This is a genomic window from Microbispora sp. CL1-1 (assembly GCF_012034195.1).
Classification (GTDB): Bacteria; Actinomycetota; Actinomycetes; order Streptosporangiales; family Streptosporangiaceae; genus Microbispora.
In genome coordinates, this window is the sequence record NZ_JAATEK010000004.1 from 224,891 (window position 1) to 282,561 (window position 57,671).

The 57,671-nt window shown below is 71.2% G+C and carries 46 protein-coding genes (2 of these 46 running past the window's edge); 18 read left to right on the plus strand and 28 right to left on the minus strand.

The features are described 5' to 3' along the window. On the minus strand, positions 1-630 hold the 5' portion of the coding sequence (locus HCK04_RS07100) for an HD domain-containing protein (protein ID WP_205829941.1). 18 nt of this gene lie to the left of the window's left edge; 630 of the gene's 648 nt are visible here — the first part of the coding sequence; the start codon lies at positions 628-630; the stop codon falls past the left edge of the window. A gap of 191 nt (positions 631-821) precedes the next feature. On the opposite strand from HCK04_RS07100, the gene HCK04_RS07105 reads away from it, so the two are divergent. Then, entirely contained in the window at positions 822-2,492 is a 1,671-nt protein-coding gene (locus tag HCK04_RS07105) for a heparinase II/III family protein (RefSeq protein ID WP_142646096.1), read from the plus strand. A gap of 32 nt (positions 2,493-2,524) precedes the next feature. Here the strand turns inward: HCK04_RS07105 and HCK04_RS07110 are convergent, their stop codons facing one another. The 4 genes from HCK04_RS07110 to cimA all read right to left on the minus strand — a co-directional run bounded on the left by HCK04_RS07110 (position 2,525) and on the right by cimA (position 6,832). Then, on the minus strand, positions 2,525-3,193 hold the full coding sequence (locus HCK04_RS07110; protein WP_168065704.1) for a DivIVA domain-containing protein: 669 nt from the start codon (positions 3,191-3,193) through the stop codon (positions 2,525-2,527). Next, a complete protein-coding gene (locus tag HCK04_RS07115) occupies positions 3,190-4,311 on the minus strand; it encodes a globin domain-containing protein (RefSeq protein ID WP_142646100.1) in 1,122 nt (373 codons plus the stop codon). The genes HCK04_RS07110 and HCK04_RS07115 overlap by 4 nt, the downstream gene beginning before the upstream one ends. Further along, complete coding sequence (locus HCK04_RS07120) at positions 4,312-4,695, minus strand: group 1 truncated hemoglobin (RefSeq protein WP_142646102.1); 384 nt, start codon at positions 4,693-4,695, stop codon at positions 4,312-4,314. It lies immediately after the preceding gene. A gap of 562 nt (positions 4,696-5,257) precedes the next feature. After that, positions 5,258-6,832 carry a citramalate synthase gene (gene cimA / locus HCK04_RS07125; protein ID WP_142646103.1) on the minus strand — a complete coding sequence of 525 codons (1,575 nt, stop codon included), beginning with the start codon at positions 6,830-6,832 and terminating at the stop codon, positions 5,258-5,260. Positions 6,833-7,122: 290 nt separating this feature from the next. Between cimA and HCK04_RS07130 the strand changes: the two genes are divergently transcribed. Together HCK04_RS07130 and HCK04_RS07135 are read left to right on the plus strand one after the other, a co-directional pair. After that, complete coding sequence (locus HCK04_RS07130) at positions 7,123-7,758, plus strand: O-methyltransferase (RefSeq protein WP_142646105.1); 636 nt, start codon at positions 7,123-7,125, stop codon at positions 7,756-7,758. 194 nt (positions 7,759-7,952) lie between these two features. Beyond that, a complete protein-coding gene (locus tag HCK04_RS07135; protein WP_142646107.1) occupies positions 7,953-8,603 on the plus strand; it encodes a hypothetical protein in 651 nt (216 codons plus the stop codon). 166 nt (positions 8,604-8,769) lie between these two features. On the opposite strand, the gene HCK04_RS07140 is transcribed toward HCK04_RS07135, so the two are convergent. The 4 genes from HCK04_RS07140 to serA form a co-directional block, all read right to left on the minus strand. Next, a complete protein-coding gene (locus HCK04_RS07140; protein WP_142646109.1) occupies positions 8,770-9,861 on the minus strand; it encodes a branched-chain amino acid aminotransferase in 1,092 nt (363 codons plus the stop codon). Between the two features lie 143 nt (positions 9,862-10,004). Continuing rightward, a complete protein-coding gene (locus tag HCK04_RS07145; RefSeq protein ID WP_142646111.1) occupies positions 10,005-11,051 on the minus strand; it encodes a 3-isopropylmalate dehydrogenase in 1,047 nt (348 codons plus the stop codon). A 76-nt stretch (positions 11,052-11,127) separates the two neighbouring features. Then, complete coding sequence (locus HCK04_RS07150; protein WP_142646113.1) at positions 11,128-12,330, minus strand: ROK family transcriptional regulator; 1,203 nt, start codon at positions 12,328-12,330, stop codon at positions 11,128-11,130. A 520-nt stretch (positions 12,331-12,850) separates the two neighbouring features. Beyond that, positions 12,851-14,440 carry a phosphoglycerate dehydrogenase gene (serA, locus tag HCK04_RS07155; RefSeq protein ID WP_142646115.1) on the minus strand — a complete coding sequence of 530 codons (1,590 nt, stop codon included), beginning with the start codon at positions 14,438-14,440 and terminating at the stop codon, positions 12,851-12,853. Positions 14,441-14,803: 363 nt separating this feature from the next. On the opposite strand from serA, the gene HCK04_RS07160 reads away from it, so the two are divergent. The 5 genes from HCK04_RS07160 to dacB all read left to right on the plus strand — a co-directional run bounded on the left by HCK04_RS07160 (position 14,804) and on the right by dacB (position 21,030). Further along, positions 14,804-15,703 (plus strand): hypothetical protein, encoded by a 900-nt coding sequence (locus HCK04_RS07160; protein WP_142646117.1) that lies wholly within the window; start codon positions 14,804-14,806, stop codon positions 15,701-15,703. 127 nt (positions 15,704-15,830) lie between these two features. Then, the gene (locus HCK04_RS07165; protein ID WP_240971085.1) at positions 15,831-17,285 is read left to right on the plus strand and encodes an MFS transporter; all 1,455 of its coding nucleotides are present in this window, start codon (positions 15,831-15,833) and stop codon (positions 17,283-17,285) included. Between the two features lie 421 nt (positions 17,286-17,706). Beyond that, on the plus strand, positions 17,707-18,666 hold the full coding sequence (locus HCK04_RS42070; protein ID WP_168065706.1) for a CAP domain-containing protein: 960 nt from the start codon (positions 17,707-17,709) through the stop codon (positions 18,664-18,666). Positions 18,667-18,801: 135 nt separating this feature from the next. Further along, complete coding sequence (locus tag HCK04_RS07175) at positions 18,802-19,335, plus strand: DUF1707 and FHA domain-containing protein (protein ID WP_142646123.1); 534 nt, start codon at positions 18,802-18,804, stop codon at positions 19,333-19,335. Between the two features lie 81 nt (positions 19,336-19,416). Next, positions 19,417-21,030 (plus strand): D-alanyl-D-alanine carboxypeptidase/D-alanyl-D-alanine-endopeptidase, encoded by a 1,614-nt coding sequence (gene dacB, locus HCK04_RS07180; RefSeq protein WP_221889878.1) that lies wholly within the window; start codon positions 19,417-19,419, stop codon positions 21,028-21,030. Between the two features lie 264 nt (positions 21,031-21,294). On the opposite strand, the gene ilvC is transcribed toward dacB, so the two are convergent. The 5 genes from ilvC to HCK04_RS07205 all read right to left on the minus strand — a co-directional run bounded on the left by ilvC (position 21,295) and on the right by HCK04_RS07205 (position 29,031). Then, on the minus strand, positions 21,295-22,287 hold the full coding sequence (gene ilvC / locus HCK04_RS07185; RefSeq protein WP_142646338.1) for a ketol-acid reductoisomerase: 993 nt from the start codon (positions 22,285-22,287) through the stop codon (positions 21,295-21,297). 57 nt (positions 22,288-22,344) lie between these two features. Further along, positions 22,345-22,869 (minus strand): acetolactate synthase small subunit, encoded by a 525-nt coding sequence (ilvN, locus tag HCK04_RS07190; protein ID WP_030506098.1) that lies wholly within the window; start codon positions 22,867-22,869, stop codon positions 22,345-22,347. Positions 22,870-22,924: 55 nt separating this feature from the next. Then, positions 22,925-24,745 (minus strand): acetolactate synthase large subunit, encoded by a 1,821-nt coding sequence (locus tag HCK04_RS07195; RefSeq protein ID WP_205829943.1) that lies wholly within the window; start codon positions 24,743-24,745, stop codon positions 22,925-22,927. 395 nt (positions 24,746-25,140) lie between these two features. After that, positions 25,141-27,798 carry an EAL domain-containing protein gene (locus tag HCK04_RS07200; RefSeq protein ID WP_260617149.1) on the minus strand — a complete coding sequence of 886 codons (2,658 nt, stop codon included), beginning with the start codon at positions 27,796-27,798 and terminating at the stop codon, positions 25,141-25,143. Positions 27,799-28,098: 300 nt separating this feature from the next. Beyond that, positions 28,099-29,031: a 2-hydroxyacid dehydrogenase gene (locus tag HCK04_RS07205; RefSeq protein ID WP_142646128.1), complete on the minus strand. Its 933-nt coding sequence runs from the start codon at positions 29,029-29,031 to the stop codon at positions 28,099-28,101. Between the two features lie 66 nt (positions 29,032-29,097). Between HCK04_RS07205 and HCK04_RS07210 the strand changes: the two genes are divergently transcribed. Next, positions 29,098-30,240, plus strand: a complete 1,143-nt coding sequence (locus tag HCK04_RS07210; RefSeq protein ID WP_142646131.1) for a PQQ-dependent sugar dehydrogenase — start codon at positions 29,098-29,100, stop codon at positions 30,238-30,240. On the opposite strand, the gene HCK04_RS07215 is transcribed toward HCK04_RS07210, so the two are convergent. From HCK04_RS07215 to HCK04_RS07245, 7 genes are all read right to left on the minus strand, one after another. Next, complete coding sequence (locus tag HCK04_RS07215; protein WP_142646132.1) at positions 30,241-32,130, minus strand: VanW family protein; 1,890 nt, start codon at positions 32,128-32,130, stop codon at positions 30,241-30,243. A gap of 522 nt (positions 32,131-32,652) precedes the next feature. Then, positions 32,653-34,161 (minus strand): Asp-tRNA(Asn)/Glu-tRNA(Gln) amidotransferase subunit GatB, encoded by a 1,509-nt coding sequence (gene gatB / locus HCK04_RS07220; RefSeq protein WP_260617150.1) that lies wholly within the window; start codon positions 34,159-34,161, stop codon positions 32,653-32,655. After that, positions 34,158-34,748: a DUF4276 family protein gene (locus HCK04_RS07225; protein ID WP_142646134.1), complete on the minus strand. Its 591-nt coding sequence runs from the start codon at positions 34,746-34,748 to the stop codon at positions 34,158-34,160. The genes gatB and HCK04_RS07225 overlap by 4 nt, the downstream gene beginning before the upstream one ends. Next, positions 34,745-35,905 carry an ATP-binding protein gene (locus HCK04_RS07230; RefSeq protein WP_142646136.1) on the minus strand — a complete coding sequence of 387 codons (1,161 nt, stop codon included), beginning with the start codon at positions 35,903-35,905 and terminating at the stop codon, positions 34,745-34,747. The genes HCK04_RS07225 and HCK04_RS07230 overlap by 4 nt, the downstream gene beginning before the upstream one ends. Before the next feature lie 25 nt (positions 35,906-35,930). After that, on the minus strand, positions 35,931-37,421 hold the full coding sequence (gene gatA / locus HCK04_RS07235) for an Asp-tRNA(Asn)/Glu-tRNA(Gln) amidotransferase subunit GatA (protein ID WP_142646138.1): 1,491 nt from the start codon (positions 37,419-37,421) through the stop codon (positions 35,931-35,933). Continuing rightward, entirely contained in the window at positions 37,418-37,717 is a 300-nt protein-coding gene (gene gatC, locus HCK04_RS07240; protein ID WP_142619286.1) for an Asp-tRNA(Asn)/Glu-tRNA(Gln) amidotransferase subunit GatC, read from the minus strand. Before gatC ends, gatA begins: the two co-directional genes overlap by 4 nt. Positions 37,718-38,270: 553 nt before the next feature. Then, the gene (locus tag HCK04_RS07245) at positions 38,271-40,340 is read right to left on the minus strand and encodes an EAL domain-containing protein (RefSeq protein WP_142646342.1); all 2,070 of its coding nucleotides are present in this window, start codon (positions 40,338-40,340) and stop codon (positions 38,271-38,273) included. A gap of 361 nt (positions 40,341-40,701) precedes the next feature. Here HCK04_RS07245 and HCK04_RS07250 point away from each other — a divergent pair, with 361 nt between their 5' ends. Next, positions 40,702-42,114: a glycoside hydrolase family 6 protein gene (locus HCK04_RS07250; protein ID WP_142646140.1), complete on the plus strand. Its 1,413-nt coding sequence runs from the start codon at positions 40,702-40,704 to the stop codon at positions 42,112-42,114. Positions 42,115-42,284: 170 nt separating this feature from the next. Here HCK04_RS07250 and HCK04_RS07255 read toward each other — a convergent pair whose 3' ends face one another. From HCK04_RS07255 to HCK04_RS07270, 4 genes are all read right to left on the minus strand, one after another. Further along, positions 42,285-43,355 carry a histone-like nucleoid-structuring protein Lsr2 gene (locus HCK04_RS07255; RefSeq protein ID WP_142646142.1) on the minus strand — a complete coding sequence of 357 codons (1,071 nt, stop codon included), beginning with the start codon at positions 43,353-43,355 and terminating at the stop codon, positions 42,285-42,287. 261 nt (positions 43,356-43,616) lie between these two features. Continuing rightward, a complete protein-coding gene (locus tag HCK04_RS07260) occupies positions 43,617-44,489 on the minus strand; it encodes a PhzF family phenazine biosynthesis isomerase (protein WP_142646144.1) in 873 nt (290 codons plus the stop codon). Between the two features lie 225 nt (positions 44,490-44,714). Continuing rightward, positions 44,715-47,195 (minus strand): NAD-dependent DNA ligase LigA, encoded by a 2,481-nt coding sequence (gene ligA / locus HCK04_RS07265; RefSeq protein ID WP_260617151.1) that lies wholly within the window; start codon positions 47,193-47,195, stop codon positions 44,715-44,717. 316 nt (positions 47,196-47,511) lie between these two features. Continuing rightward, positions 47,512-48,516 (minus strand): methionine synthase, encoded by a 1,005-nt coding sequence (locus HCK04_RS07270; RefSeq protein WP_142646146.1) that lies wholly within the window; start codon positions 48,514-48,516, stop codon positions 47,512-47,514. 19 nt (positions 48,517-48,535) lie between these two features. Here HCK04_RS07270 and HCK04_RS07275 point away from each other — a divergent pair, with 19 nt between their 5' ends. Further along, complete coding sequence (locus HCK04_RS07275; RefSeq protein WP_142646148.1) at positions 48,536-49,168, plus strand: MBL fold metallo-hydrolase; 633 nt, start codon at positions 48,536-48,538, stop codon at positions 49,166-49,168. A 2-nt stretch (positions 49,169-49,170) separates the two neighbouring features. Here HCK04_RS07275 and mnmA read toward each other — a convergent pair whose 3' ends face one another. Continuing rightward, positions 49,171-50,256, minus strand: a complete 1,086-nt coding sequence (gene mnmA / locus HCK04_RS07280) for a tRNA 2-thiouridine(34) synthase MnmA (protein WP_142646150.1) — start codon at positions 50,254-50,256, stop codon at positions 49,171-49,173. 76 nt (positions 50,257-50,332) lie between these two features. On the opposite strand from mnmA, the gene HCK04_RS07285 reads away from it, so the two are divergent. The 3 genes from HCK04_RS07285 to HCK04_RS07295 all read left to right on the plus strand — a co-directional run bounded on the left by HCK04_RS07285 (position 50,333) and on the right by HCK04_RS07295 (position 52,979). Further along, a complete protein-coding gene (locus HCK04_RS07285) occupies positions 50,333-51,373 on the plus strand; it encodes a DUF695 domain-containing protein (RefSeq protein WP_142646152.1) in 1,041 nt (346 codons plus the stop codon). A gap of 134 nt (positions 51,374-51,507) precedes the next feature. Further along, on the plus strand, positions 51,508-52,428 hold the full coding sequence (locus tag HCK04_RS07290; RefSeq protein ID WP_142646154.1) for a Rieske 2Fe-2S domain-containing protein: 921 nt from the start codon (positions 51,508-51,510) through the stop codon (positions 52,426-52,428). After that, positions 52,425-52,979, plus strand: a complete 555-nt coding sequence (locus HCK04_RS07295; protein ID WP_168065708.1) for a hemerythrin domain-containing protein — start codon at positions 52,425-52,427, stop codon at positions 52,977-52,979. Before HCK04_RS07290 ends, HCK04_RS07295 begins: the two co-directional genes overlap by 4 nt. A 10-nt stretch (positions 52,980-52,989) precedes the next feature. Here the strand turns inward: HCK04_RS07295 and HCK04_RS07300 are convergent, their stop codons facing one another. Next, entirely contained in the window at positions 52,990-53,271 is a 282-nt protein-coding gene (locus tag HCK04_RS07300; protein WP_260617152.1) for a LysR family substrate-binding domain-containing protein, read from the minus strand. A 21-nt stretch (positions 53,272-53,292) separates the two neighbouring features. On the opposite strand from HCK04_RS07300, the gene HCK04_RS07305 reads away from it, so the two are divergent. Further along, on the plus strand, positions 53,293-53,691 hold the full coding sequence (locus HCK04_RS07305) for a RidA family protein (RefSeq protein ID WP_142646158.1): 399 nt from the start codon (positions 53,293-53,295) through the stop codon (positions 53,689-53,691). An 88-nt stretch (positions 53,692-53,779) separates the two neighbouring features. Here HCK04_RS07305 and HCK04_RS07310 read toward each other — a convergent pair whose 3' ends face one another. After that, positions 53,780-54,934 carry a cysteine desulfurase family protein gene (locus HCK04_RS07310; protein WP_142646160.1) on the minus strand — a complete coding sequence of 385 codons (1,155 nt, stop codon included), beginning with the start codon at positions 54,932-54,934 and terminating at the stop codon, positions 53,780-53,782. Between the two features lie 103 nt (positions 54,935-55,037). On the opposite strand from HCK04_RS07310, the gene HCK04_RS07315 reads away from it, so the two are divergent. From HCK04_RS07315 to HCK04_RS07325, 3 genes are all read left to right on the plus strand, one after another. Then, complete coding sequence (locus tag HCK04_RS07315) at positions 55,038-55,529, plus strand: TetR/AcrR family transcriptional regulator (RefSeq protein WP_142646162.1); 492 nt, start codon at positions 55,038-55,040, stop codon at positions 55,527-55,529. A gap of 138 nt (positions 55,530-55,667) precedes the next feature. Beyond that, complete coding sequence (locus tag HCK04_RS07320) at positions 55,668-56,894, plus strand: MFS transporter (RefSeq protein ID WP_142646164.1); 1,227 nt, start codon at positions 55,668-55,670, stop codon at positions 56,892-56,894. A 196-nt stretch (positions 56,895-57,090) separates the two neighbouring features. Beyond that, positions 57,091-57,671 carry the 5' portion of a zinc-dependent alcohol dehydrogenase family protein gene (locus tag HCK04_RS07325; RefSeq protein ID WP_142646166.1) on the plus strand. The gene runs 442 nt beyond the window's last position, so the window shows 581 of its 1,023 coding nt (coding positions 1-581); the start codon lies at positions 57,091-57,093; its stop codon lies beyond the right edge, outside the window.

Below are 57,671 nucleotides of genomic sequence, written 5' to 3' on the forward strand. Positions count from 1 at the left end.
GGCGGCGATCCGGGCGGCGATGCCTCCCGTGACGGAGCGGTCCGCCGCGCAGCCCGGCTTGCGCCGCGACTGATCCTCGAAGGCGGCGAGGAACTCCGCGCCGAACCCGAGCCGGGGATGCCGCGCGAGCACGGCGGCCCGGGCGTCCTGCGGAAACTCCTCGGGCCGCCGTCCCGACACGTCCCACGACGTGGCCACCTGCAGCATGTGCGACTCCGGGTCGTCGGACGCGGCGACGTCGTCGCGCATGTGCACGACGATGATCTTCTCGGCCCGCGCGGCCCTCTCCGGCGACCATCCGGCGGCCGTGCCGAAGACCCAGGCGAGGCGTCCCCCCGCCTCCTCGAACGGCACCGTGTGGCTGTCGAAGGTCTCGGTGAGCCCGATGTCGTGAAGCAGGGAGGACACGTAGTAGAGCTCGTCGTCGAACTCGATCCCGTGCGCCCGGGCGTAGCCGGCGCCCCACACGTAGGCCCTGATCGAGTGGTTGAGCAGCGCGGGCGAGCAGAAGCGGGTGGCGACGGCGAGCGCGGCCGCGGCGGCGGGCGTCTCGGGGAACGCGTCTCGGAACGCGTCTCGGAACGAGTCTCGGAACGCGTCCGGGAACCTCTCTGGGAACGGAGCCGGCATGGCCTCATGCTGGCAGAGCGCGGAGACCGGGCGCGAGCAGCCGTACGGCCACGTGCCGCATGATTCGGGCCAGCCCGGCCCGAAGTGGCTTTTGTGAGCAGTTGTGCACTTGTAATCAGAGTGACTTGACCAGATCGCCAGAATTCGGACAGCATGAGCGGCTCCCAATTCGATCTCGGAAGGAATCCGGCGTGTTCCGCCGCCTCTCAGCCCTCTCTCTGGTGGCCGTCCTCCCGCTGACCGCGCTCGCCGTGGCCGCACCCGCCCAGGCGCGGGCGCCGCACCGCACCGCGGAGTGCCAGGGAGACTGGCTGCCCGCGACCCCCACCGCCGGCGACGTCATGAGCGGCAAGCTGTCCTTCCTCGGCCTGCCCGCGGTCACCGTCGGCAAGGACGTCAACTGGCACACGGACCCGTACAAGAACCGGTCCTGGCAGATGGTGTTCCAGTCGCTGCGGTGGATGGGCCGGCTCGTGGCCGACTACGAGACGACCGGAGAGGAGGACTACCTCAGCCGGGCCGAGGAGATCGCCAAGGACTGGGTCAAGGACAACCCGTACGGCGGGCGCACCACCAGCCCGTACGCCTGGGCCGAGCACCCGATCGCGCTGCGCGCCCCGGCCCTGGTGTGCCTGAGCAGGTATGTGAAGGCCGACTGGCTGACGAAGAGCCTGGCCCTGCACGCGAAGCTGCTGTCGGACCCCAAGAACTACGAGCTCGGCCACAACCACGGGCTCGACCAGGACATCGGCCTGCTGCGCATCGGCTGCCGCTACGGCAACGCGACGTGGAAGAACCTCGCCGTGAACCGCATGGTGAAGTCGATGAAGCTCGACATCGACGCGCAGGGCGCGCTGCGCGAGCAGGCGCCGCGTTACGCCATCTACGTGCACGACCGGCTCAGGGTGGCGGTCGACACGATCAAGGACTGCAAGATGAAGGTGCCCGCGGCGCTGGCCACCCGCTGGGAGAGCCTGCCGCGGCACATCAGCGCCGCCACCCAGCCCAACGGCTACATGGTGCCGATCGGCGACGGTCCCGCCGACGTCCAGCCGACCGCCTTCGAGCACGCCAGGTCCACCGTGCAGGTGTTCAACGCCGGCTACGTGTTCGGCCGTACGGCGTGGGACGACCCCAAGTCGGCCTACTACTCGATCCGCTTCGGGCCGGCGCTGAAGTTCCACGGCCACGAGGACCACATGGGCGTCACCTACTACGCCCAGGGCCGCTCGATCCTCACCGAGGCGGGCTTCGTCTCGTACGAGAACACGCCCTACCGGCGGTGGACGATGAGCCCCGAGGCGCACAACGTGCCGATCATCGTGGGCAGGAAGTTCCGCGGGCACACCCCCACGGCCCTGGTGTCGAAGTCCGTTCGCAAGGACCGGCAGGCGTTCACGTTCACCGACAAGGCGTACGGCGTGCCGCGCAAGCGGTCGGTGCTGGTGAACCACGGCGAGGACGTCATGGCGGTGCTCGACAGCGGCGGAGGCAAGCTCCAGAACCTGTGGCACCTCGATCCCAAGCTGAAGGTCGTGTCCGACTCGGGCGGGCAGGTAGTGGTGGGCGACGGCGACTGGAAGGCGTCGATCGTCCAGCTCGCGATGCCGTCGTGCAAGCCCGTCGGCGGCCAGCGGGTGGTGCGCGGGCAGACCTCGCCCTACCAGGGCTGGGTCTCGCCGAGCTACATGCACAAGGAGCCGGCTCCGGTGATCGTCTCGCCCGTGGCCACGTCGCTGCTGACCGTGGTGGTGCCCGGAACCGACCGGCCGGAGGTCAGCTGCTCAGGACGCACTCTGATCGTTCACACCCCGGCCGGTTCGGTCACGCTGCACGCGAGCTCTGCCGGCACGCTGTCGTAGACCTCCTCCCCCGACAGGAGGGCGGCGGGCGGTTATCCGTACACCGAGGGTGACGGGGAGCCGCCCGCCAGAGGACCGGCCGCCAGTTGCTTGGCCTGCTCGGGCACGTGGCCGAGCTTGTCGACCTCCTGTGCCAGCCCCTCGAGGACCGCCCGCAACTGCACCTGCGTGACGTCGGCGAACGTGCGCAGGTAGGCGATCCGGCGCTCCAGCTCCTCGGCCTCGGCGCTCTGCAGCCCGTTGCCCGACGCGCGGTAGGCGCCGACCGCCTGGTTGGCGGCCTCCTCGGCCTGCCGCTGCGCCTCCATCAGGAGTTCCTCGTACTGCCGGCGGGCCTGGCTCACGATGCGCCGCGCGTAGTCCTCCGCCTCCGCGATCTGCGCGTCGGCGGTCTGCTGGGCGCGGGACAGGATGTTGATGGCGTCGACGTTCGGGGTCTGGGACACGGCGGCCTGCTCCGGGTTCATGCCGTGTTCCTTGTACCACTGCTTCATGCGGTCGATGTACGCCCGCAGGTCGGCCTTCTCCTTGTCGCTGGCCGCCATGTCCTCCGCGACGCGGTAGAGGAACGCGCGCACCTCGTCCTCGCTGTAGCCGCGGCGCCCGAGCGAGGTGCGCGTGAACTCCTGCTTGCGCACCCGATCCGGGGTGAGCGGCTGGCGCTCCCCCGTCGGGTTGCCCCAAGGCGTCTCTGCCGTCATGACTCCCGACCCTTGTCGCTCGTGAACTCGTCGAAGTGGATCTGCTCGGTCGGCACGCCGGCGTCCAGCAGCCGTCCGACGGTGGCCTGTGCCATCTCCTCCGAGCCGCAGACGTAGACGTGCTGGCCACGCCATCCCTGCAGCGCGACGTCCACGGCGTAGCCGCGGTTGCCCCGATAGAAGGGGTCATGGGAGACGACCGGCACGACGTTGAGCCAGGGGTGCTCGGCGGCCATCTTGGCCATCGCCTCGTAGTCGTACAGTTCCCTGGAGTTCCGGGCGCCGATCACGAGGTCCACCCTGCGCGTCGGGCCCTCGTAGGCGATCTGCTCCACGAGCGCCTTGAGCGGCGCGAGGCCGGTGCCACCCGCGATCATCAGCAGGTCGCCCTGGACGTCCGCGGGGAGCGTCAGCCGTTCGCCCACCGCCGCGCCCACGCGCAGCACCTCGCCCCGCCGCGCGCCCATGACGAGCGCCGAGCTGAGCACGCCGCCGTCGACCATGCGTACGTGCAGGTCGATGGTGTTGTCCTGGCGGGGCGCGTTGGCGAAGGAGTAGAAGCGCCACACGCGCGGCCGCATGGCGTAGGAGATCGACGCCGACTGGCCCGGGCGGAAGGGGTACTGGTAGTTCAGCCGCGCGCGGATGACGGCGATGCCGAGGGTGCGCGTCTCGTGGCTGATGATCTCCGCCTCCCACCAGGGCGGGGAGACCTTCGACGACTCGTTCGCCGCGTCGACCATCACCTGGGCGACCAGGTTGTACGCCTGCGTCCAGTCGTGCGCGAGAGTGGGCGTCCACCGGTCGCCCAGGAAGTGCTCCAGCGTGGCGAGCAGCGCCTGGCCGACGGCCGGGTAGTGGGTGGCGGTCACCCCGAACTTCCGGTGGTCGCGGCCGAGCTGCTGCAGGAACGGGACGACTTCCTCCACCCGGTCGACGTTGCTGACGACGCGGCCCAGGGCGCCCACGAGCTTGTCACGCTGACGCGCCATCGACACCGGGAACATGTCCCGTACGTCCGGGTTCATCAGGAAAAGAATCGAGTAGAAGTACAGCGGCACCTGGTCGCCCGATCGGGAAACAAGGTGCCAGCTGTCCTTGAGAGCCTGCGTGTCCACTCAGTCGGCCGTTTCCGCGGGCTCGGCGACGATGGACGACTTCACCTTGCCGAGGACGAGGCCGACGTCGCGCAGGATGTCCTCGCCGACGCCGCCGCCCTGCAGCACCGCGACCAGGTGCTCGCCGACCTTGTCGTAGTGCTCCGACGTGATGCCCATGCCGGCGTGGGCCTCGCCCAGGTCACGGCCCTCGTACGGCTCGGGCCCGCCGAGGACGGAGCACAGCAGCATGACCATGTGCCGCTTCAGCCTGGGCATGTCGATGCCGGTGAAGTACGGCTTCAGATCGTCGTCGCCGAGCACGCGATCATAGAAACGCTCGACGACCTCGCGCACCACAGGTGCGCCGCCGATCTGGTCATAGTAAGACGGCGAGGTGATCACAGACCCTCCCATTCCGGGTGCACCAGCGAGGGGGATGACTGCGAGCCGAAAATTTTCGGACTCCACGCAGTCACGTGGCTGGTCATGGTGACAGACGGTCGCTCGGCTCTCACGGCACCGGCCGCCTCCGAAAAAACGATCAGAAGCATGGCGGCAGGCACCGCGACAGCACGGGGTTCGGTGCGCAGCTACTTCTTGCCTTCACCCTCCGTTGAGCCAGAGCGGGGCGCTGAGGCTGGAACCGTGGCCGGATCGCCGATCGTGGCGATGACCGCCTCAGGAGCTTCGCCTATCTAAGCACCAACTAGACTAAATGTCACTAAAACCACAACATTCACGAGCGCATCGTGAGCACCACTCGCACCATCCCTTGAGGAGGGCCTGGCACCACTCAGGCCCTGGTCAGGCCCTGGTCAGGCACCGTTTTGCTCAGGCCCTGCCGAGTTGCAGACGAGGCGCCGGCGAGGCGCTGTTCCGGGTTTTGACGAGGCGCCGGCAAGGCCCCGCTCCGGCTTCGGCGACGCGCCGGCAAGGCCTCGCTCCGGCTTCGGCGAGGCGCTGCTCAGGCGCTGTGCCCGGCCCGCAGCAGGCCGTACGTGACCGCCTGCTCGAGCGCCTGCCAGGACGCCTCGATGATGTTCTCGCCCACCCCGACCGTGGCCCACTCGCCGGTCGCGTCACTCGACGTGATCAGCACGCGGGTCACCGCGTCCGTGCCGTGCGTGCCCTCCAGGATGCGGACCTTGAAGTCGATCAGCTCGACCGCGGCCAGCTCGGGGTAGAGCTTCTCCAGCGCCAGCCGCACCGCCTTGTCGAGCGCGTTGACCGGGCCGTTCCCCTCGCCCGTCGCGATGATCCGCTCGCCCTTCGCGTGGAGCTTGACGGTCGCCTCGCTGACCACGTCGCCGCCGGGGCGGCGCTCGACGATCACCCGCCACGACTCGACCGTGAAGTAGCGCCGGAGCTCGCCGTCGACCGTGTCGCGCAGCAGCAGCTCGAACGACGCGTCGGCCGCCTCGAACGTGTGCCCCCTGGCCTCCAGGTCCTTGACCCGTTCGACCAGCTGCCTGGACTGCTCGCCGGTGAGCTCGTAGCCCAGCTCGCGGCCCTTCAGCTCGACCGAGGCGCGGCCGGCCATGTCGGAGACCAGCATGCGCATGTCGTTGCCGACCTCGGCGGGGTCGATGTGCTGGTAGAGGTTCGGGTCCACCTTGATCGCCGACGCGTGCAGGCCCGCCTTGTGCGCGAAGGCCGACGTCCCGACGTACGGCTGGTGGGAGTTCGGCGTGACGTTGGTGACCTCGGTGATCGCGTGGGCGATGCGGGTCATGTCGCGCAGCGACTGCGGCGGCACGAGGTCGAATCCCCGCTTGAGCTGGAGGTTCGCCACCACCGTGAAGAGGTTGGCGTTGCCGGAGCGCTCGCCGTAGCCGTTGGCGCAGCCCTGCACGTGTGTGGCGCCGGCCTTGACCGCGGCCAGCGTGTTGGCGACCGCGCAGCCGGTGTCGTCGTGGCAGTGGATGCCGATGCGGGCCCCGGTGCCGGCCGCCTCGTGCACCACGTCGGCCAGCTCGTCGGGCAGCATGCCGCCGTTGGTGTCGCACAGCGCGACCACCGACGCCCCCGCCTCCGCGGCCGTGCGCAGCACCTCCAGCGCGTACGCCGGGTTGGAGCGGTAGCCGTCGAAGAAGTGCTCGGCGTCGAGGAAGACGCGCTGGCCCTCCGCGGTCAGGTGGGAGACCGTGTCGCGGATCATCGCGAGGTTCTCCTCCAGCGTCGTGCGGAGGGCCAGTTCCACGTGACGGTCGTGACTCTTGGCCACGAGCGTCACGATCGGCGCGCCGGATTCGCGCAGCGCGGCCACCAGTGGGTCGTCGGCGGCCTTCACGCCCGCCCGGCGGGTCGCGCCGAACGCGGCGAGCTGCGCGTGCTTCAGGTCGAGCTCGGTCTGAGCCCGCCGGAAGAACTCGGTGTCCTTGGGGTTCGCGCCCGGCCAGCCACCCTCGATGAAGCCGACGCCGAGGCCGTCCAGGTGACGTGCGATAGCGAGCTTGTCGGCGACCGTGAGGTTCAGCCCCTCCTGCTGGGCACCGTCACGGAGCGTCGTGTCGTACACGTGGAAACGATCGTCGGCCATCTCTGTGTCTCCTTCGCGGGTTGCGTCTCGCCGCGCGCTCATCGGCCTGTGGTTCCGCTTGGGGCCCAAACAAAAAGACCCCTCACGGACGTGAGAGGTCTGCGCGCCGGCGGTGTCCTTTTAGCCGGCGCGCCTGCCGATAATGAGCAGACCGTAGAACATGGTGCTGAGCAGTTTGCCACAGCCGGTCACCCTCTGGCACATCGATCTCATAGTACGAGATATCCGAGAGTGTTCGCGCAGGTCAGCGGGCTGACGATCTAGTGTGAAGCCATGAAGGCCCCAATTTCATCACCCCTGCCGTCGCCGAGTACGCCGCGGCGCACACGAGCCCGCCGGACGATCTGCTCACCGACCTGGCCGAGGAGACCCACCGGCTGGTGGGCGACCGGATCACCATGCAGATCGCGCCGGAGCAGGGCACCCTGCTGACCATGCTGGTCCGGCTGAGCGGCGCCCGCAGCGCCGTGGAGGTGGGGACCTTCACCGGCTACTCGTCGATCTGCATCGCCAGGGGGCTGCCCGCCGACGGGCGCCTGATCGCCTGCGACGTGAGCGAGGAGTGGACGGCGGTGGCGCGCCGCTACTGGCGGAAGGCGGGTCTCGACGACCGCATCGAGCTGCGCCTCGGCCCGGCCGCGGACACGCTGCGGGCCATGCCGGCGGGTGAGAGCATCGACTTCGCCTTCATCGACGCCGACAAGGCGGGATACCCGGTCTACTACGAGGAGATCCTGCCCCGGCTGAGGCCCGGCGGCCTGATCGCCGTGGACAACACGCTCCAGCACGGCGACATCACCGATCCCGCCGCCGGCGGCACCGTGCCCGTGATGCGGGAGTTCAACGACCTCGTCGCCCGCGACTCCCGGGTGACGAGCGTGCTCCTGACCGTCGCCGACGGCCTCACGCTCATCAGGAAGAACTGAATCCTGGATCTCGATGGACGTAGGGCAATGACCGGGTAATAACGCGCCATAGAGGCGCGGGACGCATGATCGCCGCCCCCTCGATGAGTACGCTCGCGAAGCGATTCGCATTGGCGGATCGCTTTGCCCGGAGCTCGTCTTTATCACCCGGCGTCTGGTGCGACCAGGCGTCTGATCCGAACAGGGGGCGGCGGATGACTTGTCGGCGCGGCAGCAGGGCGTTTCTCACCGGCAGGATCGCCGGTCTCCTTCTCGCCGGAACATCGGCTTCGACCGCGTTCATCGCCGGTGTCGTCCCGCTCGGGGCCGCCGCCGACAACGGGCACGGCCGTGGCGATCGCGCCGTGCGCAACGTCACGTCCACCCAGGGGAAGGACCCGCAGGACCGGCCCGGGGACAGGCTGTCGGTGTCCGGCGACACGCGCAACCACGGCTATCAGCACACGTCCACCAACACCGCGGGCGGCTCCTCGAACGTGCAGAACGCGCTGTGCCGGCGCGCCCGGGTCTGCAACATCACCCAGCACGTGACGGTCGTCGGCCCGACCGCGAGCCCGGCGCCCTCTGCTCCGGCGCCCAGTGCCAGGCCCACTCCGGTGCCCACGGTCACCGTCACGGTGACCGTGACGCCCACGCCGTCTCCCGTCGCGCCGCCGCCCCCCGCTCCGCGCGTCGTGTCGGCTCCGGCGCCGGCTCCCGCTCCGGCGCCCAGGCCGTGCCCGGTCGCGCGGCCCCTGATCAGTGTCGACGCGAGGGCCGGAGTGAGCGGCACCGGCCTGCTCCACGGACTGGTGTCGCTGTCCGTCCTCGCGGTGGCCAGGCCCTGCCCGGGCGCCATCGGCTGAACGACCGCTTGCACCCTGCCTCCGAGCCCCGTTCCTCAAGCCCCGTTCCTCAAGCCCGGCCCCTTGAGCACGGCCCCTTGCGCGTCGGCCGTTCAGCCCTGCCCGGCGCACGTTCCGACCGCGCACCGGCCACCACCCGGAGAGAGGCGGGCCGGTGCGGCGACCGTCAGCAGATCTTGTGGATCCAGTGGTGGGTGTCGGGGCGGCTGCCGTACTGGATGCCCACGAGCTCCTCGCGGATCTTCATCGTGACCGGACCGGGCGTGCCGTCGCCGACGGTCCAGCTCCGGTCGACGCCCTTGACGGAGCCGACGGGGGTGACGACGGCGGCGGTGCCGCAGGCGAAGACCTCGGTGAGCTCGCCGGACTCGCAGCCCGCCTGCCACTCCTCGATGGAGATCTTGCCCTCCTCCGCCTTGTATCCCAGCTCGCCGGCCAGGCTGAGGATCGAGTCGCGGGTGATGCCGGGCAGCAGCGTCCCGGTGAGCGCCGGGGTGACGAGGCGGTCGCCGAAGACGAAGAACAGGTTCATCCCGCCCATCTCCTCGACCCACCGGTGCTCGAAGGCGTCGAGCCAGACGACCTGGTCGCAGCCCTCCTCGACGGCCTGCCGCTGGGCCACGAACGCCGCCGCGTAGTTGCCGCCGCACTTGGCGAACCCGGTGCCCCCGGGCGCCGCGCGGGTGTACTCCGTGGACAGCCAGACCGAGACCGGCTTGAGGCCACCGGTGAAGTACGACGCGGCGGGCGAGGCGATCACCATGTACTTGTAGTTCCGCGAGGGGTGGTTCACCCCGAGGGCCTGCTGCGTGGCGATCATGAAGGGACGCAGGTAGAGGCTGTGCCCCTCGGCGGTCGGCACCCAGTCGCGGTCGGTCTGCACGAGGAGTTCGAGCGACTCGACGAACGTCTCCTCGGGAAGCTCCGGCATCGCCATGCGCTGCGCCGACTGGTTGAACCGCGCCGCGTTCGCGTACGGCCGGAAGGCGACGATGGAGCCGTTCGGCTGCCGGTAGGCCTTGAGCCCCTCGAACAGCTCCTGGGCGTAGTGGAACACCGACGTCGCCGGGTCCAGCACGAGCGGACCGTACGGCTGGAGCTTCGCGTCGTGCCAGCCCTCCCCCTCGGTCCAGTCGATGGAGATCATGTGGTCGGTGAAGACCTGACCGAAGCCGGGGCTCGCCAGCAGCTGCTCGCGCTCGGCCGCAGAGCGGGCCTGCGGATTGAGCTGCACGTCGAACCTGAGGTGGGTGGTCATGCGGGGTCCTTCTCTCTACGTCGTCGTAGTAATTGTGCGACGAGTCGGCTAAGGGAAAACTAGGGCATTTCACAGATATGAAAAAGCGCATGGCGGCCCATACCGGGCCGCCATGCGCGTGATGTCGGGATGAGCGGCCGGAATCAGCCGGCTACTCGGGCGGCGATGTCGTCGCCGATCTCGCGGGTGGAGCGTGCCGTCCACGCGCTCTGGCGCTCGATCAGGTCGTCGGCCACGGCCTGCTCGACACGGGCCGCCGCCTGGGCGTGGCCGAGGTGGTCGAGGAGCATGGCGACCGACAGGATCGTGGCGGTCGGGTCGGCCTTGCCCTGGCCCGCGATGTCGGGCGCGCTGCCGTGGACGGGCTCGAACATGGACGGCGCCGTGCGGGCCGGGTTGACGTTGCCGCTGGCCGCGAGGCCGATGCCGCCGGCGACCGCCGCGCCGATGTCGGTCAGGATGTCGCCGAACAGGTTGTCGGTGACGATCACGTCGAACCGCTGCGGCTGGGTGATGAAGAACATGGAGGCCGCGTCGACGTGGCAGTAGTCGGTCTCGACCTCGGGGAACTCCAGGCCGAGCCGGTCGACGGTGCGCGCCCACAGGTCGCCCGCGTAGGTGAGCACGTTGGTCTTGTGGACCAGCGTCAGCTTGCGGCGCGGCCGGGTCATGGCCTTCTCGAAGGCGTAGCGCACCACGCGCTCGACCCCGTAGGCCGTGTTCAGGGACTCCTGGGTGGCGATCTCGTGCGGCGTGCCGCGGCGCATCGCGCCACCGGCTCCGGCGTACGGCCCCTCGGTGCCCTCACGGACGACGACCATGTCGATGTCCTCGGGACGGGCCTGTCCGAGCGGGGTCGTCACGCCGGGGAACAGCTTGACCGGGCGGAGGTTGACGTAGTGGTCGAGCTCGAAGCGCAGGCGCAGCAGCAGGTCGCGCTCCAGGACACCGGGCGGGACGCTCGGGTCGCCGACGGCGCCGAGCAGGATCGCGTCGTAGCCGCGCAGCTCGTCGAGCACCTCGTCGGGAAGCGTCTGCCCGGTCGCGTGATAGCGCCTGGCGCCGAGGTCATACTCGGTGGTCTCGGACTTGACGCCCGCGGCGTTGAGGACCTTGAGGCCTTCGGCGACGACCTCGGTGCCGATACCGTCACCGGGGATGACTGCCAGGCGGATGTTGCTCGACTCCATGCGTGTACCTTACCGGTTGTCTCGTGGATCGAAACACGATCTCACTATTCGGTCCATACCCGGGCGCACCTGCCGGTCAGGCGGGTCCAGACGCGACGGCACGTTCGAAAACGAGGTCGCGCGCCGTGGACAGCCCGACCGCCAGCGCCCCGAGGATCACGGCGTCCGGCCCTAGCGTGGACACCTCGATCCGCGGTGGCGCGAGGGCCACCAGCGTCTCCAGCCGCTCGGCCACCGCGTCGGCGAGCAGGTCGCCGGCCTGTGCGCCGATGCCGCCGCCGAGCACGATCAGCTCGGGATCGAGCACGGCGATCACCCCGGCGAGAGCGCGGGCGACGTGACCGGCCTCGGCGGCCAGCACCTCGCGCCCGGCCGGGTCGCCGCGGCGCGCCGCGGCGACGACCTCACCGGCCGTGGCCGCCGTCATGCCGAGACGCGCCGCCGCCGCCACGATGCCGTCGGCGGACGCGACCGACTCGAACTCACCGCGCCCGGCTCCCGGGCCGTCCGCGCTTTCCGGAACGCCCATCGGCAGGTGGGAGATCTCGCCGGCCGCTCCCCGGGCACCCCGGTAGAGACCGCCGTCGATCATCACACCCATGCCGACGCCCGTCCCGATGGACACGAGGACGAAGTGGGAGACGCCCTTGCCCAGGCCGTACGCGCCCTCCCCCACCGCCGCGAGGTCGACGTCGTTCTCCACGGTGTAGGGCGAGCCGGTCACACCGGCCAGCGCGTCCACCGCGCCGGGGCGTTCCCAGCCGGGCAGGCCGGGCGCGAGCCGGAGCGCCCCGCTCTCCTTGTCGTGGATTCCGGGAGTGCCGAACACGGTGACGGTGACGTCACCGGATGCCAGGCCGGCCTCGGCGACGACCTCGGCGGCCAGCCGCTCCAGCTGCCCCACCAGGCCGTCGTACGACCGCGCCGCCGAGGGCTCCTGCCTGCGGACGACGACGTCGCCCACGAGATCGGCGAGCGCGAGCCGCACGGTGGTGCGGCCGATGTCGGCCGCGAGCACCCAGCCCGCCTCCGGCCTGATCTCGTAGAGCAGCGCGGCACGGCCGGTGCCGCCGGTACGCAACCCGACAGGACGGACGAGCCTGGCACGCTCCAGGTCGGCAAGCGCCATCGAGATCGTCGGCTTCGACAGGCCGGTCACCTGGGCGAGCTCGGGGCGCGATGCCTTGCCGAGGCGGAAGATCTCGGTGAACACCGCCCGCTGGTTGATCAACCGGAGCAGGCTCGTCGTGTTCGCGGCCCCACCGCCGATGCTCACCACGCACTCAAGATTGACACATCCGGAGGGTGGCCGTTCCCGCCGATTCCCGGCCAGGCCGGCTTTCCGGCCAGGTCAGCGCTGCGGTACGCCCCCGTTGTCGCGACGGTCGAGCGCGATCTGCAGCGCCGCCGCCGCCTCGTCCTCGGCGTCCTCGGAACGACCCCAGGGATACATCTCGTACATGGCGATTCTCTCTTCGACGGAGAAATGCGGAGAGCGGGACCCGGCTGTCGCGGGTCCAATGCGTCGGCCGCCGATGGAACGCGGGTCACGCGTCACGGGCGGGCCGAAGGCCGGCTGCGCGGCGCTCCGCGACGGGCCGGCCTGCCCTGATCAGGCCCCGTCGCGGCAGGTGGAAGCGCGGGGCGCCTCGTCATCGCAAGAGTACCCCACAATCTCGTAGGACGACCTAGTATCTCACCTGGTGAGACGCCGTCCATGAATCGGGAAAACGGACGGGAGAAAACGAACGGCCCGGCGCACGAGGCGCCGGGCCGTTCGATGAGGCGATATCGGAGGGTCAGTCCTCCAGGTCGACCGTGCGGCCGCTGTCGGCGCCGATCTCCCCCGCGATCTGCTCGACGACGTCGGACGGGATCGCCGTGTCGACCGTCAGCGCGATGAGCGCCTTGCCGCCCTTCACGTCCCGGGAGACCTGCATGGAGGCGATGTTCACGTTCTGCTCGCCGAGCAGGCGGCCGACGATGCCGACGATGCCGGGACGGTCGGCGTAGGTGAAGAACGCCAGGTGCTCGGTCGGCTCGATCTCCATCGCGTAGCCGTTGACCTCGACGATCTTGGTGATCTGCCGCGGGCCCGACAGGGTGCCGGAGACCGAGACCGTGCGGCCGTCGGCGAGCACGCCGCGCACCGTGACGACGTTGCGCCAGTCGGGGCTCTCCGCGCTGGTGACCAGCTCGACCACGACGCCGCGGTCCTTGGCCAGCAGCGGCGCGTTGACGTAGGTCACCGCGTCCTCGACGACGTCGGTGAAGACGCCCTTGAGGGCGGCCAGTTCCAGGACCCGGACGTCCTGCGCGGCGATCTCGCCGCGGACCTCGACGTCGAGGCGGGTGGCCACCTCGCCCGCGAGCGCGGTGAAGATGCGGCCGAGCTTCTCGGTGAGCGGCAGGCCCGGCTTGACGTCCTCGGCGACCGCGCCGCCCTGGACGTTCACCGCGTCGGGCACGAACTCGCCGGCGAGCGCCAGCTTGACGCTGCGGGCGACCTGCGTGCCGGCCTTCTCCTGGGCCTCGTGAGTGGAGGCGCCGAGGTGCGGCGTCACCACGACCTGGTCGAACTCGAACAGCGGGCTGTCGGTGCAGGGCTCCTTGGCGAACACGTCGATGCCCGCGCCCGCGACGCGGCCCTCCTTGAGAGCGGCGTAGAGGGCGTTCTCGTCGATGATCCCGCCACGCGCGACGTTGATCAGCCGGACCGTCGGCTTGACCATGTGCAGCTCGCGGTCGCCGATGAGGCCGATGGTCTCCTTCGACTTGGGCAGGTGGACCGTGATGAAGTCGGACTGCTGGAGCACCTCCTCCAGCGACGCCAGCCGCACGCCCATCGCCGCCGCGCGGGCCGGCTGCAGGTAGGGGTCGTACGCGATGAGCTCGACGCCGAACGGCTGCAGGCGCTGCGCGACAAGCTGGCCGATCTTGCCGAGGCCGAGGATGCCGATGACCTTCTCGTCGAGCTCGACGCCGGTGTACTTCGAGCGCTTCCACTCGCCGCTCTTGAGCGCGGAGTGCGCCTGAGCGACGTTGCGGGCGCTGGCGAGGATCAGCGCGACCGTGTGCTCGGCGGCGCTGGTGATGTTGGAGGTCGGGGCGTTCACGACCATGACGCCGGCCTTGGTCGCCGCCTCGACGTCGACGTTGTCCAGGCCCACGCCGGCCCGGGCGACGACGCGCAGCTTGGGCGCCGCCGCGATGGCCTCCGCGTCGACCTGGGTGGCGCTGCGTACGATCAGGGCGTCCACGTCGGCGAGGGCGGGCAGGAGCTGCGACCGGTCGGCGCCGTCGGTGTGCCGGACCTCGAAGTCCGCGCCGAGCACGGCGAGACCCGCTTCTGAGAGCTCTTCTGCGACAAGTACGACGGGCTTGTTCACTGGGTTGAGTCCTTCGTGAAGTGCGACAGCGCGGACGACGTGAGTCTATCCGGGCCTTGTGAAGGCTCTCACGAGCGCCCGGCATACGAGACGACGCAAGGTCTCGGCGGTGTCGCGGCGGCACGACGACCTGGTCTCGGAATCGCGGTCCGCGCGGCTCCGGGCGGCTCCACGCAGCCCGGCTGCCGGGAGGTTCCGGTGGGGCTCAGGGGATTCGTGAGACTCGCTCACGTACGGGCCCAGCCGATGGATGTACCCCGGCTTAGCCTGATCCATCCAGACTGCCACCCATCTCGGTATTGATCGCACCTAATCTTGGGGATTAGCCTGATTCGCCATGGTCCAGTCCCTATCGTTCAGGCTATGAGCATCGGGAACCCCTCCCTGGGCGACGTTCTCGCGCGGCATGGCAGCCCCCGGCAACTCCTGGCGGCCCTCGCGGAGTGGGGCATCCTGGTGGCGGTCCGCCCCGACCGCTCCGTGGTGCTCGGCACTACGCAGAACGGCGAACGCGTTCTGCTCGGCTACACGGGACCGGCGACCTATGCCCGGCACCGTGGGAGCCACTCCCTGTCGGCATGCGACGCCGACACCATCCTCGACATCCAGCGCGTCACGGGCGTGCGCGAGATCGTGATCGACGCGGCCGGCCCCGCCGCCGCCGCCGTGCCGATCGACGACCTGCGCCGATATCTGGAGCAGAACCGCACCGGTCCCGCTCCGGCGCTGTCGGCCCTGGGCTCGGCCGCCCCCACGGCGTACGCCACGGGCGCGATGGCGACCGTGACCCGCGCGCAGGCGGCGCGGCAGGCTCCACCGCCGCCCACGCCCGTCCCTCCCATGCCCGCCCCTGTCCCGGAGGCGGCCTCCGCGCTCCCGCAGTGGGTCCCCGCTCCCCGGCAGCACCTGTCGGGGGCGATGCAGGTCGTGGACCCCGGCTATCGCCGGACGCGCCATCCGATCCTGCCGGCGCTGCGAGTGGCGGTCGCCGAGCTGCTGCCGGAGTATCCCTACGTCCACCACGTCTGGATCTCCGAGGCGCGTACGGCCGCCGGGCTGTGGGGGATCATGCTGCACGTCAAGGTGCACATCTCGGGCGCCGACGACATCGTGAAGGAGCTGCACCGGCGGGTGCGCAGCCGGCTGCCGCAACTGGCGGCCAGCGAGGCGCCGGTGCTCATGGCCCGGGTCGCCGACGCCCACACCGAACGCCGCCTGATCGAGATCGGCGCGCACGTCGTCTTCCCCGACGTACGCGACTGAGCCCGCGGGCCCGTCACCGATCTCCGCCGGGGCCGCCCCGGCGGAGATCGGCGGGACACCGGGCAGCCGCCGAACCGTTGCCGATCAGTCCTTCCTAACGGACGCTTGCTCGGCTTGAATGGCGACCATGGTTTCCACGGCGACGCCGTCCCCGTCGAAGGTCTCCCTCGGGGTTCGCCTCGGGTACGCCGTCGGCTCGTTCTGCACGGCCAACTTCTCCACGATCCCCGGGCTGCTGCTGCTCTTCTACATGACCAACGTGCTCGCGGTCCCCGCCGCGCTCGCGGGCGTCGTGCTCTTCGTGCCCAAGGCCTGGGACCTGATCGCCAACACGCTGGTCGGCCGATGGTCGGACCGCACGGTCTCGCGGTGGGGACCACGCCGCCCCTGGCTGCTCGCCGGGGCCGCGGTGCTGCCGGTGTCGTTCGCCCTCATGTTCGCCGGCCCGCCGATCACCGGCGTCCCCGCCGCCGTGTACGTCGGCGTCACCTTCCTGGCCGCCGCGACCGGATACGCCCTGTACGAGGTGCCGTACAAGGCGATGCCCGCGGAGATGACGACCGACTATCACGAGCGGACCTCGCTGCTGCAGTGGCGCATGGCGCTCATCGCGGTCTCGATCGCCATGAGCGGCATCCTCGCGCCGACGCTCGCCGGCGAGACGGCCGACGGCTACCGCGTCATGGGCGTCACCTTCGGCGTGATCCTTCTCGTCGCGATGCTGGGCTCGTTCTTCGGCACCGCCCGCGCGCCCTTCACCGCACCGCGCAAGTCCGAGGGGACGCTCCGGGAGCAGCTCGCCGCCGCCCGCACCAGCAAGCAGTTCCTGTGGCTCCTCGGGCTCAGCTCCGCGCAGACGCTCGGGGCCGGCGTGATGCTCGCCGGGGCGCCCTATTTCGCCGCGTACGCGCTCGACGACACCGCCGCCACCACCACGCTCTTCGCGGCGCTCGTGGGGCCGATGCTGATCACGATGCCGCTGTGGGTGTGGCTGGCCCGCAAGCTCGACAAGCGCGGCGCCATGATCCTCTGTGGTGCGCTGTTCACGATCGGCGCGCTGCTGCTCCTCGCGACGCCCGCGTTCGGCGAGCTGTACGCGCACCTGTGCGTGATGATCGTGGGCTTCGGCTACGCGGGCACCCAGCTGCTGCAGTTCTCCATGCTCGCCGACGTCATCGCGTACGACGGCATGCTCAGCGGCGAGCGCAGGGGCGGGATCTTCACCGGCCTGTGGACCGCGGTGGAGAACGCGGTCCAGGCGCTCGGGGCGACCGCGTACGGATGGGTGCTGAGCCTGGGCAGCTTCGCCTCCTCCGACCCCGAGCATCCGGTGACCCAGCCGGACAGCGCCCACGTCGCCGTGGTGATCGGCGTGACCGTGGTGCCCGCCCTGATCACGTTCGCGGGCGTGCTGATGACCCTCAGGTACGACCTCACCGCCGACCGCCTCGCCGCCGTCACCGGCGGGAGCACGCCCTCCGCGGCTCCCGTCTCCGGGAGCGACGGGCAGCACGGCGGACAGGACCGCACGCAGGACGGCGGGCGGCCCGAACCCGGAGAAGTGCTCCGCACCGAAGAATGAGGTGATCGGGCGGCCTCGCGCCGCTGGCGGCGCCCCGCCGGGCCGAGGCCGGCGTCCGGACAGGGGCCCGGCCTGCCACGCTCACGTCGTCCGCGGGCCGGTCGACGGCGGCGCCGGATGCCGGGAGGGCGACGACCTGGTGACGGCCGGCCGTCCGCCGTGGTGGGAGCGCTGCCGCGAGCGGCTGGAACGGGTGGCGCGGGAGGCCGCGGACGACCTTAAACGCGCCTCAAGCCGGTCTCTGCGCTGATCACGCCGCTGACCTGCGGATTATCGGGCATCCAAGGCATTGCGCGGCATAAAGGAAGTTTAAGAGAAGGTAGATACTTTCCTCCTTGGACCGATTTATCACCACATGTCGGTCTCTAGCGCACCATAATGACGACTTCCCCAGCGTCTAACCCCCACTGGAGGAATGATCGTGAACAGAGCGCTCGGAGCGGTCCTGTGCCTCGGGAGCGTCGCGGCCGCCGGCATGACGGCGGTGCCGGCTCAGGCCGAGGCCTGGCACGCGGGCTGCCGGGTCGCCGCCGCGAAGCCGTACGTCAGCGTGGACGGCAAGATCCGCGCGGCGGGCTCGCGGGCCGGTTGCGTCGACAACGCCCGTTTCCGGGTCCGGATCGTGAAGAGCAGGCCGGGCCCCGACCGCGTGGTCAAGAGCGGCTCCAAGGTGGTCAGGAACGCGCGCGTCACCGTGGCGCTGACCTGCGTGAACGGCGCGTACTACAGCGTCGTCACCGACTATCGCGGCCACGTCTCGCGCTCGAAGCCGGTGCGCCTCGACTGCGACATCCCCACCACGGTTCCCACCGCCACCTCCTCCCCACGCCCCAGCGGCACCCCCTCCACCATCCCCACCACCACTCCCAGCACCACCCCCAGCACCACCCCCAGCACCACCCCAAGCACCACCCCAAGCACCACCCCAAGCACGGCCCCCGCCCCGAGCGCCCCCACCCCCGCCGCGCCCAGCGCCTCTCCGACGAGCGGCTCGGCCGTGGGCACCGCCATCGAGAACGAGGTGGTGCGCCTCACCAACGTCGAGCGGGCCAAGGCGGGCTGCGGCCCGCTGAAGCACGACGCGCGCCTGCGCGCCGCCGCGTACGCCCACTCGGCCGACATGTCCGCGAAGAACTACTTTGACCACACCTCGAAGGACGGCCGTTCCTTCGCCGACCGCATCACGGCCGCCAGCTACACCTGGCGGGCCGCGGCGGAGAACATCGCCAAGGGCTACGGCACGGCCCAGGCCGTGGTCCAGGGCTGGATGAACAGCCCCGGGCACCGGCAGAACATCCTCAACTGCACCTACACCGACATCGGGGTCGGGTACGTCGCCGCGGGCGGCCCGTACTGGACCCAGGACTTCGGCCGGCAGTAGAGCCGACGGTAGAGACGCGCCGACGGCGCAGGGAGCGGGGACGCCATGCCCGGCGCCCCCGCTCCCACCCCGGGATCGACGGGGAATACGGCGGTCTTCTGGACACCTCGGACCACTGCGACGGATACTCCTTTCATGAGCTCTCCCCCGGTTCGCGCATCGGACGGGGACCGCGAGCGTGCGCTCAGCGAGCTCCGCGACCGGGCCGCCGAAGGACGCCTGTCCATGGAGACCTTCGTCGGCCGGGTGGACCTCGCGCTCCGTGCTCGCAGTCGCAACGAGTTGGACGAGCTGGTCTCCGACCTCCCGCACCGCGGGCGCTGGCGCAGAAGGATCACCGACGCCGTCGCCTCCGTGTCGGAGCTGAGCAGCCGGATCGAGTCCGCCTGGCGGCGTCCCCGGCTGCCCCGGCTCGCCCTGCCCGCCGACGGCCGGGCCCGCTATCTGGTCGGCCGCGGCTCCTCCTGCGACCTCGTCCTCGCCGACCTGACCGTCTCGCGGGTGCACGCCGAACTGCGGCGGGAGCAGGACTCCTGGCTGCTCGTCGACCTCGGCTCGATGAACGGCACCCGGCTGAACGGCTGGCGCCTGGTCGGCCCCGCGTCCGTACGGGCAGGCGACGAGGTGGCCTTCGGCGACTGCGTGTTCCTGGTCTCGATGCCCGCCTGATCGTTATACGTACATTTCCGTATTGCCGCCCCGGCACGGCTCGCCGACGATCGCGGAAAGCCACTCACCCGGGAGCGGACCGTGCGATTGTCACGACGTATCACGATCATGCTGGCCGGTGCCGTCCTGGCCACCGGAATCGCCGGGTCCGGCGTCCCCGCCGGAGCGCGGGGTCCGGCCCCCGGCATCGCGGACCTGACCCGCGACCTCGACCAGATCCTCGCCGACTCCCGGTTGGCCCCCGCGCGGGCGGGCGTCGCCGTACGTGCCGCCGCCAGCGGCGAGGACCTCTACTCCCTCGACGCGGACAAGCTGTTCGCCCCCGCATCCAACACCAAGCTGCTCACCTCCGCCGCCGCTCTCGACACGCTCGGCGCGGACTTCCGGTTCACGACCGACGTGCTCGCCGCGTCCAAGGCGGGCCGTACGGTCGTGGGCGACCTCACGCTGCGGGGCACGGGCGACCCGACCATGCTCGCCGCCGACTACGACGCGCTCGCCGCCAAGGTCGCGGCGGCCGGGGTCAAGGTCGTCACGGGACGGCTGGTCGCCGACGACACCTGGTTCGACGACGTACGGCTCGGCACCGACTGGGCCTGGGACGACGAGCCGTACTACTACGCCGGGCAGATCTCGGCGCTGACCGCGGCACCCGACACCGACTACGACGCGGGCTCGGTGATCGTCTCGGTCGCGCCCGGAAGCGGACCCGGCAAGGCCGCCAAGGTGTCCACCACCCCGGCCACCGGCTACGTGACGATCGTGAACAAGGCCGTCACCGGCGACGAGACGGACGTGCTCGTCGAGCGGCAGCACGGCACCAACACCGTCGTGGTCAGCGGCACGGTCGCCGAGCCGTACGACGAGTGGGTCGCGGTGTGGGACCCCACGCTCTACGCGGCCACCCTGTTCCGTGAGGGGCTGGCCCGGCACGGCGTGAAGGTGCTCGGGCCGACCGTGCGCGGGACCGCCACCGCGAAGGCGGTCACGGTCGCCGCACGCCGGTCGATGCCTCTCGGCGACCTGCTCGTGCCGTTCCTGAAGCTGAGCAACAACATGCACGCGGAGATCCTCACCAAGGCGATGGGACGCAAGGTCTCCGGCGCGGGGACGTGGTCGGCCGGGCTCGCCGTGACGACCGCGTTCGCGCAGGCCAACGGTGTGAAGACGCTGCGGCTGCGGGACGGCTCGGGCCTGTCCCGGGTGGACGCCCTGACGCCCGGCGGGATCACCGCCCTGCTCGCGGCGGTGCGCGGCAAGCCCTGGTTCCCCACCTGGTACGCCGCCCTGCCGATCGCGGGAGAGGCGGAGCGCATGGTCGGCGGGACACTGCGCAGCAGGATGGGCGGCACGGCGGCGGCCGGGAACGTGCACGCCAAGACCGGCTCGCTGACCGGCGTGACCGCGCTGTCGGGCTACGTGACCAGCGCGGACGGCGAGCCGCTGGTCTTCTCGGTCATCAGCAACGGCTACCTGTCCGGCCCGCCGCGCGACCTGGAGGACCGGATCGCCGTCAGGCTGGCGCAGTTCACCAGGAACGCCCCGGTCGATGAGACGGTCGATGAGGCGGCGGGCGTCTCGGCGGACGCGCGCGGTGTGGCTCCGGAGCCGACGCCGCAGGAGACCGGCCAGGCGTCGCGGCGGCCCTCGGCCGGTGACCTCGAATGCTCCTGGCTCAAGCCCGCCCGGTGCTGACCCCGTCCGGCCCCGGCCGCTAGACCGGCGGCGACAGTGCTCTGAGGTCCGCCTACCGGCTGCGACGGTGCCGGGCCGTTCGGGTCCCAGCGCTGACCGGCGGGGTCGGCGGGGTCGGCGGGGGCTGGTGGAGGGCTGGTGGGAGCTGCCGGAAACCGGTGGGGGCCGGTGCCGGTCGGCGGGGGCCGTGGAACGCGACGCGGCGCCGCGCCCCGCCCTTCCGGGCGGGGAGCGGCGCCGCGGTCACGCGAGCGTTCGCGAGCCTCAGGCCTGCTCGCCCTTGAGCCAGCTCATCATCGGGCGGAGCTTGCCGCCGGTCTGCTCGATGGAGTGGCCCGCCAGCTCCTCGCGGTAGCGCTTGAAGTTGGTCTGGCCGGAGTCGAACTCCTCGACCAGCTCGCGGGCGAAGCGGCCGTCCTGGATCTCGTCGAGGATGCGGCGCATCTCCTTCTTGGTCTCCGCGTTGACCACGCGCGGGCCACGGGTGTAGCCGCCGTACTCGGCGGTGTCGGACACCGACCAGTACATCTTGGAGATGCCGCCCTCGTACATGAGGTCCACGATCAGCTTCATCTCGTGGAGGCACTCGAAGTAGGCGACCTCCGGCTGGTAGCCGGCCTCGATCAGCGTCTCGAAACCGGCCTTGATCAGCTCGGAGACGCCGCCGCACAGCACGGCCTGCTCGCCGAACAGGTCGGTCTCGGTCTCCTCGGTGAAGGTCGTCTTCAGCGCGCCGGCGCGGGTGCCGCCGATGCCCTTGGCGTACGACAGCACGAGCGGCCAGGCGTTGCCGGTGGCGTCGCGCTCGACGGCGACCAGACAGGGCACGCCGCGACCGGCCGAGTACTGGCGGCGGACCAGGTGACCCGGGCCCTTCGGCGCCACCATCGCGACGTCGACGCCCGCCGGGGCCTCGATGAGGCCGTAGCGGATGTTGAGGCCGTGGCCGAAGAACAGCGCGTCGCCCTCGACGAGGTTCGGCGCGACGTGCTCGGCGTACAGGTGCCGCTGGATGTGGTCCGGCGCGAGGATCATCGTGAGGTCGGCCTCTTCGACGGCCTCGCCCGGCGACAGCACGCGCAGCCCGTCGGCCTCGGCCTTCTCCCGGCTCTTGGAGCCCTCGGGCAGGCCGACCCGGACGTCCACACCCGAGTCGCGCAGGCTCAGGGCGTGCGCGTGGCCCTGGCTGCCGTAACCCAGCACCGCGACGTGGCGGCCCTGGATGATCGACAGGTCGGCGTCGTCGTCGTAGAAGATCTCAGTCACTTGCTTGCCTTTCACGGGTTGTCCGTCGCGACGTGCCTGCCATGGGAGCTATGCGCTGCGGTCGAGGGCGCGAAGCGAGCGGTCGGTGATGGAACGGGCGCCGCGGCCGATGGCCACCATGCCCGACTGCACGAGCTCCTTGATGCCGTACGGCTCAAGGACCCGGACGAACGCCTCCAGCTTGTCGGTCGTCCCGGTGACCTCGATCGTCACCGCGTCCGGAGCCACGTCAACGCAGCGTGCCCGGAAGAGGTTCACGAGTTCGAGGACGTGCGACCGGCTCTCCGAGTCGGTCCGCACCTTGATCAACATCAGCTCGCGCTGCACCGACTGGCTGTTGTCGAGCTCGACGATCTTGATGACGTTGACCAGCTTGTTGAGCTGTTTGGTGACCTGCTCCAGCGGGAGGTCCTCCACGTTGACGACGATGGTCATCCGCGAGATGTCGTCGTGCTCCGTGGGCCCGACCGCCAGCGAGTCGATGTTGAACCCGCGGCGGCTGAACAGGGCGGCGACCCGGGCCAGCACGCCCGGCTTGTTCTCCACCAGCACGGACAGCGTGTGGCGACTCATGCTTGCTCCATCTCCTCGCGCTGCTGGTCGTGAACGGGTCGGGCCTGGGCGGGGCTCATTCTCCACCCTCCCAGTTCGGCGCCATGTCACGGGCGTACTTGATGTCGTCGTTGCTCGTGCCGGCCGCGACCATCGGCCAGACCATCGCGTCCTGGTGCACGACGAAATCGACCACCACCGGCACGTCGTTGATCTCCATGGCCTTGCGGATCGTGTCGTCCACGTCCTCGGGACGCTCACACCGCAGGCCGACGCAACCGTACGCTTCGGCGAGCTTCACGAAGTCGGGAATGCGCTTGGGCCGCTGCAGATCGGTGTTGGAGTAGCGCTCGTCGTAGAACAGGGTCTGCCACTGGCGGACCATGCCGAGGTTGCCGTTGTTGATGACCGCCACCTTGATCGGCACACCCTCGATCGCGCAGGTCGCCAGCTCCTGGTTGGTCATCTGGAAGCATCCGTCGCCGTCGACGGCCCACACGACCTTGTCCGGGCGGCCCATCTTGGCGCCCATGGCGGCCGGCACGGCGTACCCCATCGTGCCCGCGCCGCCGGAGTTGATGAACGTCCCCGGGTGCTCGTACTTGATGAACTGGGCGGCCCACATCTGGTGCTGGCCGACGCCCGCCGCGTAGATCGCGTCCGCTCCGACCAGCGCGCTCAGCCGCTCCATGACGTACTGCGGGGCCAGCGAGCCGTCGGCGAACTCCTCGTAGCCCAGCGGGTAGGTCTCCTTGTAGCCGTTGAGCAGCCGCCACCACTCGCTGTAGTCGCCCTTGCGGCCCTCGGCCTGCTCGGTCCGCACCGCCGTGATCAGGTCGCCGATCACCTCGCGGCAGTCGCCCACGATCGGGACGTCGGCGTGGCGGTTCTTGGAGATCTCCGCGGGGTCGATGTCGGCGTGGATGACCTTGGCGTGCGGAGCGAAGCTGGACAGCTGGCCGGTGACCCGGTCGTCGAACCGGGTGCCGAGCGCGATCAGCAGGTCGGAGCGCTGCAGGGCGCCGACGGCCGAGACGCTGCCGTGCATGCCGGGCATGCCCATGTGCTGGGGGTGGCTGTCGGGGAAGGTGCCCCGCGCCATCAGCGTGGTGACCACCGGGATGCCGGTCAGCTCGGCCAGCTCCAGCAGCTCGGCCGAGGCGCGCGCCTTGTGCACGCCGCCGCCGACATAGAACACCGGCCGCTTGGCCTCGGTCATCAGCCGGGCGGCCTCGCGAATCTGCTTGGAATGCGGCCGGGTCACCGGACGGTAGCCGGGAAGCTGCATGACCGGCGGCCAGGAGAAGGTGGTGGTCGCCTGCAGGGCGTCCTTGGCGATGTCCACCAGCACCGGCCCCGGACGGCCGGTCGCGGCGATGTGGAACGCCTCGGCGATGGTCCGCGGGATGTCCTCGGCCTTGGTGACGAGGAAGTTGTGCTTGGTGATCGGCATCGTGATGCCGGAGATGTCGGCTTCCTGGAACGCGTCGGTCCCGATGAGCGGGGTGGAGACCTGCCCGGTGATCGCGACGATCGGCACCGAGTCCATGTAGGCGTCGGCGATCGGGGTCACCAGATTGGTCGCCCCCGGGCCGCTGGTGGCCATGCACACCCCGACCCTGCCGGTCGCCTGCGCATAGCCCTCGGCCGCGTGGCCGGCGCCCTGCTCGTGCCGTACAAGCACGTGCCGGACCTTGGTCGAGTCGTAGAGGGGATCGTAGGCGGGGAGAATGGCCCCGCCGGGGATCCCGAACACCGTGTCGACCCCGACCTGCTCCAGCGCCCGCACGAGGGCCTGGGCACCTGTCATTTTCTCGGTCATCGGCTCGTTCCTTGTGGCTGAGCTTGCTTCTGGCTGGGCTGCTTGGCGTGGCTCCTGGCATAAAAAATGCCCCATCCGCTGAGCGGAGCTGGGGCGCGCGCAGGACCTAGTGCTTCGTCAGGCTGCGCGCCTGCGAAGTACTACGAGAATCCCACCGCTATGCATGGCTACAACGATGTCCGATGGAGCGCCTCCACGTCAAATCATGTGGGACGCCCGTCTCGCCATCCAAGACACCCGCAACGGACTCCCAGGCTATGCGACCCGCAGCGCGGCCGGCACGACGCCGCGTGTCCGCGCCACCGTTCTGGACTGAGGCGCGCGGGTGCGAAGCGACCACGCGCGACGAGGGACACGCTCCTTGCGTGCCGCAGGCACGGCCCAGCCGATCAAAGCGCCCAGACGATCGACGCTGCCCCCTGGCGCGCCTCCGGCATGACGCTGTGCTCACGGCGCGCCTTCGGCGCGGCTCAGGCGGTGTTCTGGAGGGTCGTGCTCGGCATCAGGGAGTCGACGCCCCGTGCGGTCATGGGACGGGCCACCAGATAGCCCTGGCCGCGCGTGCAGCCCATCTTGCGCAGGAGGTCGAGTTGCTCGGGCCGCTCGATGCCCTCGGCGACGACGATCAGCCCGAGGTCGTTGCCGAGCTGCACGATCGTCTTCGTCAGCAGGGTCAGCGTGTCGTCGCGGCCGAGTCCGGAGACGAACGACGGGTCGATCTTGATCATGTCGACCGGCAGTTGCCGCAGGAACGCGAGCGACGCGTAGCCGGTGCCGAAGTCGTCGATGGCCAGCCGTACGCCGAGTGTCCTCAGCTCCGACAGCCTGCTGATCATCTCGCCGGCGTCCTCGACCAGCATCTCCTCGATGACTTCGAGGGTCAGCTTGCTGGCGGGCAGCCCGCTCTCGCTCAGCGCCTCCGCCACGGTCTCCACGAAGCGCGGGGCCATGATCTGCCGCGCGGACAGGTTCAGCGCCAGCCCGATGTCCCACGACGACGCGCGCCAGGCCGCCACCTCGCGGCACGCCTCGCGCAGGATCCACTCGCTGAGCGGCACGATGATCCCGGTGTCCTCGGCGGGCCCGAGGAACTGCTCGGGCGGCACGAACGTGCTGCCCCGCCACCAGCGCACCAGCGCCTCGACGGCGGTCACCTGCGACGTGGCCAGGTCGACCACGGGCTGATACTCGATCGCGAACTGGTTCTCCAGCAGCGCCCGCTGCAGGTCGGAGGCGATCTCCAGGCGGCGCAGGACGTCGGCGTGCATGTGGGTGGCGAAGACCTCCACCCGGCGCCCGCCGAGCTCCTTGGCCCGCGACATCGCCACGTCGGCGTTGCGCAGCAGGTCTCCGGGCGGCAGGTCCTCCTCGGCGAAGGCCACGCCGACGCTGGCCGTCAGCGCGATGTCGCGGTCGGCCACCCGGAACGGCTCGTTGGAGACCGCGCGGACGAGCCGTTCGGCCAGGTCGATGGCGGTCTGCGCGTCGGTGCCTCCGGACGCGCCGCCCTCCAGCAGCACCGCGAACTCGTCCCCGCCCCACCGGGCGAGCGTGTCGTCGGCGCGTACGGCCGAGCGCAGGCGGCGGGCGGCCTGGCCGAGCAGGTGGTCGCCGCTGGCGTGGCCGACGGAGTCGTTGACGGAGGTGAAGCCGTCGAGGTCCAGGAAGATCACCGCGGTCCCGCCGGCTCCCCGGCGGGTGAGCACGTCCCGGGCGCGCTCCTCGAAGTAGGCCCGGTTGGGCAGCCCGGTGACCCCGTCGTGGAAGGTCAGGTGGGTGACCTGGTTGCGCAGGGCCACCTGGTCGCTGAGGTCGCGGATCGTGACCAGGACGAGGTCGTCGTCGCGTACGTGCCGGGCGGCGACGGACTCGGTGGGACGCCAGGTGCCGTCGGAGGCGCGGAACCGGCAGGAGATGCGGGTGCCGCCCTCCTGCGCCGGCTCACCCTCCTGATCCGGCCCGTCGTCCTCGTCGTCCATCATGCGGTCGAGGAGGGCCTGTACGGCAGGCACGTCCTCGGGGTGGATGTAGTCGAAGATCGGCCGGAAGGCGAGGTCGTCGGGGCAGTAGCCGTACGTCGTCTCCAGGCCGGGGCCGACCTCCTGGATGATCCCGCGGGGATCGCACACCAGCACGACGTCGCCGGTGTTCTCGGCGAGCCTGCGCAGTTGCTGCTCTCCGACGTCGACCAGGCGGCGCATGCCCGCGGTCTCGACCAGGAGCACGAACAGGCGGCCGAGCAGGACGAGGACGACCGAGGCCGCCACGATCACCAGGGCGGCGTCGCGGCTGTTCCCGATCGCGTACAGGGTGGCGACCAGCGTGGCCGCGGCGACCAGCACGAGCGGGGTGGCGGCCGTCAGCGCGGCGGGCAACGGCCTGACCGGCCGGTCCTCGTGCACCCACGGGGCGACGGCGAGGACCAGCAGCATGGCCGGGACGACGAGCCCCGCCGCGAGCGGCGGGGTGTCGCCGTCGAGGCGGGCGAGGGCCGTGGCCAGCTCCGCCGCCGTTATCGCGGTGAGCAGCCCCACACCGGCGAGCCCGACCACCCGGTTGCCCGACCGGGAGGCCGCCACGGCCGGGGTCACGGCGCAGGTCGCGAGCAGGCAGACCACGGGCAGCGCGAGTGCGACGAAGAACGCTCCAGTGTCCTCCGCCTTACGGAACGCCGGGCCGAGCACGGCGACCCAGGCCACGGCGAAGACCGACGCCGCGCCCAGGTAGGCGTCGGCCGCCTGGCGTATCACCCCGCGTGTGAACGCGGGTGGTTTCACCGACATGCCGCAGCCGATCGCGAGCAGCACGGACCCGACGAGCATGAGCAGGTCGGCGAAGGTGAGCACGAACGGCGTGCCGTCGGCCACGGGGCGCACCCCGACGCCGAGGAGCCAGGTCAGCGACCCGGCGGCCATCCACCGCCACGCGCCGGGCTGGCGCCGGTGGACGGGGACGACGCGGGAGGCGGCCATGATCAGCGAGATGGCCGCGAGCAGGCCGGTGACGACACCCGCGACCGCGGTCACGACCGGTGCCGAGCCTCCGGTGACCAGGGCCACGACGACCGCCACCGCGCCGAGCCCGGCCGCCGTGGTGAGTGGGACCCGGGGGTCACGCCTGCCGTTCACGCGCGTCGCCTCTGCACCTGTCGCCGATTCGTCTCCGGTTGTCGTGTCCGCCGGGGTTTCGGCCGAGTCCGGAGTTGTGTCAGCGTCGCCGGATTCGGTGGGGTGTGCCATCACTGCCCCTCCCGTTCTCGACTCGGCTTTACTCTCCCTGTCACATGGCCAGTGTGCGCACTCCCGCTGATCGAGAGGGGGACAACGAGCGAGTCGTCACCGATCTGATAACCAGCCGCGCACGCTGAGCTTCACCGTACGCACCCCAGGTCACGAGGCAGCCACGTTCCGGAATCCTTAACGGAGCGGTCAGTAATGCCCGGTGATCATGTTATCGAGTGGACGGCCCGTCAGATGACGGATCACCTGTTCCCGCACCAGCCTCCGCGTACGCCGCACCGACGCGGGCGTGCTGCCGGCGATGTGCGGGGTGATGAAGACCCCCGGCACGGTCCACAGCGGGTGGTCGGACGGCAACGGCTCGACGGGCGTGACATCGAGCGCCGCCCGCAGCCTGCCCGTCCGCAACTCGGCCAGCAGCGCGTCGGCGTCCACGACCGACCCGCGCGCGGCGTTCACCAGCAGCGCGCCGTCCTTCATCCGGGCGAGGAACCCGGCGTCCACCAGGCCGGCCGTCCCCGGGGTGGCGGGCACCAGGAGCACGACCACGTCCGCCTCGGGCAGCAGCGCGGGCAGTTCGCTCTCACCATGGACACGGCCGTGGGCGCTGTCGCGGGCCGTGCGCGCCACCCGCACGATGTCCACCTCGAATCCGGCAAGACGCCGTTCGAGCGCCTCGCCGATCGAGCCGTACCCGACGATCAGCACGGTGCTGTCGGCGAGGACGCCGGTGTGGTGGTAGGTCCACTCCCGCCTGGCCTGGGCGGCCGCGAAATCGGGGAACTCCCGCAGCATCGCGATCATCGCGCCCACCGCCCACTCGGCCGTGCCCGCGTCGTGGACGCCGCGCGCGTTGCACAGGACCGCCTTCGGCGGCACGTGCGGAAGGTAGGGCTCGACCCCCGCCGTCACGGTCTGCAGCAGGCGGAGGCTGGTCATGCGGCCCAGGAGGCCGGGGGTGTCCGGCAGCGGGACCAGCGGAGGCACCCAGATCTCCACGTCCTCGGGCGGGCCGGGCAACGGCGTCCGCCCGTCGTACACGACGCAGTCAAGGGAGGGGAGGCCTTCGGGCAGCTCTGTGAGCGCGTCGGCGATGTCCTGTGATGCGACCCAGATCTTCACAGGAACAAACCTAGGGAACCATCGGCCCGGCCAGCGAGTATGGGGTGCATGAGGAGGTCATCAGGGATGGCGAACAGGCACGGGGTGGGCGCGGCGCTGCTGGGGGCGGCCCTTCTGACGGCGACCGCGGCGTGCGCGCCGGGTGAGGAGGGCGGGGGCAGGACTCCCCCGCCCCTGTCCGCCGCGAGCGACGCCGCCACCGCCGGTGGCGCGGGAGCGACTCCCGCCGGCGGTGAGACGAGCGTCGCCCCCGCCGCACCGCGCACGCTGGTCACCGGCCTGAGCGTGCCCTGGGCGATCGCGTTCCTGCCCGGCGGCGACGCGCTGGTGACCGAGCGCGAGTCGGCGCGGCTGCTGCGGGTCACCCCGGGCGGCCAGGTCCACGAGGCCGGCGTGATCGAGGGGGTGGCCGCGAGCGGCGAGGGCGGCCTGCTGGGCGTGGCCGTCTCGCCCCGCTATGCCGACGACCACTATGTCTTCGTCTACTTCACCGCCCAGGACGACAACCGGATCGTCCGCTACCGCTACGACGGAGGGCTCTCCGACCGGAAGGTGATCGTCAGCGGCATCCCGAAGGGGGCCATCCACAACGGGGGCCGCCTCGCCTTCGGCCCCGACGGCTACCTGTACGCCTCGACCGGGGAGACCGGCGAACGCGGCATGGCCCAGGACAGGAACTCGCTGGGCGGCAAGATCCTGCGCATGACGGCGGACGGCCGGCCCGCTCCCGGCAACCCCTTCGGCACCCTCGTGTGGACCTATGGGCACCGCAACGTGCAGGGGATGGCCTGGGACGACCGGGGACACATGTACGCCACCGAGTTCGGCCAGAACACCTACGACGAGATCAACCTCATCGAGAAGGGCCACAACTACGGCTGGCCGGAGGTCGAAGGGGTGGGCCACCGGTCCGGATACACCGACCCCCTGCTCACCTGGTCGACCGACGAGGCGTCGCCGTCCGGTCTCGCGTACGCCTCGGGGGCGCTGTGGGCCGCGGCGCTGCGCGGCGAGCGCCTGTGGCGCGTTCCGGTGGACGCCTCGGGCCGCGCCGGACGTCCCGCCGCGCTCTACACGGGCGAGTACGGCAGGCTGCGCGCGGTGGCCACCGCGTCCGACGGCACGCTGTGGGTGGGCACCAGCAACCGGGACGGGCGCGGCTCCCCCAGGGACGGCGACGACCGGATCCTGGTGGTGCGGCCTTCCTGATCAGCGGCAGATGACCGCGGCCTGGGCGTGGTAGGAGGTGCGGAAGGTCTGCCGGGAGACCACCTCGCCGTTCTGCCGCAGCACCCGCGTCACCGCGGCGGTGAAACCGGGCTGCCCCTGCGTCGTCACGCAGCCCGGTCCCTGACCGGTCACGGCGGGCACCTCGACCCGCTGCCCGACGACCGGCTCCTGCACCTCCACGTCGTACCGCTTGGTGCTCCACAGCGTCACGGTCAGCGAGGTGCCGCTCGTGGACGCGTGGACGAGCACGCCGTATTGCGAGTCGTTCCTCCAGCGCAGGTCGGGGCCGGGGAAGGACACGGCGGCCTCGGTGCCGGCCGGCAGCTGGGAGGCGTGGACCTCGGGCGGGGTGTGCTCGCCGACCCGGAGCCCGGCGCGGATCACGGCGTTCAGCAGGGTGGTCGCGACCTGGGTCATCCCCGCCGCCTCCGTGCCGGCCCGGCCGTGGATCATGGTGGGGGTGATGCCGTCGAACCCCGCGGCCGCCGTGCGCGGGCCGACGACCCCGTTGAACGAGAACGTCTCCCCCGGCTCCACGAGACGGCCGTCGAGGAGCGCGGCGGCGGTGCGGATGTTGGCCGCGCTCTGGGGACAGCAGGCGTAGGAGGTGGTGAAACGGCCGATCTCCTCCCGGATCCCCATCCGCTGCGCCGCGGTGTCGGTGATCCGTGGCGGGCCGTTCACGACCGACACGGCCACCGTACGGTCGCTGCCGTCGAGGGCGGCCAGCACGTCCGCGGCGAGACGGTCCGTGTCCACCCGGTCGCCCGGCCTGCCGGGCACCAGGACCGGCCGGCCGTCCTTCACCGTGAAGGCGGCGTCGCGGGCCACCCGCGAGGGGCCGACCAGCGTGGGCTCGACGCTCCTGACCGCAGCCACGGCGTCGAAGTGCGGCCGCAGGACCGCTCCGTCGGGCGCGAACGTGAGATATCGCGCCAGTGTGGCGGGTGACAGGCTGACCGACGCGGTCCCGTTGGTCAGCGTGAGCGGCGCGGCCACCGCGCGTCGCGCCCACTGCAGGGCGCGCCGCACCTCGGCCCGGGTGATGTGCGGCAGATCACGCGACGTGGGCGCCACGACGACGGCCACGGGGTCGAGGTATCCCCGGACGATCTGGTCGGCCGTCGCCTTCCTGTCGATGACGTAGCCGACCCGGGGATAGATCGGGACCGGGGTGACCCCCTCGAACGAGACGTCTCCCTCGCGCCCCGGGCGTTCCAGCGGCGCGGCGACGAACCTGGCCACCGCCTCGTCGAGTTTGCGGCGGTCCACCGACACGACGGGCTTCACCTCACGGGTGCCGGTCAGCGCGTTCCACACCTCCAGGGGGTTGGGAAAGCCGCCCGGCGCGGCCGTGACCGTGGCCTCGGCATCGAGCATCAGACCGGCCTGCTGCGGGTCCACGGTCAGCCGCCGCGTGCCCTGCCGTACGATCACCGGCGTCCTGGCCTGGGCGTACAGCCGTTCGCGCAAGGTGGCGACTGCCTCCGGCCTGCTCTGCCCGCCGATGTCGACGCCGAGCACCGTCGTGCCGGGCAGGACCTTCCCCGCCATGAAGACGGCCGGCACGAGATAGAGCAGCAGGAGCAACACCGCCAGGCCGATCAGCGTACGGCGGAGCGTACGGCCCTGCGGGACGGGGTCGTAAAGGTCGTCGGGATCCTGCGACGGGACGACGGCGGGTTCCTCACGCGCCGGGCGCTCCGGCACCCGCCACGGCTCGACCGGCGCGGCAGGCGGCGGGATGCTCCCGCCACCGGACGGCTTGGCGGCCGGTGCGGCGGGAGCGGGAGGTTCGGCGAAGATGTCGGCCGACACCCCTCGGGGGAGGGCCGAGACCCCGCGGGGCAGTGAGGTGACGCGGCGCACGGGATGTTTGTGCGGAGGAGCGGACGCCGCCCCGGACGGATCCGTGGGCGGGTCGACGGACGCTCCGGCGTTGCGCACGCCTCAGACTCCTCCAGCTCAAGGTCAACTCGCGATCAGTTAACCCTAAACGCCCTCCGCTGGATATGTCCCGAAGCAACACCTTCCGCACTCGCCAGAAAGGTCGCTTTCCGTGCAGAAGACGCGATTTTCACCGACGCCACTTTCGCCGGAAGCACGATTCGGAACAAACCGGAACAAACCCAACAAAGGAAAAGGCCAACGGCCGGCCACGCGAAACCGTGACCGGCCGTTCTCACCTTGCCGTGCGACCCCCGCCGAGGCGGCGTCCGGCGACGTTCACCGGAGTGGAGGGAGCCAGGACCGCAGCGAGGGTCCAGCGGTGCGGGCTTCGCGAGGACCGGCGCTTCCTTTCCGGCGCAGTGACCGACGTGCCCGAGGTGGGTGGACGCGTCGGTCAGGCTTTGCGATGACCGCCACAGTGACCGACGTGCGCGAGGCCCGTCAGCCCTGCACGCCCAGCTTCTCGAGGATCAGCTCGCGGGCCCGGCCCGCGTCCGCCTTGCCCCGGCTGGCCTTCATCACGCCGCCGACCAGCGCGCCCACGGCCGCGATCTTCCCGCCGCGCACCTTCTCCGCGGCGTCGGCGTTGTCGGCCAGCACCTGGTCGATGATCGCCGACAGCTCGCCCTCGTCGCTGACGACCTGGAGCCCGCGCTTGGCCACGACCTCGTCCGGGCCGCCCTCGCCGGCGAGCACGCCCTCCAGCACCTGGCGGGCCAGCTTGTCGTTCAGCGCGCCGGAGGCGACCAGCTCGGTCACCCGGGCGACCTGCGCCGGGGTGATCGGCAGGTCGGCGAGCGCCGTGGCCGTCTCGTTGGCCCTGCGGGCCAGCTCGCCCATCCACCACTTGCGCGCGTCGGCCGCGGGCGCGCCCGCGGCCACCGTCGCCTCGACCAGGTCGATCGCGTCGGCGTTGTGCATGGCGGCCATGTCCAGGTCGGACACGCCCCACTCCTGCTGGAGCCGCTTGCGCCGCGCCGACGGCAGCTCGGGCAGCGCCGCCTTCAGCGACTCGACCCAGGCCGGGTCGGGCGCCATCGGCAGCAGGTCGGGCTCGGGGAAGTAGCGGTAGTCCTGCGCCTCTTCCTTGGACCGCCCGGAGGTCGTCTGGCCGGTGTCCTCGTGGAAGTGGCGGGTCTCCTGCACGATCCGGCCGCCCTCGGCGAGGATGGCCGCCTGGCGCTCGATCTCGCCCCGCACCGCCCGCTCGACGCTGCGCAGCGAGTTGACGTTCTTGGTCTCCGTACGGGTGCCCCACTCCGACGAGCCGCGCGGCATCAGCGAGACGTTCACGTCGCAGCGCAGCGAGCCCTGCTCCATCCGCACGTCGGACACGCCGAGCGAGCGCATCACCTCGCGCAGCTCGGTGACGTACGCGCGGGCGACCTCGGGGGCGAGCCTGTCGGTGCCGGCGATCGGCTTGGTCACGATCTCCACGAGCGGGATGCCGGCGCGGTTGTAGTCGACGATCGAGTAGTCGGCGCCGTGGATGCGCCCGGTCGCGCCGCCCACGTGGGTGGACTTGCCGGTGTCCTCCTCCAGGTGGACCCGCTCGATCTCCACGCGGACGGTCTTCCCGTCCACCTCGACGTCCAGGTAGCCGTCCGTGCACAGCGGCTCGTCGTACTGGCTGATCTGGTAGTTCTTCGGCATGTCCGGATAGAAGTAGTTCTTCCGGGCGAACCTGCACCACTCGGCGATGGTGCAGTTGAGCGCGAGGCCGATCCGGATCGTCGACTCGATCGCCTTCTCGTTGGCCGTCGGCAGCGAGCCGGGCAGTGCCAGGCACACCGGGCAGACCTGCGTGTTCGGCGGCGCGCCGAAGGTCGTCGGGCAGCCGCAGAACATCTTCGATTCGGTGCCCAGCTCGACGTGCGTCTCCAGCCCCAGCACCGGCTCGAAGCGCTCCAGCGCCTCGTCGTACGGCATGAGCGTCTCAGTGCTGCTCACAGGTAACCAAGTCCCTTCAATGCGTTCCTCGCGTCGGAGACCCAGTCCGCGTACGCGGGCACCTGGGCGAGAACGTCGAGGTCGATGTTACGAGCGATGTATTCGAAGTAGTCACGAACGGGTTTTCCGCGGCGCGGCGCCACCTCGGCGAGTGTTTTCTTGGGGTCCGCGATCTTCTCGACGTCCCGCGGGCGGGCGGGCAACCGTCCGTGGTCGCTCCCGCTCAACCGGCGCCACACGCCCGCGTCCGCGAGAAGCCACGCCTCGGTCTCCTGAACCGGTACCAGCGCGATCACCGGTGTGGGCAGTCCCGAGTCCCGCACGACCCGGTCCACCTTGTCCCGCTCCCTGTGGTCGTTGTGGACGAAAAGCAGGTGGCAGTCGCTCGCCAGCTCACGCAGCGCGCCGGTCATCCTGCCGTGGTCGTAGATCGATCGGCAGGCGCCGATTTCGGTGCTCTCCACGTCGACGGCGCACCGGGATGACTGCGCGGTGAGCTCACGGAGCTGCCGGGAGATCACCACTCCGAGGAAGACCTCGTCTGTCTCCCCCTCGGCGATCAGCCCGGGCACCAGCGGCCTGCTCATGGCACCTCGCCCACCGCGCTCAGATACTTCCTCACCTGGCGCGGAGAGACGAACGTGCCCGGCTCCCCCTCCGACCGCACCGGCTTGGCGACCGTGACCCGGGAGATCCTGTCGTTGTCGGGATCGACGCGTACGGCGGTGTCGAGGAAGACCAGCGCGTCCGGCCGGAGCCGGTACAGCTCGGAGACGACCACCGGCGAGTGCGTGGTGAGGATCACCTGCCGCAACGGTCGTTTGGCGCTCTCCGGGTCGTTGAGATCGGTGACCCTGCCCTGGATCCTGCGGAGTAGCTCCGCGAGGCGGCTGGGGTGCAGCCCGTTCTCGATCTCCTCGATGAGCAGCACTCCGGCGTGAGCCGGATCATGCAGCGCGGCCAGCAGCGCGATGACCCTGAGCGTCCCGTCGGACAGCAGTGTGCTGGGTATCGCCCCCTGGCCGTCCACGATGACGTCGAACGTCCACTCCTGACGCCGTTCGTCCAGGATCGGCTCGATCCCGGTGATGTCCGGGATGAGCGCCACCATGTCCACGAGGAGTTCTTCGAGCACTCCCTCCGCCTTGAGCCGCCCGAGAACGGAAGCCAGATTGCCGCCATCCGCCCGCAGTGGTCCGTGATCCGCCGCCGACGACCAGGAGCGCAAACAATCCGGCTCCACCTGGTGCATATTCCAGGCATCGACCTCGGAATTCAGAAGCTGCACATAGCGGCTCGGATTGGACATCTCCCGGCTCAGCGCCTTCTGCGCCTTCTCGGGCTCGTGCGGAAGCCACGGGGGAAGCACTGGGAAGAAAGACTCTCGTAGCGGCCCGGCCGAGAGCGCCCAAGGCCGGGGAACGCCGTCGTCGCCGAGATCAGCACCGCTGTAGTAGAGAAACGGCAGGATGCCGTCGCCGATGTGGGTCAAAGTCCATGCTCGGATCGTGAACTCGGTCACCGGCCGGCCTTTGCTCACCCGATGGAACAGCTCATGGGGCCTTCCCCTGGAGGGGGTCAGAAGCGCCTCGGGACCCCACGCGGAATCGCGCAGATACAGGAACGCGTCCAGCAGGTTGGACTTGCCGCTGGAGTTGGGGCCGACGAGGGCGAGGAACGGCGGCACGTCGAGCCGGAAGTCCAGGAAGGACTTGAAGCCGTCGATCTCGATGCGGGTGATCATGCCGCCGTTCCCCTCCTCTCGGCGACTAGAGCGCGGGCGCGCGGGACAGCAGCGGGCCGCCCCACCGGCTCTCGAATGCCTTCTCCACGGCGGCGCCGACCCGGTAGCAGCGGTCGTCGGCCAGGACCGGTGCCATGACCTGCAGTCCGACCGGCAGGCCGTCCTCGTCAGCCAGGCCGCACGGCACCGAGATCGCCGCGTTGCCGGCCAGGTTGGTCGGGATCGTGCACAGGTCGGCGAGGTACATCGCCATCGGGTCGTCGGCCCGCTCACCGATCGGGAAGGCGGTGGTCGGCGTGGTCGGCGATACCAGCACGTCCACCTGCTGGAAGGCCGCCTCGAAGTCCCGCATGATCAGCGTGCGGACCTTCTGGGCCTGCCCGTAGTAGGCGTCGTAGTAGCCGGACGACAGGGCGTAGGTGCCGAGCATGATGCGCCGCTTGACCTCGGGCCCGAAACCGGCCGCCCGGGTCAGGGCCATGACCTCCTCGGCGCTGCGGGTGCCGTCGTCGCCGACGCGCAGGCCGTACCGCATGGCGTCGAAGCGGGCCAGGTTGGACGAGCACTCCGAGGGCGCGATCAGGTAGTACGCGGGCAGCGCGTAGGAGAACGTCGGGCAGGAGACCTCGACGACCTTGGCCCCGAGCGACTCAAGCAGCTCGACGGCCTCGTTGAACCGGGCGAGCACGCCGGGCTGGTAGCCCTCCCCGCCGAACTCCTTGACCACGCCGACCCGCATGCCCGCCACGTCGGCGTGCCGCGCGGCCTCGACCACCGGCGGGACCGGCGCGTCGATCGAGGTCGAGTCGAGCGGGTCGTGGCCGGAGAAGGCCTCGTGCAGCAGCGCCGCGTCGAGCACGTTGCGGGCGAACGGCCCGGGCGTGTCGAGCGAGGACGCGAACGCGATCAGCCCATAGCGGGACGAGCCGCCGTACGTCGGCTTCATGCCGACGATGCCGGTCACCGCGGCGGGCTGGCGGATCGAGCCGCCCGTGTCGGTGCCGGTGGACAGCGGCGCCTCGTAGGCGGACACCGCGGCCGACGAACCTCCGGAAGAACCGCCCGGAATCCGGGACAGGTCCCAGGGGTTGTGCGTCGGCCCGTACGCCGAGTTCTCCGTGGACGACCCCATGGCGAACTCGTCCAGGTTGGTCTTGCCGAGGATCACCAGGCCGGCCTCGCGCAGGCGGCGGGTCACGGTCGCGTCGTACGGCGGGCGCCAGCCTTCGAGGATCTTCGAGCCTGCGGTCGTCGGCATGTCGGTCGTGGTGAACACGTCCTTGTGCGCGATCGGCACCCCGGCCAGCGGCCCGAGCGTCTCGCCGGCGGCGATGCGCTCGTCGACCGAGCGCGCCTGCGCCAGCGCGGACTCGGCGTCCACGTGCAGGAAGGCGTTGACCCGGCCGTCGACCTCGGCGATCCGGTCGAGATGGGCCTGGGTGACCTCGACCGCGGTGACCTCTCGGGAGGCGACCAGCGCGCCGAGCTCGGCGGCGGTCTTGCGAATCAAGCTCATTCTTCCTCCCCGAGGATCCGCGGCACGCGGAATCGGTCGTCCTCCACCGCGGGCGCGCCGGACAGGGCGCCCTCCGGCGTGAGGCCGGGCCGTACGACGTCGGGCCGGAACACGTTGGTCAGCGGAAGCGCGTGCGAGGACGGCGGGATGTCGTCGGCCGCCACCTCCGCGACACGGGCGACGGCGCCGACGATCTGGTCGAGCTGGGCGGCGAAGTGGTCGAGCTCGTCGTCGGCCAGTGCCAGCCGGGACAGCCGGGCGAGGTGAGCGACCTCATCGCGGGTTATGGCGGACATGAGTCGTCGAACCCGTTTCATGATGGAGATTGGACCTACCCATCCTAGGGCTCGTCGCCGAGCGCGGCCGAACCGGCGACGGCGCGTCACATCCTCTTAACGCGACTCCCGCGCCGAGGCCGACGCCCTGCCGCGCCCTCCCCAGCGCGGGCGGGCCGGCGCGGGCGGCGCGGCGCCGACGGCCCGGCACGACAGATCAGCGCGGCTGCCCACTGTGGAGACCCACTGTGGCCGCCCAGCGCGGCTGTTCAGCGCGGCTGTCCAGCGCGACGGGTTCAGCGCGACGGGTTCAGCGCGACGGGTTCAGCGCGACGGCAAAACGCGATCACGCGGCATGGCGGTTCGGTGCTGCCGCCCAGCGCGGCTGCCCGGAGACCCAGTGTGGAAGCTCGGTGTGGAAGCTCGGTGTGGAAGCTCGGTGTGGAAGCTCGGTGTGGCGGTTCAGTGTGGCGGTTCGGTGCTGCCGCCCAGCACGGCTGCCCGGAGACCCAGTGTGGAAGCTCGGTGTGGCGGTTCGGTGTGGCGGTTCGGTGTGGCGGCTCGGTGTGGCGGTTCAGTGGGGCGCGAGGCGGGCTCCGCCGGTCTCGCGGTCGCGGAAGGCCGCGCTGAGCCGGCCGCGCAACCAGGTGGTCGCCTCGCTCGCCGGCATGGGCTTGGCCAGCCACCAGCCCTGGCCCGCGTGGCAGCCCATCTCCCGCAGCAGCGTCGCGACCTCCGGTGACTCGACCCCCTCGGCGACCGACCTCAGCCCGAGGGACCGTACGAGGTCGATGATCGAACGGACGATCCGCTCGTCGTCCTGCGACTCCCCGAGCCGCCGTACGAACGACGCGTCGATCTTGACCTCGGAGACCGGGAGCCGCTGGAGCCGTACCAGGGAGGAGTAGCCGGTGCCGAAGTCGTCCAGGGCCAGCTGGATGCCGAGGCCGGCCAGGGTGCGGATCGCCTCGGCGCTGTAGGCCTGATCGGTCATGAGAATGCGTTCGGTGACCTCCAGCCGGATGGCCTCGGGAGGCAGGTCGAGCTTCTCCAGCCCGGACTCCAGTTGCTCGGGCAGGCTCGAATCCAGCAGGTCGCGGGCCGACACGTTGACGGAGACCGGCACGTCGATCCCCGCATGCCACCAGCGGGCCGCCTGCTGCAGCGCGTGGCCGATGACGTGCTGGGTGAGCTCGCGCATCAGGTAGGACTGCTCGGCCAGCGGGATGAACTCGGCGGGTGAGATCGGCCCGCGCACCGGGTGCCACCAGCGCAGCAGCGCCTCGACGCTCTCGACCCTGCCGTCCTCCAGGCTCACCTTGGGCTGATAGTGGAGCTCCAGCTCGTCGGCGTCGATCGCCCGGCGCAGGTCGCCGAGCAGGCTGAGGCGTTCCGGCGAGTTGCGGTCCTTGCCCGGCAGGTAGAACTCGACGCCCGTACGGCCCTCCTTGGCGAGGTACATCGCCACGTCGGAGCGCTGCATGAGCAGTTCGAAGTCCGGCGCGTGGTCGGGATAGAGCGCGATGCCGATCGACGCGTCGAGATCGAATGTCATCCCCTCAAGGCGTACCGGCTCGGTCAGCGCGACCCGCAGCCGCGAGGCGACCTCCCTGGCCGCGTGGGCGTCCCTGATCGACGGCAGCAGCACCGCGAACTCGTCCCCGCCGAGCCGGGCGACCACGTCGCCCGGCCGCACGCTGTGGGTGAGCCGGTGGGCCACGATCTGCAGCAGCCGGTCGCCGACCGGATGGCCGAGCGTGTCGTTGACCTCCTTGAAGCGGTCGAGGTCGAGCAGGAGCAGCCCCACCCGCTCGTGCTCGCGCGCCTCGGCCAGGGCTTCCTCAGTGCGCAGGATGAGCATCTTGCGGTTCGGCAGGCCGGTGAGCCCGTCATGGGTGGCCTGGTGGTCGCGGCGGAGCGAGAGCGTCGCGGTGAAGTAGACCGCGGCCAGCGGCGCGACGAAGAGCGGCACCAGGGCCGTGGAGTGCGCCATCACGACCACGACAAGGGGCGCGAGCCCGAGCAGCGCCCCGTAGACGAGGGCCTGCGGGCCGATCGACGCCTTCATCACCCGGGCCAGCGGCCGGCGCTCGTGCAGCGCCACCGCCTGGCAGACCAGGATCGCGCGGACCGCGAAGTACGCCGTGGCGGCCACCGCGATGGCCGGGATGTCCGCGCCGTCGGGCGTCCGGGGCGTGAGGGGCGCCGCATGCGCGCCGAACGCGGCGAAGGCCCCCGCGGCCGCCACGCAGGCCAGGGTCACCTGGGAGAGGTTGAACAGCACCCGGTGCCAGGCCCTGCGATGCACCAGCCCGCTGACCACCACGGCGACCGCCTGCATCAGCGCCGCCGTCGGCAGGCCCTGGTACATCAGCACGGCGAAGGTGAACATCGTCGATGCCGGCGTGCCCCCGACGAGCGTCGAGGAGCTGAACATGACCGGGCGCAGCTCGCCCAGCACGACCAGGACCGTCAGCATCCAGAACAGCGGAGTGCGGGCCACCTCACCCAGTTCGCCGAAGCCGAGCCGCACCTGCGCGATCACCAGCGCGGTGACGCCGACGGCGGTGACCGCCGTGAGGTAGGCCCACAGGGGCGAGCCCGGGCGCGGTCCGGTGTCCCGGGTGTCGACGGGCGTGGACATTTCGCCCAGGTCGACGGCGGGCAGGAGGACACGTGGCACCCCGGCAAGCGGCATAAGACCGCGTGAAAGCGTCATCGGTAAGAAACCCCCCAAGAGGTCACTATGGGAGGGTACGACCTCTGGGCCACTTCGCGAAACCGCTTGGGCACACTCCGTCACCATGATTTCTGGAGATATCACGGTCTGGCCGGAGTTGGGGTGAAAGTTTCAACTGCTCCACAGGTCCACTCCCCCGCCCGCCTGCGCCTACTAGGTTGGCCGTCCAAACAAACCCTGAGCGACCCTTCTTGGACCCGCTGTCTGCTCCCTACCATCCAGAGACATGTGGGAGCGCTCCCACTCTACCGGACGGAGTATTTCCATGTCTCGCAGATTGACGGCAGCTGTACTCACAGCGGTCGCCACGGCCGCGGTGGGAGCGTCCGTGCTCACCTCCTCCGCCGCGCAAGCCGCCGACTCCGAGTTCTACGTCGACCCGACGACCAACGCGGCCAAGTGGGTGGCCGCCAACCCCGGTGACAGCCGCACCCCGGTGATCAGGGACCGCATCGCCGCCGTCCCGCAGGGCCGGTGGTTCGCCAGCTACAACCCCTCGACCGTACGCAGCCAGGTCGACGCGTACGTCGGAGCCGCCGCCTCCGCCGGCAAGATCCCGATCATGGTCGTGTACGAGATGCCGAACCGCGACTGCGGCGGCGCGAGCGCGGGCGGCGCGCCCGACCACTCGTCGTACCGCGCCTGGATCGATCAGGTCGCCGCGGGGCTCGGTGGGCGGCCCGCCTACATCATCCTGGAGCCCGACGCCCTGGCGATCATGCCGAACTGCATGAACTCCTCGCAGCAGGCCGAGGTCCAGGCCTCCATGGCGTACGCCGGGAAGAAGTTCAAGGCCACCTCCCCGAACGTCAAGGTCTTCTTCGACGCGGGCAACGACGCCTGGGTGGGCGCCTCCGACATGGCCAACCGGCTGCGCGGCGCCGACATCGCCAACAGCGCGGACGGCATCGCCCTCAACGTCTCCAACTACCGCTTCACCTCGGGCGCTGTCTCCTACGCCAAGAGCGTCATCTCGGCCACCGGCTACTCCTGGCTGAAGGCCGTGATCGACACCAGCCGCAACGGCAACGGCCCGGTCGGCACCGAGTGGTGTGACCCGGCCGGCCGCGCCACCGGCACCTGGAGCACCACGAACACCGGCGACTCGGCGATCGCCGCCTTCCTCTGGGTCAAGCCTCCGGGCGAGTCCGACGGCTGCATCGCCCCCGCGGGGCAGTTCGTGCCGCAGCGGGCCTACGACCTGGCGATAGCCGCCCCGTACACCCCCTCGCCGTCTCCGTCGCCGTCGCCGACCCGGTCGCCGTCGCCCTCCCCGTCCCCGTCCCCGTCCCCGTCCCCGTCGCCGTCCCCGTCCCCGTCGCCGTCTCCGTCGCCGTCTCCTTCTCCGTCGGCCTCGCCGACCTTCCCCGGCAACGGCGGCTGCACGGCGACCTACAAGGTCATCAGCTCGTGGCAGGGCGGCTTCCAGGGTGAGATCACCGTGACCAACGCGGGATCTTCGGCGATCAACAACTGGACCGTGAGCTGGACGATGCCCGGCGGGCAGTCCATCACCCAGTCGTGGAACGCCAACCTGACCGGCAGCACCAATGTCACGGCCTCGAACCTGAGCTGGAACGGCAACCTCGCCCCCGGCGCGAGCACCGCGTTCGGCTTCCTCGGCAGCTCCAGCGGGACCCCGTCCACCCCGTCTCCGCTGGTCTGCACCACGGCCTGATCCCCGCCGCATAGTCCAGCCGCATAGTCCAGGCGTGCCGTACGGACTCCCCACCCGTACGGCACGCCTTCGTGGGTTCCGTGTCCAGGCCGCCGTCTCCCAAGGCGCCGGGGGGCCGGGCACTCGTTGCTGACGCGTCGGCTCGGCTCCTGGCCGGACCTACAGGCGGGTCATTCCTCGTGGGCGCGCTCGTAGGCGAGCCGGATCTCGGGGCGGAGCCTGCCGCGATCGGACACGTCCAGGCCGTTGTTCCGGGCCCATCTCCGGATCTCCGCTGTCGTCGGGCCGTTGCTCGCGGACGGCGTGTGCCGCCGAAGGTCCGGAGCCTGCGCATCGGTCGCGGACGGCGTGTGCCGCCGAAGGTCCGAAGCCGGCGTCTCAGAAACCGGCCGCCGCGATGGGCCCGCCCCCGGCGTCTCATACGCCTCGCCGTCTTCCGCAGGCATGATGGCCAGCGCGTACGCGGCGGCCAGGAAGCGATAGGTCCATTCCTCGGCGAGTTTCCTGGTCTCGCAGAACACGATCGGGACACCGGGGAAGGTCACTTGCAGTTCGGCGATGCCGTCGGCCACCACCGCGGGCCGGACACGGTCGAGTTTGAACACCTCCGAGTAGCGGTCCTCGACCACGACGGCGGCGCGCGGCAGCGCGGCCAACTCGGTGAGCTGGAATTTCAACCGTGAGTTGAGGAGGCTGGCCACGAGGTCGGGCAGGCTCTTGCGCTCGACGGCGGCCCATACCCGGCCGTCTCTCTCGACCGCGTAGTCACCGGCGGGCAGGCGGCGCTTGTCGATCTGGACCTGCTGCGAGGCGAAGCGGTAACCGTACCGCTCACCGCTGTCCACGACGATCGGCAGAGCGGCGATGCCGGAGGCCCGCGCGGTCGGAGTGCGGACGCCCGGCCTGGCCTGCTTGCGCACCCGGGCCGTCTGCCAGAAGATCGCGTCCCGCCCCCGGGCGGTGGTGTAGACGATCTGCGACCGGTTCTCCCTGCCGCGGTCGAGAACCAGGTCGATCGCGGCGCCCCGCCGTACGCACTGGCGGACCGGCACGCGCTCGATCACCTCCGGCTCGGCCGGCCACTCGTCATCGCCGGCCGGGTAGCAGTAGATCGCCCTCTCGCGGGGCCATGTCCCGCCCGCGCGCAGCACCAGACCCGCCGCGCCCAACGGCACGCGAATCAGGTACGGCAGGCGGGAGTCGGGGTCTGGATTGCGGACGATGACGAAGTCACGCTGCACGCCTGTATTCTCCCTGCTCCGCCGCCCTCCTCCAGGCCTCCTTCACAATCCGCAGGAACGTCCCCGGCGGCCCACGGCGGAACGAAGCCTGAACGGTTGAGTCTCGGACGACTCGGCGGGATCACCGGCGACGGTCCCACCGATCGCCGCGGCGTCCCAGTCACGCCGAACCATGCCACCGCTTCGCCGTGGGCCGGATGGGCTTCGTCCGCGAGGGCTGCCACCGGTTCGCGGCCGCAGTCTTCCGGGGGCATGCGCAGATCAGTCGCCGGCCGGAACAGGCACCGCGGCGCCGGACACCCGAACCCTGGTGTCCCCGTCCCGCAACTCCACCCGCAGCAGGCCGGGCCGTCCCATGTCCACACCCTGGTGCAGGGTCAGCACGGCGCCGGGACCGGCCTTGCCGAGCTCCCGCAGGTACGCGCCGAAAGCGGCCGCGGCGGCCCCGGTGGCCGGGTCCTCCACGATCCCGCCGACGGGGAACGGATCACGCACCTGGAAGGTGTCCGCCGACTCGCGCCACACCAGTTGCAGGGTGATGAGATCCCGTTCGGTCATGTAGCGCGCCAGCCCCGGGAAGTCGTAGTCCAGATCGGCCAGGCGCTCGCGGGTGGCGGCGGCCAGGACGAGATGGCGCGACCCGGCGTACGCGATCCGCGGGGGCAGCTCGGGATCGAGCTCGTCGATCCGCCACCTCAGCGCGTCGAGCGCCTGTGCCACGTCGTCCTCGCCGACCGGCTCGACGTACGGATCCACACTGGTCAGCGTCGCCCACAGCACGCCGTCGTCGTCCGCCGCCACGTCGACGGGTACGGTTCCCGCCTTCGTCTCGAAGACCAGGCCACCCGGGCCGATCCGCTCGGCCAGCGCGACCGCGGACGCCACCGTGGCGTGCCCGCAGAACGGCACCTCCCGCTTCGGGCTGAAATAACGGACGGCGAACGTCCGGCCGGCCTCGGTGAGACGCGCGGGAGCCTCGCTCAGAAAGGCCGTCTCCGGGTGGCCCACCTCTGCGGCGACGGCGAGCATGTCCGCGTCGTCCAGACCTGCGGCGTCGAGCACCACTCCGGCCATGTTGCCGCCGGCGGGATCGGTGGTGAAGGCCGCGTAGTGCATGACTTCGGCTATCGGCATCGCAGAACTCGGCATGTCTCGGCCAACGGCATAGCAGTTGGCCATGTTCCCCTGAGTGATGGCGTTGAACTGCCTCTCCAGGAGTGCCTGGGCACGCCGGAACGGTGATCCTCAAGGCGAGGCCGGTCGTCCAGGTGCCCGCGAGGCCCGGATCCGGAGGACGCCCCTCGGTCCCGTCGGCCCTGCCTCAGTGGCTCTACAAGGTGCGGCTCAATAAGGTGCGGCTCACTCCTCGGGGGTGAGGGCGACGGCGCGGGCGGCGTCGGGGCCCTTGTCGAGGAGGACGTGGAAGCCCTCCTCGTTGAGGATCGGGACGCCGGCCTTGACCGCCTTGTCGTACTTCGAGCCGGGGTTGTCACCCACCACCAGGAAGCTCGTCTTCTTCGACACCGACGAGGTGACCTTGCCGCCCCTGGCGCTGATGGCCTCGCTCGCCTCGTCGCGGCTGAAGTCCGACAGCGTGCCGGTGACGACGAAGGTGAGTCCCTCCAGCGGACGCGGGCCCTCGTCCTCGGGCGACTCGTCGGCCATCCGGACCCCGGCGGCCCGCCACTTCTCGATGATCTCCTGGTGCCAGTCGACCGCGAACCACTCCTTGATGGTCGCGGCGACCCTTGGGCCGATGCCCTCGACCGCCGCCAGCTCCTCCTCGGACGCGTTGGCGATGGCGTCGATCGAGCGGAACTCCGCGGCGAGCGCGCGGGCCGTGGGCGGGCCGACGTGCCGGATCGACAGCGCCACGAGCACCCGCCACAGCGGCTGGTCCTTCTTCTCCTGCAGTTGCTGGAGGATCAGCTCGGCGTTCTTGCTCGGCTCGCCGGAGACGGTGGCGAACAGCGCGACGACCTTCGGCTCGCCGGTCTCCGGGTCGGTCTTCGGCAGGCCCGTGTCGGGGTCGCGGACAACCGTCCTGATCGGCAGCATTTTCTCGATGGTCAGGTCGAACAGGTCGGCCTCCGTGCGGAGCGGCGGCTCCTGCGGCGGCAGCGGCTGGGTCAGCGCGGTCGCCGCGACATAGCCCAGCCCTTCGATGTCGAACGCGTTGCGCCCGGCGGCGAAGTAAACCCGCTCACGAAGCTGCGCGGGGCAGGAGCGGGCGTTCGGGCAGCGCAGGTCGGCGTCGCCCTCGCGCTCGCGGGCCAACTCGGTGCCGCACTCGGGGCAGTGCGTGGGCATCACGAACTCCCGCTCGTTGCCCTGCCGCAGCTCCACAACGGGCCCGACGATCTCGGGGATGACGTCGCCCGCCTTGCGCAGCACCACGGTGTCGCCGATCAGCACACCCTTGCGCGCCACCTCCGCGGCGTTGTGCAGCGTCGCGCGCTCCACGGTGGACCCGGCCACCGTCACCGGCTTCATCACGCCGAACGGCGTGACCCGGCCCGTCCGGCCCACCCCGACCTGAATGTCGAGGAGCTTGGTGGTGACCTCCTCGGGCGGGTATTTGAACGCGATCGCCCAGCGCGGGGCCCGGCTGGTGGACCCGAGCTGCCGCTGAACGGCAATACGGTCGATCTTGACCACCACACCGTCGATCTCGTACTCCGGATCGTGGCGGTGCTCGTCGTAGTAGGCGATGAACTCGCGGATCTCGTCGAGGCTCTTGACCACCTTGTAGCGGTCGCTGACGGGGAGCCCGAACTCACGCAGCCGCTCGTAGACGGCCGACTGGGTGGCGGGCAGCGGACCGTCGCCCTCCCACTTGCCGACGCCGTGCACGATCATCCGCAGCGGGCGCTGCGCGGTGACCCGCGGGTCCTTCTGCCGCAGCGATCCGGCCGCGGAGTTGCGCGGGTTGGCGAACGGCGGTTTGCCCGCGTCCATGAGCTGCTCGTTGAGCTTCTTGAAGCCCTCGACCGGCAGGAAGACCTCGCCACGCACCTCCAGCAGGTCGGGCACGTCGTCTCCGCGCAGCCGGTGCGGCACGTCGGCGAGCGTGCGGATGTTGGGGGTGACGTCCTCGCCGGTGCGCCCGTCGCCCCGGGTCGCGCCGCGCACCAGGCGGCCCTTCTCGTACACCAGGGCCACGGCCAGGCCGTCGATCTTCAGCTCGCACAGGTAGGGCCCGGGGTCGGCCTCGATCAGCCGCTCCGCCCTGGCCTGCCAGGCGGCGAGGTCGGCGTCGTTGAAGGCGTTGTCGAGGCTCTCCATCCGCGTGAGATGGGTGACGGGGGCGAAGTCGGTGGAGATCTGCGCTCCCACCTTCTGCGTGGGCGAGTCGGGCGTGCGCAGGTCGGGATAGGCATCTTCCAGCGCCCGGATCTCCCGCATCCAGCCGTCGTATTCGGCGTCGCTCACCGTCGGCGAGTCGAGCACGTAGTAGCGCCAGTTGGCTTCCTCGATCAGCTCGGCGAGCTCGGCATGCCGCTCCCGTGCCTCGGCCGGCGCGCTCTGTCTCTCTCCGCCGGCGCTCGATGCTTCCCCGCTCGCGCTCTGCGCCTCTCCGGTGGCGCCCTGTGTCTCCCTAGTGGCGCTCTGTGGTTCCCCGCTGGCGCTCTGTGGTTCCCCGCTGGCGCTCTGTGGTTCCCCGCTGGCGCTCTGTGGTTCCCCGCTGGCGCTCTGTGGTTCCCCGCTGGCGCTCTCGGCGGCGTTCGTCACGCGCTCGACCTTGCGTGCGGCCTCCGCGTGCCCGCTCGCCGTGTCTCCGGACGCGTCCCCGGGCGCGACGCCGTCGAACCCGCCAGCCTCGTCAGCCCTGTCGGTCACGTCGCACGTCTCCCCTCGTCAGACACCCAGGGCAACCGTATCTCCGGCGACCGACAGTTCGCGATGGACAGTGCGCGATGGGCAGTGCGCGATGGGCAGTGCGCGATGGGCAGTGCGCGATGGGCAGTGCGCGATGGGCAGGGGGCGGGAGCCGCACCGAGGACGTGGGCGACTCCCGCCGGACCGCTCGCCGAGGTGCCGCTCCAGACCCCGCGGCCCCTCGCTGCAAGAGCGATCGAGAATTACGGTAGACCGCTTGCAGCCCACTTTCATTCCCTTTTGTCCGCTGTACTCGGACCGGTCGCCACCGCCGACGTCACTCGCCGGGGTCCTCCCGGAGCACCCGGGCCGCGTCCCGGCACCGGGCCAGCGCCGCCTTGGCGTACGCGGGCGAGGCCCCGGCCAGGCCGCAGGCGGGGGTGAGCACGACCTGCTCGGCGAGCCGGGCGGGCGGGAAGCCGAGCCGCCGCCACAGCTCCACCGCCGGCTTGGCCACCACCCCGACATCGGCGAGCCGGGTGTCGATACCCGGCACGACGCCGAGGAACATCGCGAGCCCCTTCTCGATCGTCTCCCCGATGTGGTCCTCGTCGCGACGGCGCAGCAGCGCGGCGTCCACCGACACGCCCCGCGCCCCCGCCGTACGGATGACCTCGTACGGCACGTCCGGCGCGCAGCAGTGCACGACGGGAAAGGCGGGCGCGAGCGCGGACAGCACGGCCTTCAGCCGCTCGGCCGCGATCGGGGACTCGACGGCGGGCAGCCGCCCGAAGCCCGACGCGGTCGGCACCGTGCCCGCGAGCACCCCGGGCAGCCCCGGCTCGTCGATCTGGACGACGACGTCGGCTCCCGGAATCCGCCGCCGCACGTCCGCAACGTGCTGCGCCAGCCCCTCGGCCAGCGACTCGGTCAGGTCGCGTACGGCTCCCGCGTCGGCGAGCACCTTGTCGCCATGCCTGAGCTCGATCGCCCCGGCCAGCGTCAACGGCCCGCACGCCTGGATCTTGAACGGCCCCTCGTAGCCCTGGGAGACCTCCTCCAGCCCGTCGAGGTCGCGAACGAGATGGTCTCTGGCCCGCTTGAAATCCCGCCCCGGCCGGTCGGTGAGCCGCCAGCCGGACGGCTGCACCTCGACGGGCAGCTCGACCAGCAGCGACGCCGTACGGCCGATCATGTCGGCGCCGACGCCACGGGCGGGCAGCTCGGGCAGGTAGGGCATGGGCAGCTCGCCGAAGGCCGTTCTGACCGCCTCCAGGTGGTCCTCGCCCGGATAGGACCCCACCCCTGTTGCCGTGGCCTCGCTCCACGGATACTCGCTCACGGTGACTAGCTTATGGATTATGAAACTCACCAAACTCGGTCACGCGTGCTGGCGGCTGGAGAAGGACGGGCGGACCCTCGTCATCGACCCCGGCTCGTTCAGCGGTCAAGGGCTCCTCGACGGCGCGGACGCCGTGCTGATCACTCACGAGCACTTCGACCACGTGGACGTCAACCTGTTCAAGAACGCGAGCCCTGACCTGGAGGTGTACACCTGCCAGGCCGTCGCCGACCAGCTCGGTCAGGTCCCGGGCAAGGTCCAGGTGGTCACCCATGGGGACGCCTTCGACACGGCGGGATTCCATGTGCGGGCGGTCGGCGAGTGGCACGCGGTCAACCTGCCCGACGTCCCGCCCGTGCAGAACGTCGGTTTCTTCGTGGACGACGAGGTGTTCTATCCCGGTGACGCGCTCACGCCTCCGGGCGCGGACGTGCCCACGCTGCTCGTGCCGACCAACGCGCCGTGGCTGAAGGGCGCGGAGATGATCATGTATCTGCGCTACGTCCGGCCCGCGCGGGCGTACTCGACCCACGACGGGCTCGTCAACGACATCGGCGCGACGCTGATCGACAACTGGCTCGGCATGGAGGCCGGCCGGCAGAAGGCCGACTTCCGCCGGATCCCCGTCGGGGAGTCCGTCGAGATCTCCTGAGCTCAGACGGCCGAGGCGATCGTGGCGGAGCCGATGACGGCATCCCCGTCATACAGAACGGCCCCCTGACCCGCCGCGACGCCGGTCGCCGGGCGGTCGAGCCGGATGTGCAGCTCGCCGCCGGACACCTGGGCACGGCAGCCGTACACCTCGCCGTGCGCCCGAAGCTGCACCGTGCAGGTGATCGGGGCGAGCGGCTCCGGCAGCCGCCCGTTCCACACCGGCCGCTCCCCCACGATGGAGGTCACCTCCAGGGAGGAACGCGGCCCGACGGTGACCGTGTTGGACACCGGCTCGATCGACAGCACGTAACGGGGCCTGCCGTCGGCGGCCGGCTGGTCGATGTGCAGGCCCTTGCGCTGCCCGATCGTGAAGCCGTACGCCCCCTGGTGGCTGCCGACCACCCGGCCGGTGAGCGCGTCGACGATCGGCCCCTCGGCCGCGCCGAGCCGCTCGGCGAGGAACGCCCGGGTGTCGCCGTCGGCGATGAAGCAGATGTCGTGGCTGTCGGGCTTGTCGGCGACGGTCAGCCCGCGCCGCGCCGCCTCCTCGCGCACCTGCGCCTTGGTCGAGCCGCCCAGCGGGAAGATCGCGTGCGCGAGCTGCTCGCGGGTGAGCACGCCCAGCACGTACGACTGGTCCTTGGCGTCGTCGACGCTGCGCCGCAGCACGCCGTCCTCCAGCCGCGCGTGGTGGCCGGTGGCGACGGCGTCGAAGCCGAGCGCGAGCGCCCGGTCGAGCACCGCCTCGAACTTGATCTTCTCGTTGCAGCGCAGGCAGGGGTTGGGGGTGCGCCCGGCGGCGTACTCGCTGACGAAGTCGTCGACCACGTCGCGATGGAAGCGTTCCGCCATGTCCCACACGTAGAAGGGGATGCCGATGACGTCGGCCGCCCGGCGCGCGTCGCGGGCGTCCTCCAGGGTGCAGCACCCGCGCGCGCCGGTGCGATAGGACTGCGGGTTGGACGACAGCGCCAGATGGACGCCGGTCACGTCGTGCCCCGCCTCGGCGATCCGAGCGGCGGCCACCGCGGAGTCGACCCCGCCGGACATGGCCGCGAGGACGCGAAGCTTTCGTGTGGAACCCATAACAGTTCGAGGTTACCGCCCGCGGAGCCGCGCCCGCGTTGGCATCGGGGCGGGCGGGCTGGGAGGATGCGGGGTCATGCGACTGTTCGGGCGCAAGAGCGAGTCCGCCGACCCCGCCGAGGCCATAGCGGCCTTCTGGACCTGGTGGGACGAGGCACGTCCCCAGATCGACGCGCACGTCGAGGCGGAGGACCCCGAGGCCCTGTTCGAGATGATCGGCCCCGCCGTCACCGCCCTTCACCCCTCCCTCGTCTGGGAGATCGCTCCCGGCCGCATGGCCGTGAACGCCCTGGTCGTCAGCGCGTCGAACGACCCGGAGCTGCGGCCGTTCGCCCACCGGTGGGCCCTGGCCGCGCCGCCCGCGGACGCGATGTGGGAGTTCTATCCGTCGCGGCAGGCGAACCCGCAGGCCGCCGATCTGACGGTCGACGTCGGCGGGCGGGAGTTCGGGCTCGACCGGCTGGTGGTGGCCTTGCGCGTGCCGCCGGGCTCGCCGCGCGTGGACGTCACCGCGTTCCACCCGATCTTCCCCGACGTGGACGACGACACCCGGACGGAGGCGGCCTTCCTCGCGCTCGACTGGCTGCTGGGCGAGGACGAGGTGGCCCGCTGGGTCGGCGAGATCGTGGCCGCCGAGTTCGAGCCGATCGACGCGCTCCCCGCGATCCACCTGCCCTCGGTCGTCGCCGAGGTGGCGGAGGAGTTCAAGGAGGAGCAGTGGGCGCTCCTCGAAGGCCGCACCGCCACCGGCGGACGGCTGACCGCGACCGCCCGCTATCCCCTCAGGCCGGTCGACTTCCCGCTGTTCGACCAGCACATCACCGTCACCCTGCCCTACCGGGAGGCCGACGGCGACGGGCTGCCGGCAGGGGCCTCCCTGGACGCGCTGGGCGAGTTCGAGGAGCGGCTGAACGAACGGCTGGCCGCGCTCGGCTCGGCCGTCCTGGTGGCCCACCTGAGCGCCGACCGCAGCCGGGTGATGCACCTCTACGCCGACCCCGCGGCGGCCGTGCCGTCCGTCGTCGAGGAGGTCGCCGCCGGGTGGAAGGAGGGGCGCGCCCACGTCGACGTGGCCGAGGACCCCTCCTGGAGCGCGGTGGCCCACTTCCTGACCTGAACCGGGAATAGAGCGCGTTTCACGCCATAACGGGCGGGCACCCCGCGATAAGACGCGACGCGCGGGCGAGCGCCCGCGTTCCGCCCGTTCCCCGCAGGCTGCGGGGCCGATCCGGCGAGGGATTGGGGTCGGACATGGCTCAGCGCACACTGGACCGGTTGCTGAACGCGATCGAAGGCGACGGCCGCCTCGACCGGCCCGGTCATCGGCTGGAACAAGGCCTCGGCTTCGCCGAGAACCTTCTCGGGGTCACCCAAGGCCGCGCCCGCGGCCTCCTGCACGGCGTCTGGCTGGGGCACCCGCTCCACCCGGCGCTCACCGACATCCCGATCGGGTCCTGGACGACGGCGCTGGTCCTGGACCTCACCGGGCAGAAGCGCGCGGCGCGCACGGCCGTGGGAGTCGGCATCGCGGGTGCGCTGGCCGCGATGGCGACCGGCCTGCACGACTGGCAGTACACGCACGACAACGCCCGGCGCATCGGCATGGTCCACGGCGCGCTCAACACGGTCGCCCTCGGCCTGTACGGCTGGTCGTGGCTGCAGCGGGGCCGGGGACACCACCTGCGGGGACGGCTCGCCACCCTGCTCGGCTATCCCCTGATCATGGCCAGCGGGTTCCTGGGCGGCACGCTCGTCTTCCGCCACCGGATCGGGGTCGACCAGAGCGTCGGGCAGCACGAACCACGTCGCTTCACCCGCGTGCTGGCCGAGCGCGACCTGGCCGACGGCAGCCCCCGCCGGGTGCGGGCGGGCGACGTGGAGGTCGTCCTGGTCCGCGCGGACGGCCGCATCCACGCCCTGGAGAACGCCTGCCCGCACCTGCGCGGCCCGCTGTCGGACGGCTGGCTCCGGGACGGCGCCCTCACCTGTCCCTGGCACGGCAGCCAGTTCGAGCTGTCCAGCGGGGAGAGCCTGAACGGCCCGGCCACCGCACCGGCGCCGTGCTTCCAGACCCGCGTACGCCACGGGTGGATCGAGGTGCGCCGCGCGCCGGTCGTGGCCACCGCGCCGCCCGGCAGCGCGCTGGTCCACCAGCAGGAGGTGCAGCCGTGAGGAGAAGGTCATCGGCGCTCACGGAGGTGCGTGAGGCGCCCTCCCTGCAGGAGCGGAAGACGGCGACGCGGGTGCTCGTGGAGCACCACGAGGTGCTGCGCGGCCTCCTGCGGGAGCTGGCGGAGACGCCGCGCTCCGAGCCCGGACGGCGGCGGGCGCTCACCGACGAGCTGTTCGACGAGCTGTGGATGCACGAACGGATCGAGGAGGACGTCTTCTATCCCGCCGTGCGCGACATCACTCCGGCCATCGCGGCGGCGTGGTCCGAGCACCGCCAACTCACCGACCAGCTCGCGGCGCTCGTGCGGGCCGACCCGAGCAGCGAGCGGTTCGACCGGGAGCTGGGCGTGCTGCACGACGTGCTGGTGTCACACGCCCACCTGGACGAGGAACTCCGGATGTTCCCCGAGGTCGAGCGCTTCGCGGACGAGGAACTGCTCGTCGACGTGGGCGACAGCCTCCAGACCCGCCTGGACCAACTGCGCTCGTCACAGCGCATCCGCGCGTTCCTCCGCCTGGAGCGGGCGCTGCTGCGCCGTACGGCCCGATAGCCGGGCGTGATCACGGGTCGGCCTCGCTCCGGCCGGTCGGGATTTCGCCGCGGGCGACCTCGAGGAATCTTGTGACCAGGGGGTTCCGGTCGTCGCGACGCCAGGCCGCCGCGACGGCGGTGCGTGCGTCGTTCGGCTCGATCCGGCGGTAGGCGACACCTTTGAGGCGGATCCGGCGGATGCTCGCCGGGGCGAGCGACACTCCCAGTCCTGCCTCGACGAGCGCGCAGACCGTCTGCCATTCGATCGCCTGCCGGCCGAGGCGGGGTTCGAAACCCGCGCTGCGGCACACGTCGAGGATACCGAGCGACGCATGATCATGAGTGGATCCACCTTCGAAGAGGAGATCGGCTACGCGCGGGCGGTGATCGACGGCGACTGGGTGCACGTGTCCGGGACGACCGGGTTCGACTACGCGACCATGACGATCTCCGCCGACGTGGTCGAGCAGGCCGAGCAGTGCCTGCGCAACGTCGAATCGGCGCTGGCCGAGGCGGGTTGCTCGTTCGCCGACGTCGTCCGGGTCAGATATCTGCTGCCCGACCGTGCGGACTTCGCGCCGTGCTGGCCGACCCTGCGCCGCTGCTTCGGCGACGTCCGCCCAGCCGCGACGATGCTCGTGTGCGGACTCTCCGATCCCCGCATGAAGTTCGAGATGGAGGTCTGCGCACGACGGCCCGCAGCGCCGAGGCCCGCGGCCGCTGCTCGCTGACCGGCGGGACGAACGCCCCGCGAGTCGCCTCGTACGCGCTGCCGGGGAAGCCGTCGAGGCGCGGGCATCAAGGGACGATCAGGGCGGGTTATGACAGGCCGGCGCGGCGGGCGCGCTCGACCACGTGCCCGATGACCCCCGCGACCCGGTCGACGTCCTCCTTCACCGAGGTGTGACCGAGGGAGAAACGCAGCGAGCCGCGGGCGCGCGCGCCGTCCTGGCCCATGGCGAGCAACACGTGGGACGGCTGGGCGACCCCGGCCGAGCAGGCCGAGCCCGTGGAGCACTCGACGCCCTTGGCGTCGAGCAGCATGAGCAGGGCGTCCCCCTCGCAGCCGGGGAACGAGAAGTGGGCGTTGCCGGGCAGCCGGTTCACCGGGTCGCCGTTCAGCACGACGTCGGGCACGGCCAGCCGTACGCGCTCGATCAGGTCGTCGCGCAGCGCCGACAGCCGCTCGGCCGTGGCGGGCTGCCGCGCGACGGCCGTCTCGACCGCCGTGGCGAACCCGGCGATGGCCGGCGCGTCCAGGGTGCCGGAGCGGATGTCGCGCTCCTGCCCGCCGCCGTGCAGGACGGGCACCGGATCGACGCCCCGGGCCAGCAGCAGCGCCCCGACGCCCACGGGACCGCCGACCTTGTGACCGGAGACGGTCATGGCGTCCACGCCGGACTCGGCGAACGACACCGGGAGCTGGCCGACCGCCTGCACCGCATCGGTGTGGAAGGGGATGCCGTATTCGTGGGCGATGCCGGCCAGCACGCGCACCGGCTGCACGGTGCCCACCTCGTTGTTGGCCCACATGACGCTCACCAGGGCCACGTCGTCCGGGTCGCGGGCGATGGCCTCGCGCAGCGTCTCCGGATGCACCCGGCCCCGCTCGTCCACCTCCAGCAGCTCGACCCGGGCGCCGTGGTTGTCGCCGAGCCAGTGGGCGGGATCGAGGGCGGCGTGGTGCTCGACCGAGCTGATGAGGATCCTGGGCCGCTTCCTCGCCCAGAACAGGCCCTTGATGGCGAGGTTGTCGGCCTCGGTGCCGCCGGCCGTGAACACGACCTCGCTGGGCCGGGCGCCGAGCGCGCACGCGATCGTCTCGCGCGACTCCTCGACGACCCGGCGGGCCCGGCGGCCCGCCGCGTGCAGGGACGAGGGATTGCCGACCTGACCGAGCTGGGCGGTCATCGCCTCGATCGCCTCGGGCAGCATCGGCGTGGTCGAGGCATGGTCCAGATAAGCAGCTCCCACGACCCCTCCCAAACACGTGATCCAGCCCACCAAGCGTATCCGGGCGGGCGGAGATCCCGGGCACGAGTCGCAACTTAACCGTCCAGACGGTACAGTAGACGCCGTGAGGAGAGATGAACTGCTGGACGCGGCCGAGGGCCTGCTGCAGGATCAGGGCGCCCAGGCCCTGACCCTGGCGGCGGTGGCCGAGCGCGCCGGGGTCAGCAAGGGCGGTCTCCTCTATCACTTCGCGAGCAAGGACGCGCTCGTCAAAGGCATGATCGAGCGCCTGATCGCCGACTTCGACGCCCTCATCGAGGCGCAGTCGGAGAGCACCTACACCCGGGCGTACGTCGCCGCGACGTTCGAGGCCCTGGAGACCGGCCGGCTGCGACGATGGGCCGTGGTGACGGGCGCGGCCGGCGACCCCGAACTGCTCGCGCCGCTGCGCGGGGCGATGAACCGCTGGATGCGGCAGGGCCTGGAGGACGAGCCCGACCCCCTGACCTCTCAGGTCGTACGGCTGGCCTGTGAGGGCGTCTGGGAGGTCGCCACCCACTGCGCGGGGATCATCGACTACACCGCGATCCGCGCCAAGCTGCTCGCCCTGTTGTAACGCGCCGCTCGCGGCTCTCTGACCTTCACCTGGTGGTCGCCCTTCCTTCCGGCTCTGCCGTGAAAGGGCGACCTGCTGGTGTCTGCCCGTAAATCCGGGCCTGGAAACCCACTTGACTCACCTGGAAAGGAAGCTGTGATGACCCGCGCTTTGAGGAAGGCCCGTCACGGGGCAGTCCTCACCTTCGTCCTGGCCGGCCTGATGTGCGGAACCTTCACCGTGCGCCTCCCCGCCCTGGCCGACCGGCTCCACCTGCCGGAGTCGGCCGTCGGGCTCACCCTGCTGAGCTGGGGGATCGGCGCGCTGCTCACCATGCAGCTCATGCGCGTCGTGCTGGCCAGGATCGGCAGCCGTGGCGTCCTGCGCGCGGCCGCTCCCCTGTGCGCGGCGTCGCTGGTCCTCGTCGCGTTCGCGCCGTCCTTCCCCGTGCTGGCCCTGGCCGCCGCCCTGTTCGGCATGGCGTTCGGCGCGGTCGACGTCGGCATGAACGCCCAGGGCTCGGCCGTCGAGCGCGCGTACGGCCGGCCGGTCATGAGCGGCATGCACGCGGGATGGTGCGTCGGCGCGATCTCGGCGGGCCTGGTCGGCACGGCGGCCATCTCCCTGGGGCTGTCCCTCACCGCCCACATCCTGGTCGTCGCCCTGCTCTCGGTGCCGGCGGCGCTGGCGCTCAGCCGCATGCACCTGCCCGACCCGGCGCCCGAGGCGGGCGAGGCGGGCCGGTCCTCGTCCCGGCCCCGGCGCAGGCTGCCCGGAGTCGTCTACCTGCTGGGCGCGGTCACCTTCGCCGGGTTCATGGCGGAGGGCGTCGTCGCCGACTGGAACGGCCTCTACCTGATGGACACGCTGCGCGCCTCCGAGGCGGTCGCCGCGCTCGGCTACCCGGTGTTCGAGGCGGGCATGCTGCTCGCGCGCCTGGCCGGCGACCGGCTGCGCGGCCGCTACGGCGCCCGCGGGCTGATCATGTTCTCCGGCGCCGCCACCGCGCTCGCGTTCCTCGCGGTCATCGCCGCGCCGGTCACCATGGCCGCCGTGGCCGGGCTGTTCTTCATCGGGCTGTCGGTGGCGACGATCTCGCCGATGGCGCTGTCTCTGGCGGGGACCGCGACCCGCGAGCCCGGCCCGGCGATCGCCCAGGCGAGCGCGATGGGCTACGCGGGCCTGCTGCTCGGGCCCGTGGTCATCGGCTTCCTGTCCAGCGCGGCCTCGCTGCGGGTCGCGATGGGCGTGGCGGTCGTCCTCGGCGTCGTCATCGCCGTGGCCGCACGGCTCCTGCCCGCGTCGCGTACGGAGATCATCCCGCTGCCGGTGCGGCCGGCGCGCGAGGAGACGGACGAGGAGGTGCGCCTCCGCGCGGCGGCCTGACGCCCACGGCCCGCGCACCGCACCTCCACACCGCACCCTCGCACTCACATCTCCACACCGCGCCTCCACCACCGGGCCAGGGGTTTTACCCGGACGGCGGGCCATGACCCCGGCCCGGTGGGCATTGGAGATGCCAGGGCGCTTTTCCGCCGGAAGGCGCGGGCCGCCGGGAAGGACTCGCGAAGGAGTGCACGAGATGCGAGCCGTAGTGATGTACGCCCCCGGGGACGTCCGGGTGGAGCAGCGCGAGGACCCGGAGATCCTCGCGCCGACCGACGCGATCATCCGGCTGCCCGCGACCTGCGTCTGCGGCTCGGACCTGTGGCCCTACCGCGGCGTCGAGAAGCGCGACGGGCCGGTCCCGATGGGCCACGAGTACGCCGGCGTGGTCGAGGAGATCGGCGACGAGGTCACGTCGGTCGAGCCGGGCCAGTTCGTGGTCGGCTCGTTCTTCGCCTCCGACAACACCTGCGAGATCTGCCGGGCCGGCTACCAGTCCCGCTGCGTCAACGCGGTGCCGATGGCCTCCATCGGCACGCAGGCGCAGCGGGCCCGCGTTCCCCTGGCCGACGGCACCCTGGTCGCCACCCCCGGCATGCCCCGGGCGGACCTGATCCCGGATCTGCTGGCCGCCTCCGACGTGCTGGGCACCGGCTGGTTCGCGGCGGTCGCCGCGGAAGCGGGCCCCGGCAAGACCGTCGCGGTCGTCGGCGACGGCGCCGTCGGCCTGCTCGGCGTGCTGGCCGCCAAGCAGCTCGGCGCGGAGCGGATCGTCGC

Excerpts from the sequence above, each read along its gene's own strand:
- HCK04_RS07145 (WP_142646111.1), bottom strand. The coding sequence starts at position 11,051 with ATGGAGTCGAGCAACATCCGCCTGGCAGTCATCCCCGGTGACGGTATC.
- HCK04_RS07260 (WP_142646144.1), bottom strand. The coding sequence starts at position 44,489 with ATGCCGATAGCCGAAGTCATGCACTACGCGGCCTTCACCACCGATCCC.
- HCK04_RS07290 (WP_142646154.1), top strand. The coding sequence starts at position 51,508 with ATGGCTCAGCGCACACTGGACCGGTTGCTGAACGCGATCGAAGGCGAC.
- cimA (WP_142646103.1), bottom strand. The coding sequence starts at position 6,832 with ATGGCCGACGATCGTTTCCACGTGTACGACACGACGCTCCGTGACGGT.
- HCK04_RS07140 (WP_142646109.1), bottom strand. The coding sequence starts at position 9,861 with ATGACCACCCACCTCAGGTTCGACGTGCAGCTCAATCCGCAGGCCCGC.
- HCK04_RS07230 (WP_142646136.1), bottom strand. The coding sequence starts at position 35,905 with ATGATCACCCGCATCGAGATCGACGGCTTCAAGTCCTTCCTGGACTTC.
- HCK04_RS07165 (WP_240971085.1), top strand. The coding sequence starts at position 15,831 with ATGGTTTCCACGGCGACGCCGTCCCCGTCGAAGGTCTCCCTCGGGGTT.
- HCK04_RS07320 (WP_142646164.1), top strand. The coding sequence starts at position 55,668 with ATGACCCGCGCTTTGAGGAAGGCCCGTCACGGGGCAGTCCTCACCTTC.
- HCK04_RS07225 (WP_142646134.1), bottom strand. The coding sequence starts at position 34,748 with ATGAGCAGGCCGCTGGTGCCCGGGCTGATCGCCGAGGGGGAGACAGAC.
- HCK04_RS07285 (WP_142646152.1), top strand. The coding sequence starts at position 50,333 with ATGCGACTGTTCGGGCGCAAGAGCGAGTCCGCCGACCCCGCCGAGGCC.
- HCK04_RS07195 (WP_205829943.1), bottom strand. The coding sequence starts at position 24,745 with ATGGGGCATTTTTTATGCCAGGAGCCACGCCAAGCAGCCCAGCCAGAA.
- HCK04_RS07305 (WP_142646158.1), top strand. The coding sequence starts at position 53,293 with ATGATCATGAGTGGATCCACCTTCGAAGAGGAGATCGGCTACGCGCGG.
- gatA (WP_142646138.1), bottom strand. The coding sequence starts at position 37,421 with ATGAGCTTGATTCGCAAGACCGCCGCCGAGCTCGGCGCGCTGGTCGCC.
- gatC (WP_142619286.1), bottom strand. The coding sequence starts at position 37,717 with ATGTCCGCCATAACCCGCGATGAGGTCGCTCACCTCGCCCGGCTGTCC.
- HCK04_RS07175 (WP_142646123.1), top strand. The coding sequence starts at position 18,802 with ATGAGCTCTCCCCCGGTTCGCGCATCGGACGGGGACCGCGAGCGTGCG.
- HCK04_RS07245 (WP_142646342.1), bottom strand. The coding sequence starts at position 40,340 with ATGTCCACGCCCGTCGACACCCGGGACACCGGACCGCGCCCGGGCTCG.
- HCK04_RS07275 (WP_142646148.1), top strand. The coding sequence starts at position 48,536 with ATGAAACTCACCAAACTCGGTCACGCGTGCTGGCGGCTGGAGAAGGAC.
- HCK04_RS07210 (WP_142646131.1), top strand. The coding sequence starts at position 29,098 with ATGGCGAACAGGCACGGGGTGGGCGCGGCGCTGCTGGGGGCGGCCCTT.
- HCK04_RS07135 (WP_142646107.1), top strand. The coding sequence starts at position 7,953 with ATGACTTGTCGGCGCGGCAGCAGGGCGTTTCTCACCGGCAGGATCGCC.
- HCK04_RS07110 (WP_168065704.1), bottom strand. The coding sequence starts at position 3,193 with ATGACGGCAGAGACGCCTTGGGGCAACCCGACGGGGGAGCGCCAGCCG.
- mnmA (WP_142646150.1), bottom strand. The coding sequence starts at position 50,256 with ATGGGTTCCACACGAAAGCTTCGCGTCCTCGCGGCCATGTCCGGCGGG.
- ilvN (WP_030506098.1), bottom strand. The coding sequence starts at position 22,869 with ATGAGTCGCCACACGCTGTCCGTGCTGGTGGAGAACAAGCCGGGCGTG.
- HCK04_RS07250 (WP_142646140.1), top strand. The coding sequence starts at position 40,702 with ATGTCTCGCAGATTGACGGCAGCTGTACTCACAGCGGTCGCCACGGCC.
- HCK04_RS07160 (WP_142646117.1), top strand. The coding sequence starts at position 14,804 with ATGAGCATCGGGAACCCCTCCCTGGGCGACGTTCTCGCGCGGCATGGC.